This is a genomic window from Streptomyces tamarix (assembly GCF_032423885.1).
GTDB lineage: Bacteria > Actinomycetota > Actinomycetes > Streptomycetales > Streptomycetaceae > Streptomyces > Streptomyces tamarix.
On the sequence record NZ_JAWCTQ010000024.1, the window covers coordinates 1 to 57,671 of the forward strand.

The 57,671-nt window shown below is 75.9% G+C and carries 39 protein-coding genes and 1 pseudogene (1 of these 40 running past the window's edge); 12 read left to right on the plus strand and 28 right to left on the minus strand.

Going from position 1 to position 57,671, the window contains the following annotated elements:
• Positions 1-56: 56 nt before the first annotated feature.
• The 18 genes and pseudogenes from RND61_RS19245 to RND61_RS19330 form a co-directional block, all read right to left on the minus strand.
• Positions 57-1,223, minus strand: a complete 1,167-nt coding sequence (locus RND61_RS19245) for an ROK family transcriptional regulator (protein ID WP_391653745.1) — start codon at positions 1,221-1,223, stop codon at positions 57-59.
• Positions 1,224-1,483: 260 nt separating this feature from the next.
• A complete protein-coding gene (locus RND61_RS19250) occupies positions 1,484-2,866 on the minus strand; it encodes an alkaline phosphatase PhoX (protein WP_315879241.1) in 1,383 nt (460 codons plus the stop codon).
• Between the two features lie 317 nt (positions 2,867-3,183).
• Complete coding sequence (locus RND61_RS19255) at positions 3,184-4,836, minus strand: bifunctional aspartate transaminase/aspartate 4-decarboxylase (protein WP_315879242.1); 1,653 nt, start codon at positions 4,834-4,836, stop codon at positions 3,184-3,186.
• A gap of 23 nt (positions 4,837-4,859) precedes the next feature.
• Positions 4,860-5,282 (minus strand): annotated as a pseudogene (locus tag RND61_RS19260) (aspartate-alanine antiporter-like transporter); the annotation flags it as partial.
• A gap of 15 nt (positions 5,283-5,297) precedes the next feature.
• Positions 5,298-6,977, minus strand: a complete 1,680-nt coding sequence (aspT, locus tag RND61_RS19265; RefSeq protein WP_315879243.1) for an aspartate-alanine antiporter — start codon at positions 6,975-6,977, stop codon at positions 5,298-5,300.
• 616 nt (positions 6,978-7,593) lie between these two features.
• Positions 7,594-8,307, minus strand: coding sequence for a maleylpyruvate isomerase family mycothiol-dependent enzyme (locus RND61_RS19270; RefSeq protein ID WP_315879244.1), 714 nt, complete (start codon positions 8,305-8,307; stop codon positions 7,594-7,596).
• Positions 8,308-8,701: 394 nt separating this feature from the next.
• Positions 8,702-9,721 carry an ornithine carbamoyltransferase gene (gene argF / locus RND61_RS19275; RefSeq protein WP_315879245.1) on the minus strand — a complete coding sequence of 340 codons (1,020 nt, stop codon included), beginning with the start codon at positions 9,719-9,721 and terminating at the stop codon, positions 8,702-8,704.
• 238 nt (positions 9,722-9,959) lie between these two features.
• Positions 9,960-11,192: an arginine deiminase gene (locus RND61_RS19280; RefSeq protein WP_315879246.1), complete on the minus strand. Its 1,233-nt coding sequence runs from the start codon at positions 11,190-11,192 to the stop codon at positions 9,960-9,962.
• A gap of 43 nt (positions 11,193-11,235) precedes the next feature.
• Positions 11,236-14,001 (minus strand): hypothetical protein, encoded by a 2,766-nt coding sequence (locus RND61_RS19285; RefSeq protein WP_315879247.1) that lies wholly within the window; start codon positions 13,999-14,001, stop codon positions 11,236-11,238.
• Complete coding sequence (locus tag RND61_RS19290) at positions 14,001-16,100, minus strand: hypothetical protein (protein WP_315879248.1); 2,100 nt, start codon at positions 16,098-16,100, stop codon at positions 14,001-14,003. The genes RND61_RS19285 and RND61_RS19290 overlap by 1 nt, the downstream gene beginning before the upstream one ends.
• Complete coding sequence (locus tag RND61_RS19295) at positions 16,097-18,946, minus strand: hypothetical protein (protein ID WP_315879249.1); 2,850 nt, start codon at positions 18,944-18,946, stop codon at positions 16,097-16,099. Before RND61_RS19295 ends, RND61_RS19290 begins: the two co-directional genes overlap by 4 nt.
• Positions 18,943-22,476 (minus strand): tubulin-like doman-containing protein, encoded by a 3,534-nt coding sequence (locus RND61_RS19300; RefSeq protein ID WP_315879250.1) that lies wholly within the window; start codon positions 22,474-22,476, stop codon positions 18,943-18,945. Before RND61_RS19300 ends, RND61_RS19295 begins: the two co-directional genes overlap by 4 nt.
• A 45-nt stretch (positions 22,477-22,521) precedes the next feature.
• Entirely contained in the window at positions 22,522-24,942 is a 2,421-nt protein-coding gene (locus RND61_RS19305) for a vWA domain-containing protein (protein WP_315879251.1), read from the minus strand.
• A 7-nt stretch (positions 24,943-24,949) separates the two neighbouring features.
• Positions 24,950-25,444: a Pycsar system effector family protein gene (locus tag RND61_RS19310; protein WP_315879252.1), complete on the minus strand. Its 495-nt coding sequence runs from the start codon at positions 25,442-25,444 to the stop codon at positions 24,950-24,952.
• On the minus strand, positions 25,441-26,751 hold the full coding sequence (locus tag RND61_RS19315) for a hypothetical protein (protein WP_315879253.1): 1,311 nt from the start codon (positions 26,749-26,751) through the stop codon (positions 25,441-25,443). The genes RND61_RS19310 and RND61_RS19315 overlap by 4 nt, the downstream gene beginning before the upstream one ends.
• Positions 26,748-29,120, minus strand: coding sequence for an nSTAND3 domain-containing NTPase (locus RND61_RS19320; protein WP_315879254.1), 2,373 nt, complete (start codon positions 29,118-29,120; stop codon positions 26,748-26,750). Before RND61_RS19320 ends, RND61_RS19315 begins: the two co-directional genes overlap by 4 nt.
• Positions 29,117-29,932 carry a hypothetical protein gene (locus RND61_RS19325; protein ID WP_315879255.1) on the minus strand — a complete coding sequence of 272 codons (816 nt, stop codon included), beginning with the start codon at positions 29,930-29,932 and terminating at the stop codon, positions 29,117-29,119. Before RND61_RS19325 ends, RND61_RS19320 begins: the two co-directional genes overlap by 4 nt.
• An 87-nt stretch (positions 29,933-30,019) precedes the next feature.
• A complete protein-coding gene (locus RND61_RS19330) occupies positions 30,020-30,745 on the minus strand; it encodes a Crp/Fnr family transcriptional regulator (RefSeq protein WP_315879256.1) in 726 nt (241 codons plus the stop codon).
• A gap of 405 nt (positions 30,746-31,150) precedes the next feature.
• On the opposite strand from RND61_RS19330, the gene RND61_RS19335 reads away from it, so the two are divergent.
• Positions 31,151-32,641 (plus strand): 3' terminal RNA ribose 2'-O-methyltransferase Hen1, encoded by a 1,491-nt coding sequence (locus RND61_RS19335; RefSeq protein WP_315879257.1) that lies wholly within the window; start codon positions 31,151-31,153, stop codon positions 32,639-32,641.
• The gene (locus RND61_RS19340) at positions 32,638-35,199 is read left to right on the plus strand and encodes a polynucleotide kinase-phosphatase (RefSeq protein ID WP_315879258.1); all 2,562 of its coding nucleotides are present in this window, start codon (positions 32,638-32,640) and stop codon (positions 35,197-35,199) included. The genes RND61_RS19335 and RND61_RS19340 overlap by 4 nt, the downstream gene beginning before the upstream one ends.
• A gap of 97 nt (positions 35,200-35,296) precedes the next feature.
• Here RND61_RS19340 and RND61_RS19345 read toward each other — a convergent pair whose 3' ends face one another.
• From RND61_RS19345 to RND61_RS19360, 4 genes are all read right to left on the minus strand, one after another.
• The gene (locus RND61_RS19345) at positions 35,297-36,220 is read right to left on the minus strand and encodes an LLM class F420-dependent oxidoreductase (RefSeq protein ID WP_315879259.1); all 924 of its coding nucleotides are present in this window, start codon (positions 36,218-36,220) and stop codon (positions 35,297-35,299) included.
• Between the two features lie 79 nt (positions 36,221-36,299).
• Complete coding sequence (locus tag RND61_RS19350) at positions 36,300-36,890, minus strand: DUF6099 family protein (protein WP_315879260.1); 591 nt, start codon at positions 36,888-36,890, stop codon at positions 36,300-36,302.
• 125 nt (positions 36,891-37,015) lie between these two features.
• A complete protein-coding gene (locus tag RND61_RS19355; RefSeq protein WP_315879261.1) occupies positions 37,016-37,384 on the minus strand; it encodes a nucleotide pyrophosphohydrolase in 369 nt (122 codons plus the stop codon).
• 318 nt (positions 37,385-37,702) lie between these two features.
• Positions 37,703-38,101 (minus strand): cell division protein SepF, encoded by a 399-nt coding sequence (locus RND61_RS19360; protein ID WP_315879262.1) that lies wholly within the window; start codon positions 38,099-38,101, stop codon positions 37,703-37,705.
• Positions 38,102-38,393: 292 nt separating this feature from the next.
• Here RND61_RS19360 and RND61_RS19365 point away from each other — a divergent pair, with 292 nt between their 5' ends.
• Together RND61_RS19365 and RND61_RS19370 are read left to right on the plus strand one after the other, a co-directional pair.
• The gene (locus tag RND61_RS19365; RefSeq protein ID WP_315879263.1) at positions 38,394-39,800 is read left to right on the plus strand and encodes a phosphoribosyltransferase family protein; all 1,407 of its coding nucleotides are present in this window, start codon (positions 38,394-38,396) and stop codon (positions 39,798-39,800) included.
• A gap of 118 nt (positions 39,801-39,918) precedes the next feature.
• On the plus strand, positions 39,919-40,527 hold the full coding sequence (locus RND61_RS19370; protein ID WP_315879264.1) for a CBS domain-containing protein: 609 nt from the start codon (positions 39,919-39,921) through the stop codon (positions 40,525-40,527).
• 613 nt (positions 40,528-41,140) lie between these two features.
• On the opposite strand, the gene RND61_RS19375 is transcribed toward RND61_RS19370, so the two are convergent.
• The gene (locus tag RND61_RS19375) at positions 41,141-41,986 is read right to left on the minus strand and encodes a caspase family protein (RefSeq protein WP_315879265.1); all 846 of its coding nucleotides are present in this window, start codon (positions 41,984-41,986) and stop codon (positions 41,141-41,143) included.
• A 226-nt stretch (positions 41,987-42,212) separates the two neighbouring features.
• Here RND61_RS19375 and RND61_RS19380 point away from each other — a divergent pair, with 226 nt between their 5' ends.
• The 6 genes from RND61_RS19380 (at position 42,213) to RND61_RS19405 (ending at position 50,712) form a co-directional block, all read left to right on the plus strand.
• A complete protein-coding gene (locus RND61_RS19380; RefSeq protein WP_315879266.1) occupies positions 42,213-43,082 on the plus strand; it encodes a DNA/RNA non-specific endonuclease in 870 nt (289 codons plus the stop codon).
• Between the two features lie 34 nt (positions 43,083-43,116).
• A complete protein-coding gene (locus tag RND61_RS19385) occupies positions 43,117-44,109 on the plus strand; it encodes a hypothetical protein (RefSeq protein ID WP_315879267.1) in 993 nt (330 codons plus the stop codon).
• 102 nt (positions 44,110-44,211) lie between these two features.
• Positions 44,212-45,525, plus strand: coding sequence for a hypothetical protein (locus RND61_RS19390; RefSeq protein ID WP_315879268.1), 1,314 nt, complete (start codon positions 44,212-44,214; stop codon positions 45,523-45,525).
• Positions 45,503-48,466, plus strand: coding sequence for an AAA family ATPase (locus RND61_RS19395; RefSeq protein ID WP_315879269.1), 2,964 nt, complete (start codon positions 45,503-45,505; stop codon positions 48,464-48,466). Before RND61_RS19390 ends, RND61_RS19395 begins: the two co-directional genes overlap by 23 nt.
• Complete coding sequence (locus RND61_RS19400; RefSeq protein ID WP_315879270.1) at positions 48,463-49,632, plus strand: trypsin-like peptidase domain-containing protein; 1,170 nt, start codon at positions 48,463-48,465, stop codon at positions 49,630-49,632. Before RND61_RS19395 ends, RND61_RS19400 begins: the two co-directional genes overlap by 4 nt.
• A 12-nt stretch (positions 49,633-49,644) precedes the next feature.
• Entirely contained in the window at positions 49,645-50,712 is a 1,068-nt protein-coding gene (locus tag RND61_RS19405; protein WP_315879271.1) for a trypsin-like serine peptidase, read from the plus strand.
• A gap of 164 nt (positions 50,713-50,876) precedes the next feature.
• Here the strand turns inward: RND61_RS19405 and RND61_RS19410 are convergent, their stop codons facing one another.
• Positions 50,877-51,611 carry an amidohydrolase family protein gene (locus RND61_RS19410; RefSeq protein WP_315879272.1) on the minus strand — a complete coding sequence of 245 codons (735 nt, stop codon included), beginning with the start codon at positions 51,609-51,611 and terminating at the stop codon, positions 50,877-50,879.
• Positions 51,611-52,354: an amidohydrolase family protein gene (locus tag RND61_RS19415; RefSeq protein ID WP_315879273.1), complete on the minus strand. Its 744-nt coding sequence runs from the start codon at positions 52,352-52,354 to the stop codon at positions 51,611-51,613. Before RND61_RS19415 ends, RND61_RS19410 begins: the two co-directional genes overlap by 1 nt.
• 610 nt (positions 52,355-52,964) lie before the next feature.
• On the opposite strand from RND61_RS19415, the gene RND61_RS19420 reads away from it, so the two are divergent.
• Positions 52,965-53,642: a dienelactone hydrolase family protein gene (locus tag RND61_RS19420; protein ID WP_315879274.1), complete on the plus strand. Its 678-nt coding sequence runs from the start codon at positions 52,965-52,967 to the stop codon at positions 53,640-53,642.
• 53 nt (positions 53,643-53,695) lie between these two features.
• Positions 53,696-54,373 carry a phosphoribosyltransferase gene (locus tag RND61_RS19425; RefSeq protein ID WP_315879319.1) on the plus strand — a complete coding sequence of 226 codons (678 nt, stop codon included), beginning with the start codon at positions 53,696-53,698 and terminating at the stop codon, positions 54,371-54,373.
• A 126-nt stretch (positions 54,374-54,499) separates the two neighbouring features.
• Here RND61_RS19425 and argJ read toward each other — a convergent pair whose 3' ends face one another.
• From argJ to RND61_RS19440, 3 genes are all read right to left on the minus strand, one after another.
• Complete coding sequence (gene argJ / locus RND61_RS19430; protein ID WP_391653755.1) at positions 54,500-55,696, minus strand: bifunctional glutamate N-acetyltransferase/amino-acid acetyltransferase ArgJ; 1,197 nt, start codon at positions 55,694-55,696, stop codon at positions 54,500-54,502.
• Positions 55,697-55,864: 168 nt separating this feature from the next.
• Complete coding sequence (locus tag RND61_RS19435; RefSeq protein WP_315879275.1) at positions 55,865-56,950, minus strand: protein kinase family protein; 1,086 nt, start codon at positions 56,948-56,950, stop codon at positions 55,865-55,867.
• A 717-nt stretch (positions 56,951-57,667) separates the two neighbouring features.
• Positions 57,668-57,671 carry the end of a 4'-phosphopantetheinyl transferase family protein gene (locus RND61_RS19440; RefSeq protein ID WP_315879321.1) on the minus strand. 662 nt of this gene lie beyond the right edge of the window, so only the last 4 of its 666 coding nucleotides appear in the window; its start codon lies beyond the right edge, outside the window — the gene reads right to left on this strand; it ends in the stop codon at positions 57,668-57,670.

Genomic DNA, 57,671 nt, shown 5'->3' on the forward strand with positions numbered 1-57,671 from the left:
GGGGGCCCCCCGGGGGCCCCCCCCGCGGCCGACGTGCTTCTCCGGGCGCGCGGCTCTCAGGGGGCCGGGGCGAAGAGCTCGGCCTGGGCCGCGTCCCGGGCGGTGAGGACGGCGCCCCGCAGGACCGCCTGGCCGCCCAGCTCCGCCGGGCGGACCCGCGTGCGCACCGGGGACAGCGCGCCCAGACGCGCCTCGACGCGGGAGGCCAGGCGCGTACCGCCCGCGTGGCCGACCTCGCCGCCGAGGACCACGCATCCGGGGTCGAGCACGGCGGCCACGGCCGCGACCCCCACGGCCAGCCGCTCGGCGAGCGCGTCCAGGAAGGCGTCCGCGGGTCCGCCGTCGCACTCGTCCGAGGCCGCGGCGCGCACCGCCTGCTCGGCGTCGCCGTCGATGCCGTGGACCCGGGCGAGTTCGCGGATCGCGGCCGCGCCGGCGAGCGTGTGGAAGCCGGCGCCGCAGCCGGTGGCCGACGGCAGACCGCCGGTGCCGGGAACCGGCAGGAAGCCGATCTCGCCCGCGCCGCCCGACGCGCCTCGGCGCAGCGCGCCGCCCAGGACGACCGCGGCGCCCACGCCCTGTCCGAGCCACAGCAGGACGAAGTCGTCCAGGTCGCGCGCGGCGCCGAGGCGCTGCTCGGCGACGGCGGCCAGGTTCGTCTCGTTCTCCACGAGCACGGCCGCCGAAAGGCGTTCCTGGAGGGCCACGACGAGCCTGCGGTGCCAGGCGGGCAGCTTCACGGAGTCCCGCAGCTCGCCCGTGCCGGGGTCGATCAGCCCCGGCGCCCCGACGCCGACGCTGTGCAACCGGTCCACGCCGGCTCCGCGCGCCGTGCGCTCCAGCAGGGCCACGGCCTGTTCGACGGCCGGTTCGGTGCCGGTGTCGCTCCCGATGGGAAGGGCGGCCTCGGCGAGCGTGGCACCCAGCAGGTCGGCGACGACGACGGAGATGCCCTTGGTGCGCACGTCGAGGGCCGCGAGGTGAGCGCGGTCGGCGGCGATCCCGTACAGCCGCGCGTTCGGGCCGCGGCGCTGCTCGCCCGCCTCGCCGACGACGCGGACGAGACCGGACTCCTGCAGCCGCTCCACCAGGTCGGCCACGGTCGGCCGGGAGAGGCCGGTCAACGCCTTCAGCTGGCTCGCCGTGAGCGGGCCCTCACGCTGGAGCAGCCGCAGGGCGAGCCGGTCGTTGATGGCTCGTGCGGTGCTCGGGGATGCGGGCATGCCGGAATCCTTCCAGGTCTCCGCCGTGTCACTGCCGTCGCCCGGCGGAGGACCCTACCACGCGCGGTGTCCCCTCCCCGGGGGCCGGTGAACGGGCCGCGGTCCCGGCCCGCCGCCCGGAGGTCTCCGCCGTGTCCGGGGCCCGCGCGCGTCGTCGGCGGCGTCCGTGCGCGGTGCGCCCGGTCCCCCGGTCCGGGGCCGTACGCGGGCGGGGGGCGGGGCGTTGGTGGCCCTCGCCCCCGGCCCGGGCCGCGCCCCGGCTACCTGCGCCAGGGGCCGGTCACCGCGAAGGTGGTGCCCGGCTCGTAGCAGTTGACGTACAGGGTGCCGCCGTCGGGGGAGAAGGAGACGCCGGCGAACTCGCCCCACTCCGGCGCCTCGGGCGTGCCGATGTTCTGCCGCCCGCGGGCCAGCGCGTAGACCTCGCCGCGCCGGGTCACCCCGTAGACGTGCTGCGCGCCGCGGCCGTCCTCGCAGACCATGATCGAACCGCCGGGCGCGAGGCAGATGTTGTCGGGGGACTCGCCGGGCAGTCGCACGTCCGAGTCCGGGCCGAAGACGATCACCAGGGTGAGGCGGCGGGCGGCCGGGTCGTAGCGCCAGACCTGGCCGTGGTGGTCGGCGCCCGAACCCTCCCGGGTGCGGGCGTAGGAGGACACGAAGCAGACGGACCGGCCGCCCCAGTAGCAGCCCTCCAGCTTCTGGCCCCGGGTGATGCCGCGCGGGCCGTAGTCCTGCATCCGGGTCGGCGTGGCGACGGCGAGCGGATCGGGTACGTCCACCCACTCGACGCCGTCGAACGAGGCGCCGGGCTCCCGCACCGTGGACAGGTCGGGGAGGCCCGGCACGCGCATGGCCTGCAGCCGGCCGCCCGCCCGCAGCGACCCGGGGCCGCCCCTCGGCCTGGCCGGCAGGAAGCGGTAGAAGAGGCCGAACGGGGCGACGAAGGCGTCCTCGGTCTCGTAGACGACGCCGCGCACGGGGTCGACGGCGACCGCCTCGTGCTGGAAGCGGCCCATCGCGGTCAGCGGTTCGGCGCCGCTGCGCCGCGGGTTCTCCGGGTCGACCTCGAAGACGAAGCCGTGGTCCTTGGCGTAACCGGCCGTTCCCGCCTTGGACTCGTTCTCCTCGCAGGTCAGCCAGGTGCCCCACGGGGTGGGCCCGCCGGAGCAGTTGGCCGCGGTACCGGCGATCCCGACGCGCTCGGAGAGGACTTCGCCGTCCGGCCCGTCGAGGGTCAGCACGGTGCAGCCGCCCTCGGCCGCCGGGTCGTAGGTGAGTCCCTCCACCTTGGGCACGCCGTGGGAGGCGACGGTGCCGTTCTCGTGGTTGCGGGCGAGGTGGACGCGCCCGCGCCGGTCGGCCAGCGCGGCCATGCCGTCGTGGTGGGACGGGACCGGGCCCTCGCCGGAGCGCAGTGGTCGGCCCTCCCGGGAGAGCACCCGGTAGGAGAAGCCTTCCGGCAGGTCGAGCAGCCCGTCCGGGTCGGGCACCAGGGGCCCGTACCCCGCGTCGGTCGGGGGGAGCGCGGCGGCGGGCGCCGCGGCGAACAGTTCGGAGACGGCTCCGGAGAGGGCGATGCCGGCTCCGAGCGCCCCGGCACGGGTGAGTAAGTGGCGCCGTGTCGCGGGTGTTGAGGACATCGGACGACCTTCCTGCTGGCGGACAGGACATTGGTCCGCCGTGTATACCACGCCGGTTGATCACCAGGAGCCCCTCTTTCCCCGCTTCTTCCGACGGCTCCGGGGACGGCTGGTCGTGCCCGGTCACCGCGCCGATCGGGAGGCCGCGCGGTTCACCCGCCGGGGTGACCGCACACGGCCGGTGCGCGGTTCCGCGCCGCACGGGGCGAACCACGGGCACGCACCCCGGGCCGCCCCGCCGCCCGGGGCGGCCCGGGGCGGCCCTGCCGGCCGGTACCGGACCGTGCGGGGGTCGCGCGGCGCACGGCGGGAGCGGATCAGGACGTGGACGCCCGCCACTCGGCCGCGTAGTCGGCGAAGATGTCGCGCAGGTGGTGGCCGATCTTCAGGTAGTCGAGGTCGTCGAGGTTGGCGAGGGAGACGCGCACCGACCACTCGGGGCCGTCGAAGCCCCCGCCGTTGAGGAGGACGACCCCGGTCTGCCCGGCCAGCCGGAACAGCGGGTCGATCGGCTCGTAGTTCTCCCGCAGGTAGGCGGCGAACTCCTCGCCGTGGACGCGCTCGGCCTCGGCGAGGAGGTCGAGCTCGATGTAGTAGCCGGCCCGCCGGGGGTCGTCGGCGATCTTCATGTGGGCGCCTTCGAGGAGCAGGTCGAGGCGCTGGCGGACGATGGAGCGGACCTTGCGCTTGTACGCCTGCCCCTCGTCCAGCAGGCCGAAGAGGGAGAACAGCACCATCATCACCTGCTGCGGGAGCGACAGGCCCGCGGTGTGGTTGAGGGCGACCTGGCGGGAGTCGGCGACGAGCCGGTCGATGAACCCGATCTTCTCGGGTTCCAGGCTGAGGGAGCCGTACCGCTCGTTCAGGCGGTCCTTCTCGGACTGCGGGAGGGCCGCGATCATCTCGTCGACGACGTTGTCGTCGTGCAGGCCGATCACGCCGAGCCGCCAGCCCGTGGCGCCGTAGTGCTTGGAGTACGAGTACACGAGCAGCGTGTTGCGCGGCAGGTCGGCGGCGATCGAGCGGAACCCCTCGACGAAGGTGCCGTAGACGTCGTCGGTGACGACGAGCAGGTGGGGGTTCTTCGTCGCGACGATCTCCTTGAGCTGGTTCGTGACGCGTTCGCTCAGGGCCAGGGAGGGCGGGTTGGAGGGGTTGACGAGGCAGACCAGCTTGATGCTCGGGTCCTCCAGCTTGGCGACCTCCTCGGCCGGGTAGCGCCACTCCCGCACCCCGGTCCCGGCCATGCTGCTCGCGTTGACCAGGACCACGTCGAACGCGTACGCGTCGAGCCGGGGGATCTCGATGTACGGCGTGAAGACCGGGACCATCAGCGCGATCCGGTCGCCCCGCCGCAACAGCCCGTTCTGCACGAGGGAGTCGAAGACGTAGCACATCGCCGCCGTGCCGCCCTCGGTGGCGAACAGGCTCAGGCGGTTGCCCTCCGGCGGGCGCCCGGCGAACACCTCGTCCGCGAGGTAGGCGCGGACGACCTCCTCCGTGTGCGGCAGGATGCGGTCGGGGACGGGGTAGTTGTCGGCGGTGACGGAGTCCGCGAGCTCGTGGACGAAGGCGTCCTCGTCGAAGCCGAAGCGGTCCAGGGCGTAGGAGACGCACCTGTCCAGCAGGTCGATGCCGGGCAGCTCGGGGTGCTGCCGCACGAAGGCGTCGAAGCGGTCGCCCGCGCCCTTCCGCTCGGGCATGCCGCCGAGGTTGTCGGCCGTCCAGACCCTGCGCGACTCCGACAGGGCGAAGTAGCCGAGCGCGTGGAACGCCTCGCGGGGCCCGGTCGCCACCCAGTTGGGGTTGCCCCGGCCCGCGTTGAGCATCTGTACGCTCGACTTGTCCTTCTGGCCCGGTTGGTGCGCCTGGAACTCCTCGGCGATCCGGATGAAGGTGTCCTTCAGCTCGAACGGGGAGAGCCGGGCGAGCGCCCGGATCTCCTCGCGGGAGAACGTGGTCTTCGGCATGGGGGCTCCTTGCTCCTTCAGTGCTGGAGGATGACGATGACCGCGGACCGGGTCAGCGCGCCGCCGAGCAGGCCGGCGGAGAGGCCGGGGCCGTACCCGAGCATCGCGGCGAAGGCCCGGGAGACGAGCAGGCCGGTCACGCACACCACCACGGCGTTGAGGACCTGCGGCAGGCCGTCCTTCCTCAGCCCGTGGAAGAACTGCGGGCCGACCCGGTAGCCGAGGGCGAACAGGAACACGATGAAGAACAGGCTCTTGACCGTGTCGGCGATCTCCACCTCGAACCGGGCGCCGAGGAAGAGGCCCACGATCAGGCAGCCCGTCACCGAGCCGAGGGCGATCGCCCGGTAGCGCAGCCTGCCGACGAGGAAGCCGAGCGCGACGGTGAGGAAGACCAGCAGCTCGGGGTGGGGGTGGAAGACGTTGCGGCCGAGGAAGTCGATCATTCGGGGCGGCTCCTCTCAGTGGCCGAGGATGCCGACGAGGACCGGGCCGGTCAGCGGCAGGAGGAAGTTGGAGAGGGTGTAGGTGATCGTGTAGCCGAGCAGGGGCACCGTCGACCGGGCGACCTGGCTGATCGCCGTGATCGCCGGGGTCGAACACTGCTGGCCCGCGATCGCACCGATCAGCAGCGGTTTCTCGATCTTCAGGAGTTTCAGGCCGACGACCAGGGAGAGGGTCGCCGGGATCAGCACCATGGCGACGCCGGCGAACGGCAGCAACGCGCCGTACTGCTTCAGCAGCGGCCACGCCTGCGGGCCGGAGGTCAGGCCGGTGCAGGCGATGAAGACCGCCAGGCCCATGTCCTTCAGCGTCGTCGCGGCCTGGACGGGGAAGGCCCCGAAGGTCTGCTTCAGGGAGCGGAACCACCCGAAGACCAGGCCGGAGATCAGGCAACCGCCACCGGTGCCGAGGGACAGCGGCACGTCCCCGGCGCGGACGACGACCTGGCCGAGCAGCGAACCGGCGACGATGCCGAATCCGATGTAGATGAAGTCGGCGGCGTCGTTCTTGACCACCGCGCCGATCCTCTTCACCAGCCGGTCCAGGGCCGACCGGGCGCCCACCAGCGTGAGCACGTCACCGCGTTGCAGCACCGTCTCCCCCGAGGCCGGCATGTGCTGCTCGTTGCGGACGACCTCGGTGACGTAGACCCCCGAGTCGCCGAACTCCGGGTGCCGCGCGCGCACCTCGTCGATGGTCAGGCCCGCCGTGGCCTTCTCCGTGACGGCCACCTGCTTGGTGGCCAGCGGGGTCTCCAGGCCGGGGATCCCCGGCGTCTCGGGGCCGATGCGCCTGCCCGCGTCGATCACGGCGGCGCGGCGGCCGACGACGAGGACCAGGTCGGAGAGGGACAGCCGCAGGTCCGGCTCGACGGTGAGCGTCCTGCTGCCCCGTTTGACCGCCTCGACCGTGACGAGGCCGCCGTCCCGGGACCCGAGCTCGCCCACCGTCATGCCGTCGCCCGCGGTCACCAGGTAGGTGCGGCCGACCATGCCGGGCAGGCCGGGCAGCTCGTCGCTCTCCAGCGTCTCCCTGCCGCCGCGCATCCTCCGCCACAGCTCCCGGGACGCCTCCTGGAGGTCGATGCGCATCATCATCGGCATGATCTGGCTGCTGTACAGCACGATCGTGATCAGGCCGAAGAGGTAGCAGACCGTGTAGGCGGTGGCCACGTTGCCCTGGTAGTGGGCGATCTGCTCAGCCGTCGGGCCGGTGAGCTTGCCGATCGACTCGGTCGCCGTGCCGACCACCGCGGACTCGGTGGCGGCGCCGGCCAGGATGCCGGAGGCGGTGCCGACGTCCAGGTCGAACGCCTTCGCCAGCCCGTACGCGATCGAGACCACGCAGACCAGCTCGATCAGGCACAGCACGCCGAACCGCAGGCCCTTGCGGTTGAGGTTGGCGAAGAACTGCGGCCCGGCCATGTAGCCGAGGGAGAAGATGAAGACGGCGAAGAAGACCGTCTTCACGTCGTCGGCGACCTCGGCCCCCGTCCACGCGCCCAGCAGCAGCGCGACGATCAGCGTGCCGGCGATCCCTCCCAGCGCGATCGGGCCGACGCGCACCTTGCCGAGGAGGTAGCCGGCGGCCAGGCAGAGGAAGAGCGCCAGCTCGGGATGGTCCTTGATGACACCCATGGCACCTCGGAGGGGTCGGGGTACGAAGGCCGCGGCACGGCACGGCCGTGTGGTGCGGGGAGGGGGGACTCCGGTGCGCCGGGCGGTCTCCCCCGCCGGATTCCGGTGGGGCCGGCGGCGGGGCGCCCGGTGCGCTGTCCGGCGGCCGTGCCCTCACGCGCCTCCTCTCCGCCCGGTGGCGCGTGAAGCCGCGCCGCTCCGTGTGTGGTTCCGACTCTCCGGTACGGGGCCGGACGCCCACCATGTGGAGTGCGCCGGGCGGGTGAGGCGGCCCTCCCGGCACCGGCTCGCCGCGTGGGGGGCGCGGGGCGGGGGCGGGGATCGCGGGGACGGGTGCAGAGGTGCGCGGGCGCGGGGATGCGCGGGTGCGGATGCGGGGATGCGCGGGTGCGGAGGTGTGCGGGCGCGGGGCGGGTACGCGCCGGTGGTCGTCGACCTGGAAGCCGCAGCCGCGGACCGGTCGCCCCGCGCGGGTGCGGGTGCGCGGGAACGCGGGACCGCGAGACCCTGGGGACGCGGGGCCGCGCGTCAGTAGCTCCCCGACGGGAAGGAAGCCGTCCACGGGTACCCGGGGGCGCGGGATCACAGGTGCGCGGGTGCGCGGGTGCCGCCGCCGTCAGATCCAGAAGGGGGCGGCCGGCACCCCCTCGGTGCCGGAGGCCGAGAGGCCGGTGCCCGGGGAGCGGCCCGTCAGCCAGGCGAGCAGGTCGGACTGCCGGCCGGTGACCGTGGGGCCGGTGCCGGAGCCCAGGCTGTGGGCGAGGTCCGTGTCGGTGGCCTCGACGCGCAGGGCCGGGGTGTCGGGGCGGCGGCGCAGTGCCTCGACGAGGTCGTCGATGATCCAGCGCGCGGTGTCGGGCGGGATGTCGGCGAAGGAGTAGCCGGCGGCCAGGTCGGCGTGGTGGACCTCCAGTTCGCGCAGGCGCGTGGGGATCAGGGTGGCCGGTGTGCGGAGCTCACCGGTGCGCATGCGGACCTCGGCGTGCCAGGCCGCCGCCGGGAGGGACCGTACCTCCCGCTCGAAGCGGGCGGCGCTGTCGAGGACGTCGGCGACGAGTTCGTCGACCGGCCGGCCGGCTCCCGCCTCGATCTCCGCCGCCCTCGCCGCCATGCTCGCGTACTGCGGCGTCTCCACACCCGTGCGGGACCAGGTCAGCAACCGGCACAGGCTGTCGGTGGCACGTGCGACATGGGTGATGACGTGGCCGCGCGTCCACGGGGGCACCAGCGTCTCCCCGGCCACCTGCCGGTCGTTCAGGGACCTGACGGTGGCGACGAAGCGGCGGGTCGACTCGGCCACGGGGATCAGGATGTCTCGCTCTTGCACCATGCCTCCTACGGTAAATCCGTCATGCGGAATACAAAGTCCGCATCACGGTATCCCGTTCGGTTCCGGCGGTCGCCCTCCGCCCGCCCGGGCAGGGACCCCCGAAGCCGTGGCGCGGTGGCGGCCCGGCCGGACCGTACGGGGCCCGCGACCGGGACCACGGCCGTCCAGAGCGTCGAAGTGCGGGAGGCCGGACCGCCGGAGCCCGGACATCCCGACCGCCGGGGCGCGGCCGTCCAGACCACTGGGGTACGGGGGCCAGACCGTCGAGGTGCGGTCAGCACGGGCGGGCCCGAACGGCCCGGGCAGGCGCGGGCAGCGCAGTGGAGGGCGTTGAACCGGTCGCCGCTGTCGCGAACGGCCCGGGCAGGCGCGGGGAGCGCGGGCGCGCCCGGGGTCAGGGCTTCGGGAGGTCCGGACCGGCGAGGGTGGCGACCATGAGGGCCTTGATGGTGTGGAGGCGGTTCTCCGCCTCGTCGAAGACGACCGAGTGGGCCGACTCGAAGACCTCGTCGGTGACTTCCAGCTCCGTCAGGCCGTGCCGTTCGTGGATCTCGCGGCCGACCGCGGTGCCCAGGTCGTGGAAGGCGGGCAGGCAGTGCAGGAACTTCACCCCCGGGTTGCCGGTGGCGCGCAGGACGTCCATCGTCACGGCGTACGGACGGAGGGCGGCGATCCGCTCGTCCCAGACACCCTTGGGCTCGCCCATGGACACCCACACGTCGGTGGCGACGAAGTCCGCGCCCGCGACGCCCTCCGCGACGTCCTCGGTGAGCGTGACGCGGGCGCCGCTCTCCCCCGCGAGCTTGTGGGCATGGGCGACGACGTCCTCCGTCGGCCAGTACGCGCGGGGGGCGGCGACGCGGATGTCCATGCCGAGGAGGGCGCCGGTGACGAGATAGGAGTTGCCCATGTTGTAGCGGGCGTCACCGAGGTAGGCGAAGGCGACCCGGTCCAAGGGCTTGTCGGTGTGCTCGGTGACGGTGAGCACGTCGGCGAGCATCTGGGTGGGGTGCCAGTCGTCGGTGAGCCCGTTGTAGACGGGGACGCCCGCGTACCGCGCCAGTTCCTCGACGGTCTCCTGGCTGTCGCCGCGGTACTGGATGGCGTCGAACATCCGGCCCAGTACGCGCGCGGTGTCCTTCACGGACTCCTTGTGACCGATCTGCGAGCCCGACGGGTCGAGGTACGTGGTGGAGGCGCCCTGGTCGGCGGCGGCGATCTCGAAGGCGCAGCGAGTGCGGGTGGAGGTCTTCTCGAAGACCAGCGCGATGTTCCTGCCGCGCAGCGTCTGGACCTCGGCGCCGGCCTTCTTGGCCGCCTTGAGGTGGGCGGCCAGGTCGACGAGACCGCGGAATTCCTCGGCGGTGAAGTCCAGCTCCTTGAGGAAGTGGCGGCCGGTGAGGTCGGGGGCCATGGACGCTCCTGGATCTGCGGGCAGGTGTAGGACGAATGAAGATGGAAGTCTATACGATAGCTGGCATTCTTATTCAGGCGGGGTGAGGGGCCCGCCGCGGTGCGGGCGTCGCCGGCGGTACGGGGCAGCCGGACGGGGGCCGGGCGGGACACGGAGACGGGCGGGGGCCGGACGAGCGCGGGGCCGGGCGGGGCCGGGCGGGACACGGAGACGGGCGGGGTGGGCGGGGAGGAAGGGGTCAGGCGGCGTCGCGTTCGATGGGGCAGCTCATGCAGCGCGGGCCGCCGCGACCCCGGCCGAGTTCGCTGCCGGGGATCTCGATCACCTCGATGCCCTCCCGGCGCAGGTGGGTGTTGGTGGTGACGTTCCGCTCGTACGCGACGACGACGCCCGGCTCGACGGCGAGGACGTTGCAGCCGTCGTCCCACTGTTCCCGCTCCGCCGCGTGCACGTCCTGCGTGGCCGTCAGGACGCGGATCGACGGCAGGCCGATCGCTTCCGCTATGGCGCGGTGCATGTGCTCGGGCGGGTGGTCGGTGACCTTGAGGACCTGCCCGCCCTCGCCCGGCTCGATCGTGTACGAGCGGAGCATGCCGAGACCCGCGTACTTGGTGAACGTGTCGGGCGCGACCATCGTCATGACCGTGTCCAGGTGCATGAACGCCCTGCTCTTGGGCATGTCCAGCGCCACGATCGTGTGTGCCGAACCGGCGGCGAACAGCCCGCGCGCGAGCATCTCGACGGCCTGCGGGGTCGTGCGTTCGCTCATGCCGATGAGGACGGCGCCGTTGCCGAGGACCAGCACGTCGCCGCCCTCGATGGTGGACGGGTAGTCGTCCTGCCCCTCCGACCAGTGGTGGAACGGGCCCGCCTCCGGCCCCGTGAAGAGGGGGTGGTGCCGGTAGATCGCCTCGAAGTGGACCGTCTCCCGCCGCCGGGCCGGCCAGCGCATCGGGTTGATGGACACGCCGTCGTAGATCCACGTCGACGTGTCGCGGGTGAAGAGGTGGTTGGGGAGGGGCGGGAGGAGGAAGTCGTCCAGGTCCATGACGTGGAGGCGGACGGACGTCGGCTCGGCGTGCCCGGCCAGGTACTCGCGTTTCGTCATCCCGCCGACCAGTGCCTCGACGAGCTGCGGCGTCTCCATCGCGTCGAAGGCGGAGCGGAGGCGGTCGGTCGCGAGGGGGCCGTACTCCTTCTCGTCGAAGACCCGGTCGAGGACGAGCTGGCGGGCGGCGGGCAGTTCGAGGGTCTCGCGGAGGAGGTCGCCGAAGAGGTGCACTTCCACGCCGCGGTCCGCCAGGACGTCGGCGAACCCGTCGTGCTCGTGACGCGCGCGGCGCACCCACAGCACGTCGTCGAAGAGGAGGGCGTCCTTGTTGCTGGGGGTGAGGCGCTTCAGCTCCAGGTCCGGGCGGTGCAGGATGACGCGCCGCAGGCGCCCGGTCTCGGAATCGACGTGGAATCCCATTCCCCCATCCTGACCGAGCCGGACGCTCGACACACCGTCATGGTCACGCGCAGGCGCGCAGGGTCAGGGCGATGAGGGTGCCGAGGAGGGCGAGGATCACCCCGGTACCGACACCGACCACGACGAACGGTCGCCTGTCCGCGCCGTCCGGCGGGTCGGTGCCCCCGCGTGCGGCCGGCCCCGCGGTCGGCGGGCGCCGGTCCCCCGGGGGTCGCGCGTCGCCGCCGCCCCGCGAACGCCCCTCCTCCACCGGGCGGGGCGGGCGTGCGGGCGGCGGCGGGGCGGCGGGGGGTGCGACCGGCTCCGCCCGGTGCCCGCGCGGGGCCTCCCCTGCGCCGCGTCCGCCCACCACGGGCCGCCGCTCCGGTGGTTCCCCGCCGTCGGGGGGGTCGCCCTCCCCCGCGGACCGGTCGGGAGCGGCGCGTCCGGCGTCGCGCTCGCCGCCCGCCGACCCGGCACGCGCCGCCGTGCCGCCGGCGCCCCGGCGGTCGGCCCCGGCGGGACTCCCCGGGCCGCCGCCCTCCCAGGAGCGGTCGTCCCGGGGGCGGTCCCCCCAGGAGCGGTCGTCCCGGGAACGGTCCTCCCAAGAGCGGTCGTCCCGGGGGCGGTCCTCCCAAGAGCGTTCCTCCCGCGCGGGGCGGGGGGCGTCCTCGTAGGGGTACGCGTCCGGTGCACGGCCGCCGCCGTCCGCGTGTGCCGTCCGGCCGGTCTCCCCGCGCGGGCCCGCGTCCCAGGAGCGCCACCCGTCGGCCGGCCCCGTGCCGCGGTCCTGCGGGGAGCCGCCGACGGCCCCGCGCCCGGACGGGTCCGGCGCGCGTCCGGGGCCGCCGCCCGGTGGACGGCCCTCCCGGGCCCGGGTGGCCTCCCCGCGCGGGTCCGCGCCGAAGGCGTCTTCGGCGGCCCCCCGCGTCACGGGCCGGTCCGCCCCGTCCGGCCGCGGAAGCGGGGCGGCGTCCCCGCGCGGGGCGGAGCCGGGTGGACGTCCGCCGTCCACCCGCCCACCGGAACGGTCCACCGGACCCTCCCAGGAGCCCTCGGCACCGCCACGCGAAGAGGCAGCCCCCTCCCGCCCGCGGTCACCGCCCCCGGGCCGGGCAGCACCCCCACGCGCACCCGGACCCGGCGAACCACCCTCACCCACCCGCCCACCGGAACGGTCCACCGGACCCTCCCAGGAGCCCTCGGCGGTCCCACGGGGACCGTCGGCCCCCGGCCGCCTTCCCGGGCGGGCCTCCGTCGCACCGTCGTCCTCCCACCGGTCGGCCCCGGTCGCCGGCCGGTTCGCGGCCACGGCCTCGCGTCGCTCCCCGGTCGGGTCGGAGGGTCCGTCCGCCACCGGGCGGGGCAGGGGGGTGGTGGCGGCCCGCAGCAGCGCCTGCCAGGCGGGTTCCGGGAGGCCGGGGGCCGGGCCCTGGGTGATCTGCTGGACCGCCGCGCGCGCCGCGCGGTGCGGGCCCGTGCTCAGGCGCGGGAGGAGGTCCGTGACGCGGGCCGACAGGTCCGGGTCGTCCAGCAGCGGGCGCACCGCCCAGCGGTAGAGCGACGCGGCGTTCGCCGCCCGCACGTCGTCGGCCGGCCGGGCCGTGCCCGCCCGGTCCGTGACGAACAGCTCCCGGTCCAGGAGCACGGCGCACAGGGCCGCCCGCTGCTCCCGGTTCCAGGACGGCCACCGGTCGGCCGCCTCCGTCACCAGGGCCGTCAGCGTCTCGTACCCGGTGCCCGTCCGCAGGGCGCCGAGCAGTTCGTCGTCGGCGGGTCCGCGCCGGTGCGGCGAGCCGCCCAGCCACCTGCGCACCCGCGGCCGGTCCTCGGACGGCACCGGCCACTCGGGCGCCACGACCGGGACCGGCGGGCTCGGCCGGGGCCCGGCCGCCGGGGCCTTCCGTGGCGGCGGGGCGGCGGGGCGGCGCGGGGGCGGGTCCAGGGGCGGCAGGCCCGACAGCGCCGCCTCGGCGAGGGCCAGCAGCGTCGTGGGGCCGCCGCGGGTCGCCCGGTGGTGGTCCGCCGCCCGCTGGAGGGCCGCCCCCACCGCGTACTCCTCGCGCAACTGGTGGCGGACCAGCCGCTCCGCGACGGCCTCGGCGCGGTCGCCGCACCGCTCGGCGGGGTCGGTGCGCCGCCGGGCGGTGCTGCCGGACGCCTCGCCGGTCCAGCGGCTGACGAACACGAACCGCAGCCCGTCCGACTCGGCGGTGTCGTGCGTGGCGAACGTCCACCGCCGCGTGATCTGGCCGCCGAAGATGCCGTACAGCCCCCACAGCACCCGGTGCGCCGCCCCGCCGGACGGGTCGAGGAGGGTGAACCCGGCGTTCGGGTGGCGCAGGAACTCGGCGACGGCGCCGACCAGTTCGCGCCGCACCCGGGCGAGGCCGCCGGCGAGGAGCCGCTGCCCGGCGTCGGCGGCGGGCAGCAGCGCGCCCTCCGGGACCGGCGGCAGCGCGCCCCGCACCTCGGCCAGCGGCAGGTCGCCGCCCTCCCACGACCAGGGGTGCAGGCCCAGGCAGGTCGCGGGGTCGAGGACGGGGGCCGGGCCCATCAGGGCGTGGCACACGGTGCTGGCGCGACCGCCCGCGTCCCGCCACGGCGCCCGGTGCACCAGCAGGACCTGGTCGCCGCTCTCCAGGCGCAGCAGCGCGGGCGCCGTCGCCTCCCCGGTGGCCCGCAGCAGCGGCGCGGTCATCCGGAACACCGCGTCGGCCAGCTCGGGCGCGCACGACCAGGCGACCGGGCCGAACCCGGTCGTGCCCGAGAGGTTGTCGGTGTCCCAGCGGAAGACGATCTGGTCGACCAGCCTGTCGTGGGGGGACATCAGATCCCTGCCTCTCCGTGGTCCACTCCCGGCAGGAGCCCGCACATGGCGAAGATCGACAACAGGGGCGCCAGGACCCGGCGGGGCCGGACGCCGTGCGGGAAGCGGTCGTCGCGCGCCTGCCCGCCGGTCGCCGCCACGAAGTGCAGCGTGCAGCGGGCGCAGTCGTCGAACGGCCGCAGCCACGCGGGGGTCGCGTGCCGGGCGACGAACGCGTGGACGTCGCGGCTCTCGGCACGCACCTCGTCCGCCCGGTACACCGGCGGCAGGGCGCGGCCGAGCCACTGGTCGACGGCCGGTTCGACGCGGACGAGGTCGCTCTTGTTGACGGCGATCGCCGCGGGCGCGGCGATGTAGGGCCCCCAGGTGCGCGGGACGCGGTTGAGGACGGCGGTGAACGCCTCGTCGCCCAGGTCCCGCCGACGCAGCCCGTTCAGCGCCCGCACCGGGTCCAGGGAGGTCAGGCGCAGGGCCCGCAGCGGGTCGAGGACGAAGACGAACGCGTCGACGCCCGTCAGGAACCGCGCCACCTCGCCGTCCTGCGCGAGGTCCTCGCCCGCGAGGTCGAAGAAGACGACGGGCCGGGTCGGGCCGCACCCGGTGACCAGCAGCCCGTCCGCGAACCGGGCGAACGTCTGCTGCCCGGTGCGGCCCAGCTCCCTGCCCTGCAGGAGGCTCTGCACCCGCTCCCGCAGGAACGTGCGGTGCGTGTCCGGGTTCAGCGGCAGGCACTTGAGGCCGTACGGTTCGAGGCCGCCCTGCTCGACCTCGCCGAGCATCGCGGCGAGGAGGTGGGTCTTGCCGACGCCGGAGCTGCCGACGAGGGCGATGGTCAGGGGCCGCCCGTTGGTCAGGTACGGCACGGGCAGCTCGTGCAGGGTGTCCTCGTCGGCGTACGGGCACAGCTGGTACGCCGTCCTGAGCAGGTCCTCGCGGTGGGCGGGCGGCAGGTCGCCGCTCAGGTCGAGGGGGATGCGGTCGCCCTTCGGGTCGATGGTGACGAGGCGCGACTCGTCGTAGGCGACGGGCAGCAGGCAGTGCGGGCACAGCCGCTCCACCGACGTGGTGTCCGCGGCGGGCGGCGACAGCGCCACCGGGGCCGTCCCGGCCGTCACGGGCCGCCGGGCGGGGGTCCGCCTGGGCCACCAGCGCCGGGGGCCCTGCGGCTCCGGCTCCTCCGGCTCCTCCGGCGGCGGGGGCCGGTCGAGGCCCAGGTCGGCGCGTTTGCGGGCGATCTGGGCGTCGTACTCGGCGCGGCCGCGGCTCAGCGGGTCGGGGCCGCCGGCGGACAGGGCGAGCGGGTCGGGGACGTTCAGCAGCCGCATCAGCTCGGCCGGGGCGGGGCGCCCGGCGGCCAGCGGGGCGAAGGCGCCGCCCCGGTCCAGCGCGGTGAGCCCCCGGAAGCCGGCCAGGTCGGCGGGTGGGCCCGCGCCCCGGTCGGGGCGCCCGGCGACGAGGAAGTACGCGAGCTGCGCGACGGACCACAGGTCGTCGCGCGGGTCGGCGGCCCCGGTGCCCCGCCGCTGCTCGGGTGACGCCCAGGGGGCCGCGCCGAACGCCTCGCGCGGCTCCCCGGCCCGCAGGGCGGCGTACGGCTCCGCCAGCCGCACGTGCTGCCCGTCCCAGCGGACGGTGTTCGGGTCGATCGCGCGGTGCACCAGGCCGGCCGCCTCCAGCAGGCGTACGGCGAGGGTCAACTGGGCGGTGACCTGCTGCTGCTCCCCGACGCCGAGGGCGCCGCCGTACGAGGCGAGCGGCTCGCCGTCCGCGATCCGGTACAGGACGAACGGCTCGGGCGCGTCGAGGTCGTAGCCGACGACGCGGGTGAAGACCTCCCCGAACCGCTCGTGTCCGTACCGGCGTTCCAGGGCGACGGCTGCGGCGGCCTCCCGTTCGAGGGCGCCGTGCGCGTGCGGGTCGCCGGGGGCGATGCGGTACTGCAGGACGGTCCAGTCGACGCCGAGGGTGACCCTGCGGGCCAGTCGTCCGGGGCGGCCGGGCGGCTCGTGGTCGGGGCCGAAGCGGGCCGCGAAGCGCACCGGGTTGCCCTTGTGGGTGAGGAACGACAGCGCGTCGCCGGGGTGGTGGGGGTGGGTCACGACGGGTCGTCCTCCTCTTCGGGGGTCTCCTCGCGGACCGTGCGGACGGTGTCGGCGCGCAGCGGTACGAGGCCCAGCACGCCGGCGTGGCGGCCCGTGGGCGTCCACACGACGTCGTCGGCGTACTCGGCACGCACGGCGTACGGCCGGTCCTGCCAGGGCCCGCCGTCCGGTTCCGCCGCGCCGCGCCGGAACGCCTCGGGGGCGAAGCGGACCTGGTGCACGGTCAGCGGGTCGGCCGACAGCAGCCGCCGGTGCTGCGGTCCGCACAGCGGGACGGCCGGTTCGGCGTCGCCGCCGCCGGGGGCGAGGAGTTCGGTGACCCGGTCGGAGGCGACCCCGGTCATCCGGGTGGCGTCGGGGCGCCGCCCGGGGTTCGGGTCGTGCGGGGGCGGGGAGGTCGCCGCGTCGCGCAGGAGGCGGCCGTGGACCTCGTCGAGCAGGTCGCGCATGGGCCCGTCGAGTGGGGTGCGCCCGGCGCGGGCGGGGTCGCGTTCGATCCGCGCCCAGCAGGGGGCGAGGATGCGGCGGGTGCCGGAGGCGAGGTCGGCGACGAGCGTGTCGACCAGGTCCGGGCCGCCGTCGCCGCGCTCCCGCTCCAGCCACGGCGGGTCCTCGGCGGGGCCGAACGGCGACCAGTCGTCGTCGAACCCGTCGAGCGGGTCGTGCGAGGGGTCGGGGACGGCCTCGTAGGCGGGTCCGATGTGCCGCGGCGGGCCGGACCGGTCGTAGGGGCGGGCGGGGCCCGCGAAGTCGTACGGGTGGGCCGGACCGGCCGGGACGTCGTACGGGGTGTCGGGGGCGGCCGTGTCGTACGGGCCGCCGTCCGTCTCGTACGGGCCGCCGAAGCCGCCGTCCGGGTCGCCGTACTCGCCGTACCGGTCCCCGGAACCGCCGTCCCGGTCGCCGTACGGGCCCGCCGGGTCGCCGGCGTACGCGTCGGAGCCCGCGGGCGCGGGATCCGGGGGCCCGAACGGGGTTGCCGGGGCCGCGTCGTACCAGCCGTCGTCGGCGGCGCTGTCGCTCCAGGCGTCCCACGTCCATAGCTCGCCGCCGCCGTCCGCGTCGGCCGGGGGCGCCTGCCGGGGCGCGGGCTCCGGCCGGGCGCCGCGCGGGCCGGGGACGGAGGCGGCCCCATCGCCCCCGCCCCCGTACGCGTCGGCGGTCGCGGCGAGGGCGCGCAGCAGCAGGGCGGTCGCGCGGGCGCCGTCCGCGCAGTGGCGTCGCGCGTCGGCGAGCAGCCAGTCGTGCACGGCGGTCTCGGCGAGGAGCCGGTCGACGCCCGTGACGACCCGCGCGGCGTACTCGGCGTCGGTGCCGCGCCACCACGCGTCGACGGAACGCGTCCAGTCCCGCACGGCGAGGACCACGGCCCCGACGAGGGCCAGGGCCGCCGCGGCGGCCCCCGCCCAGGCGGGCAGGGCCGAGAGCGAGCCCGCCACGGCCCCTGCGGTGCCGCCGGCGAGGCCGCCGAGGAGCCGGGCGGCGATCCGGGTGGTGCCCCCGCCGTCGTACCGGCCGTCCGGGGAGCGGTTCGGCCGGTGACGCCACATCAGGGCGGCCAGCGCCGCCGCCGCGGCCCCGGTCGCGGGGCCGAGGAACCAGCCCGGCCCCGGCCACAGCCCGGCCACGAACGCCGGTACGAGCGCGAGCAGCGCCGCCGCCGCGGAGGTGCCGCCCGCCCGGAACGGCGGCGGGCCGGCGAGGTGGCGCAGGTACGCCGGGTCGCACAGCTCGTCGAGGCGGGCCAGCCGCGCCGCGCTGCCCGCCGGGGCGGAGCGGTCGGAGAGGGCGGCGAGCCGCGCGGCGGCGGACCGCAGCGGCAGGGGCTGGTCCAGCAGGTGCTCGGTGAGGTCCCGCAGGGCGGGCACGACCCGGGTGCGGGACGCGGCGGGCAGGTCGGGCAGGACGATGCCGCGCTCCAGGAGCCGGGCCCGCTGCTCCTGGGTGAGCCGCACGCCGTCCGCGTCGGTGAACGCTCCGGCCACCGTGTCCCGGTACGCCTCCAGGGCGCGGCCGAGGCCGACGAGCCGGCCGGGCAGGTCGGCGCGGCGCGCGCCGGCCCCGAACAGCCCGGCGGGGCCGCGCGCGAGCCGGTGCCCGGCGCGGGCCTCCTCCAGCGCGTCGTCGCAGGCGCGGCGGCGGGCGGCGGCGGGGCGCGAGGGCTCCAGCCACCGGTGGCCGGCGACGGCCTCGGGGAGGGAGTCGTCGAGGAGGACGGCGAGTTCGGCCGGTACGGCGTCGCCGGGTCCGCCGCCGGACGCCTCCTGCCCGGTGAGGGCGCCGAGGGCCTCCTTCCACACGCGCGTGCGGGCCTCGTCGCTCAGGTCGTGCTCCACGACGCGCACGGACGGGACGGCGACGCCGTGGACGACCCCGGCGAGGGCGTGCAGGACGGCGTCGAACACCTCCGGCTGGAGGAGGAGTTCGACGAGCGGGCGCAGGCCGTCCGGGTCGTCGGCGGTGTGCGGGTCGAGCACCCACAGGACGCCCGCGGTGGGCGGCCGCAGGGTCAGGGGGCGGCGCAGGGCGCTCCCCCCGGCCCCCGCCCCCGCCCCCGCCCGGGCAGGGGGGTCCCCCTCCTCGGGGGCGCCGACGGCGAGGCAGACGACCCGGGCGGGGCCGTACGAGTAGAGCCGCTCGTACAGGAACTGGTGGGCGACGAGCCGGGCGGCGTCGTCGACGACGAGGAACCGCCGCTCGTCGCCGCCGGGCTGCGGGGTGTCGAGCGCGGCGCGCACGGCGTCCGCGCCGGTCCCGCCGGTCGCGCCGCGCAGGTCGAGGGGGACCGCGTGGCCGGGCGGCCGGTGGGCCGGGGAGGTGCCGGGGGTCTCGCGGAGGTTCACTCGCCGTCACCGTCCAGGTCCCACGGGTACGCCGACGCGGAGCGGGGGCCGGGAGGCGGGTCCGCGGGGGCGGTGTCGGGTTCCGGGCCGGTTCCGGGCCGCGGCGCGCGGCGCGGTCCGGAGGCGGCCCCGTGACGGGGGCCCCTCCCGTGGCCGCCGTGGTCACCGTGACCGCCCTGACCGCCGTGGTCACCGTAGCCGCTCTGGCCGCCGTAGTCCCCCTGACCGCCGTGGTCTCCGTAGCCGCCCTGGCCGCCCCGATCACCGTGGCTGCCGTAGCCGCCCTGACCGCCCCGATCACCGTGACCGCCCTGGTCACCGTGGCCACCGTGGCCGCCGTGGGCGCCCTGACCGTCGTGGCCGGGTGGCGCCGGGGGTTCGGGCGCGGTGGGGGGCGGTCCTTCGTCCCGGTCGCGGCGGTACCGCTCGTGCAGGTCGCGCAGCGAGGAGCGGGTGGGGTGGCCCTGGGTCTCGAAGGCCAGGTCGAGGGCGCCGGGCAGGGTCTCGGACCAGAAGTGCCGCAGGGGCGCCAGCCACTCCTCGTCGCCCCAGCGGGCGGTGAGGGCGTCGATCCGGGCCAGCTCGCGCGGCGCGATCTCCTCGACGAGGGCCAGGAACAGCGGTGACGGCTCCACCGGCGTGGTGGTGAGGCCGGCCGGCTGCATGTCCATGAGCCGGTCGCAGAACACCCCGATGATCGATTCCTCCTCCAGGAGCGCGGTGCGTTCGTACGCCCGCAGCAGCCCCGCCCAACTGGACAGTTGACCGTCGAACGGCTCCACGCGGAGCGCCATCGTCGCGGACTCGCCGCGCTGGAGGTGGATGCGCACGAGGTCCGGCGAGGCGTCGTCGCCCTCGCAGCGGACGAGGCCGTTCCACATGGCGCACAGGATGCGGTGCAGGATGCGCTGCCGGTCCTCCTCGGTGCTGACGAGCCAGTCGTCCCGGTAGCCGAGCCGCTGCCGCCAGGCCAGGAAGTCGTCGGCGCGGCCGGCCTCCCGCGCCTCCGACCAGAGCTTGAGGAGCTCCCGGACCTCGGAGATGTCGGTGAGGCTCATCCCGCTGCGGAACAGCACGACGGTGATGGACTCGGAGTCGACGGCGTGGGGTTCGACGTCGGCGTGCGGGGGCAGGTAGAGCGCCTTCCTCAGGTAGTCGGCGGTGCGGCTGTCCCACTCGCTCTTCGGATAGGTGATGAGCACCTTGAGGGGGCCGCTGCCGTCGGGGGTGAACCCGACGGGCAGGAGCCCGGCGACCTGGGCGCGGAACTGCTCCAACCAGCGGCTGTCGACGGCGGCCTCCGCCGCCTCGTCGCCGGCCGCCGCCCGCAGGAGCAGCGCCATCGACGGCAGGAGGGGACGCTCGTTGAGCGTCTCCCCGTTCTCGCCGAAGAGCTGCTTGACGCGGCGTTCCAGGACCTGCTTGACCTCCTTGACGGCGGCGCCGTGGGAGCGGCGCACGGCCTCCAGGGCGCGCAGCCAGTCCGCGGGCTCCACGAGGGCGGCGAGGATCCCGGCGGCGTCGGTGTTCTCGTCGGGGAGGCGGAGGCTGCGGCCGAGGCGCTGGACGACGTCGTCGTAGAACACGCGGAGGCTGTTCTGCGGGGGCAGCAGGTAGGAGACGCCCTTGCGGTCGTCCCGGTAGAGCTCGCGGCGGCGGTCGGAGAACAGCTTGCCCTCGCCCTCCGCGTGCCCGCGCAGGGCCCGGACGAGTTCGTCGAGCTCCTTGACCGCGCGGTTGAGCACCGGACGCCACTGCGACTCGCTCTCCTGCCAGGCGCGGTGCCACAGGGCGTGGGCGCGCCAGCGGTACCAGTCGTCCTGTTCGGTGAGGGCCTCCCGGACGTCGGGATCGCTCCAGCGGGCCGGTACCAGGCCGGCGGCGCCGCCCTTGATCCTCGGGACCTGCGGCGCGGCCTGCTGGACGTGGGAGGGGCGGTGGGGTTCGCTGCGGCGGTTGTCGAGCATGCCGGTGAAGCCCACCTCCGCGACCCGCTCGGGGTGGCCGCGCAGCCCTTCGGCGACGGCCCTGACCCCGAAGGGCCCGTACGTGCCGAGGAGGGCGCGGACGGCGCTGCCGGGCCGGAAGTCCTCGACGAGCCGGGGCATGTCGCGGGCGAGGTCGCGTTCGAGGCGCACGAGGGCGTCCTCCATGTCGCCCCGGCGGTGGTGGAGGGCCAGCGTCACGGCGCGGCTGCCGCGGGGCGGCAGCTCGGGCTCCGGGATGTCGGGCGCCCGCCGGGTCCACAGGTCGTCGATGCGGGAGTGCTCGAACATCTCCCGGACCCGCGCGGTGCCGTCCTTGACGGGCTGCTTGGCGCGTTCCTCCATCCCCCGCACGGCCTGGGCGAGGAGGCGGGCGGCGACGATCTCGGCGAGGTCGTCGACGGGGACGGTGAGGGACGCGGCGAGCGTGGTGGACATGCCCCGGTAGCCGATGCCGGAACGGGCCGTCTTGGACCGCTCGACGGCCTTGTTGATGAAGCTCTCGGCGAACGACTGGTAGTCGTCCTGGGCGCGGCCCCCGCCGGTCTGGTCGGGCAGTTCCGTGCCGATGAGGGACATCACGAGGGCGGTGACGGAGCGGCGCAGGTCCTCGTTGCGGATGACGGCGGGCTTGCTGAACAGGAACGCGGTCTGCACGGTGGAGGCGCGCAGCCGTACGGTCGTGTCGCCGGGGTAGCGGATGCTGATCCGGGAGCGGTGGTCGACGTCCCCCACGTCGGCGTCGGCGTTGGGCATGTTCTGGTCGTCGACGAGCCGGGAGAGGTCGACGAGGGCGCGGGCGCCGTTGAGTTCGGCCTCGCGACCGCCGCCCCCCTCGGGCGGGAACGCGGACGGCATGACGACGAGCGGGTAGATCTTCACGCCGGGCACCTTGGCGTTGCGGAACTCGTGCCCGACGAGGTGGAGGAAGTCGTAGTAGATGCCGGCCCCGGTGCCGCCCGCGACGGAGAACGCGACGAAGACGTCGCAGCCGCGGATGCGACCGCCGCCGAGCCGCTGGAGATCGCCCGCGCTGGTGCCGATGGCCCCGATCGCGGCGCGCAGCGGGCGCAGGACGGGTTCGAGGCCGCTGCGGAGGGTGGCGAACAGGGCGGCGCGGCCGACGGTGGGCAGTTGCCCGGCCCCGCTGTGGAGGGGGGCGACGCGGGGCTGGCGGACGTCGGGGGGCAGCCAGTCGCGGGTCTCCTCGTGCAGGGCGACGCGGAGCATCCGGGTCACGTCGGGTGAGCTCTCGAACTCGCCGGGCAGCAGGTCGCGGACGACGCGGGAGGTGCGCGCGTAGGCGGCGGCCTCGGTGCCCTTCGCGCTGAACTGCTGCTGCCGCTGCAGTTCCCCCTCGCTGAAGTCGGCATACACGAACTGCAGGCAGTCGGGCAGTTGGTACGGGGCGCGGCGGCCGCCGTCGACGAGTCGGGTGCCGTCGGGACCGCACAGTTCGCGGCGCAGGCTCCGTTCGAGTTCGGAGCCGATCCGTCCGCCGGTGCCGCCCAGGCCGACGAAGAGCATGGGCTGGTAGATCTTCATTACGTCTCCCCTCGGGACGCGGGCGCCCCGTCGTGCGGTCCTGCGTCAGAAGTGCTCGTTCCAGGTGCCGGCGTCGGCCCTGCGGTCGTCGCGGACGCCGTCCCCGCCGTCCGGGCGCGTCCAGGCGGGTGCGTCATCGGTGCCGCCGTCGCGGCGGGCGGGTGCGGGGCGGCGCCCGAAGGGCAGCCGGTCGCGCCAGGTGCCGCCGGTCGGGGCGCCGTCGCCGGTGGGGCGGCGGGGGGCGGTGGGGGTGTCCGGGCGGGTCCCGGAGGGGCTGTGGACGGCCAGGTCGAGGCCGTCGTCGAGGCCGGTGGCGTGGCCGGGCCGTACGGGCTGCTCACGGCCGCCGTACGGGCGCAGCCGCAGTTCACCGCCGCCGGTGCGGTGCAACTGGTGGGTGCCGGCGGCGCCGGGGCGGGCGCGCTGGAGGGTGGGGGCGGCGCCGCGGGGCTGCTCGACCGTGAAGGGGAACGTGCCGTTCTGGCCCTGTCCGGCCCGTACGGTGAGCCGGTCCAGGGTGCGGCCGTCGCGGAGGAGTTCCAGTACGGTGCCGGTCAGGTCGCGCCTGCGGCGGCGGGCGGTGAACCGGACGGCGAGGAACGTCCCGAGGAGCAGCACGGCGGCGGCGCCGCCGGCGAGGAGCGGCCACCAGCGTTCCGTCCAGGTCGGCGGGGCCTCGACGCGGACGTCGAGGAACGTGCTGTCGAGGAGCCGGTCGCGGTCGGCGGTGTCGACGGCGGTGATCTGCCCGCCGATGTCGCCGAGCGGGGTGCCGGGGCCGACTTCGAGGGTGAAGGGCGTGTCGCGGCGGCTGCCCGGCGCGACGGTGACGGTGGCCGGGTCGACGCGGAGTTCGGTGCCGGCCGCCTGGTCGGCGAGGGCGAGCCGCAGGGTGTGGGGCGCGCTGTCGTTGTTGGTGACGGACAGGGTGCCGCGGACGGTGCCGCCGGGGTGGACGGTCGTCCGGTCGACGGTGAGCCCGGCCACGACGGCAGGGGTGTCCTCGCCGCGCTGGGTGTGCAGCGGGCGCAGGTCGGAGGTGACGCCGGGCGCGGCCATGCGGGTGGTGAGCCGCAGCGCCCCGGTGGCGCCCGCCGGGACGGTGACGGTGCCGGTGAACCGCACGTCGGAGGCCGTGCGGTCCGGGGCGCGGCCGTCGTCGGCGAGGGCGACGTCGACGGGCGCGAAGCCGTCCCCGGCGAGCTGGGCGGTGACCTTGATGCCGGTGAGCTGCGCGGGGTCGGTGATGACGACGCCGCGGCGGGTCTGCATGCGGACCTCGACGACGGCCTTCTCGCCGGGGCGGGGCGCCGCGGGGTCGAGGGTGACGGCGGAGCGGAGCCTGCCCTGCCAGATGGCGCGGACGGCGACCTCGCGGTCCCGGTGGCCCTCGGGGGCCTCGACGCGGGCGCGCCAGCGGCCGGGCAGCGGGTCGTTGACGCGCAGCGCCTCCACCGGGCCGTCCTGGCCGCTGAGTTCGAAGGTGGAGCCGTCGAAGCGGCCGCTCGTGGGCACCTTGCGGCCGCGCGGGTCGTAGTAGGTGACGGTGACCTTCGGGTCGTGCTTGCTGACGGTGATGGAGCCGTCGGTGGCGATCGGCGGGATGGTCACGTACAGGTCGGCGGGCGGGCGCTTGGAGTCGCCGGGGATGACGCCGGCGCAGCGGGCGGCGGCGAAGACCTCCTGGAACGCCTTGTCGATGCCGGTCGAGTCGGCGACGACCCGCATGCGGGGGGTGGCGGAGGGCAGGTCGGCGCAGCCGCCCCGGTAGCCGCCCTCGGCCATGTCGGTGAGCGTGGCCCGGTCGATGGCCCGGCCGAAGCCGAGCGGCCAGATCTGGACCTTCTCGCGGCGGGCGCGGGCCAGTTCGTCGGCGAGCCGCTTCAGGCCGTTGGCCTTCCGGCTGTCCCGGTCGGCGCCGTACTCGGGGCTGTCGTCCACGTCGAGGCGACCGTCGGTGAGGAGGAAGACGACCTTGGGGGTGGTGGGCGTGCCCTTCTCCGTGAGGCGGTCGACGGCCTGGCGGATGGCGGCCGGGAAGTCCGTGCCGGGGCCGACGCGGGCCGGGTCGCGGTGCGCCAGCCGCGGCACGCAGTCGCTGAGGCGCTGCCGTCCGGCGGAGTCGGCGACGGTGAGCGGGCACACCTCCCGTACGGGGGACTGGCCGGGCTTCTCGGAGCTGCCGAAGCCGATGACGGTGGCGCGGGAGCGTTCGGAGATCTCCCCCTGGGCGAGGAGCGCCGCGGCCTCGACCTCGCGGCCGAGGTCCTCGTCGGACAGGCTGTCGGACTGGTCGACGACGATGGCGAAGTCGACCGGGTCGGCGCCCTCGGCGGTGGCGCTCCGCAGGGCGGCGCCCACCGCGGCGGCGGGCGCCGGCGGCGGGGCGGGGGTCAGGGCCGCGAGGCCCAGGGCCAGGGTCAGGGCGGCGGCTCTCGCGGCCCGTCCGGTGCTGGTCAGTCGCATGTCTCTGTCACCACAGTTCACTCAGGAGGGCCAGCGCCGCGCCGAGGGCCAGGCAGAGGACGCCCGCGCGCAGCCAGCGGTACTTGGCGGCCAGGACCTGTCCGTGGACGCTGGCCTGGTCCAGGAGCCAGGAGGTCGTGTCGGCGCCGGCCTCGGCGAGCCGGTCGAGCAGCGCGGCGGCGGGGGCGCCGGCGGCGAGGTCGCGCAGGAGGGTGCGGTCGGCGCCGACGCGGGTGCGGGGCAGGACGACCGCGACGAGCATGAGCATCCCGGCGCCCCACAGGGTGCCGGCGAGGGCGACGAGGACGGCGGCGGCGCCGTGTGCCGCGAGCTGCCCGGGGTCGCGGGCGAAGACGACGGCGAGGAAGGCGAGCGCGCCGGACAGGAGGATCGCCGCCTTGGTGTCGGCGCGGCCTATGTCCTCGCGGACGGTGCTCAGCAGGCTCTCCGCGAGGGCGCGGACCTCGTCGGAGGGGGCCGGGGCGCCGTTCGTACCGGTCATTCGTCGTCCCAGTCGTCGAAGTCGGCGCTGGGGCGTGCGGGCGGGGCGTACGGCGGGTCGTCGGCGTACCGGTCGTCACCGTACCGCCCGTCGCCGTACCGCCCGTCGCCGTACCGGTCGTCGGCGTACCGGTCGTCGGCGCGGCGGGGGGTGTCCCGCCAGTCGGACGCGTCGGGGCCGCGGTCGCGGGGTCGTTCGCGGTCGCGTGCGCGGTCGCGTTCGCGGGCGGACTGGACACTGGTCGGTTCGTGGACGCGGTGCGGATCGCCGTCGTCCGGGCCCGCGGGGCGGCGGTCGGCGGGCTCGTCGTCCCAGGGCGGGCGGACCGGTTCGGCGGACGGGCCGCCCTCGGGGAGGGCGCGGGGGCGGGGGCGCAGGTCCAGCACGTGGTCCGCGACGCCGCCGAGGACTCCGCCGCTGCTGCTGCGCAGGTGCTCCAGGACCTGGTAGGTCATCTGGTCCAGGTCGTGGCGCTCGATGACGCCCGTGTCGATGAGCCGGTGGAGGACGGCGAGGAAGTCGGCCTTGCCCTCCCGCTCCTCGGCGAGCAGTTGCCGGCGGATCTCCCACTGCTTGTCGGGGTTGGCCGCCATGTGGTGGGCGATCTGCGCGAACTCGCCCTGCTGGAGCATGGCCTGGATCTCCCGCGCCCGCTCGGCGAGGAGCCGCCGGTCGTAGGCGTCCTTGCGCCGCTCCCGTTCGGCGACGCGCCGGTCGACGCCCATGCCGACGAGGGTGCGGTCCGCCTCGGCGAGCTGCCCCTTCACGTCGCTGTCGAGGTCGAAGAAGACGAGGACGCGGGTGCGCAGTCCGAGGTCGCGGCCGAGTTGGAGCCGCCCGGCGGCCAGTTCGTCCCGTACGGCCTCGTCGGCGCGCTGGGCCTCGGTGATCCCGAAGCGGCGGGAGACGGCGCGCAGTCCGTCGAGGAGGTCGTCGCGGAGGAGGTCCGCGACGTCCCACACCTGGCGGGTGACGACGAGGTGCGGGTCGTCGACCTCCCACTGGACGCTCGCCTTGGCGCGGAAGGACACCCCGTCGCCCGCGGCGGGCAGTTCGAGGTCGAACTCGGTGACGTTGAGGCCCAGGAGCACCTCGAAGACGGTGTAGGGGCCGCCGAAGAGGGGCGTGCCGTGGTCCTCCTTGCGGTCGGGCCACATCACGCGGTGGCCGCCGTTGCGGTAGAGGAGGACGGCGGCGAGGCGGCCGCTGGTGCGCCGGTAGGGCGGCGGGCACTCGCGCAGGAGGGGCCCGCGGGCGCGGGACCCCGTGTCGTTCCGGGGGTCGTGCGGGGTGGGCCCGGGAGTCATCGCTCCGCTCCTTCCGCCACGGCGTCCCACATGCGGCCGGCCGCGGTCTTGTCCAGGGGCTTGTCCCGGTCGCGTACGAGCCCCGTGAGCAGGCCGCGCAACCGGTCGCGGTCCCGGGGGGTGGTGGCGAGCAGCGGCAGCAGGCCGCAGACCAGCCGCAGGGTCTCGGGGTCCCGGGCGGCGCGGCGCAGCAGGGAGGCGAGGCCGTCCAGGGCGGGCTCCCCGGAGCGCGGGGTGCCCAGGGCCGCCCGGACGAGCGCGGCCAGCGACGGCGTGAGGCCGGGGCGGGTGGCGAGCAGCGCGAGCAGCAGGGGCCGGGCGCCGTACGGTTCGAGGTGCGGGACCTCGGTGAGGCCCCAGAGGTGGGTGGTGCGCATGGTGAGCGTGCCGATCGCGGTGAGCAGCACGAGGTCGGCGAGGGAGCGCCGGCCGTCGCCGAGCCAGTGGCCGAGGCGGTGGACGACGGCCTCGGGATCGGTGGAGGCGAGGAGGCGCATGACGCTGAAGGAGGCGGTGCCCAGGACGTCGGCGTCGTCGCCGCCCTCGGAGCGCACGACGGCGCCGAGCGCGTCGAGGGCGGAGCGGACGGAACCGGTGGGCAGGGCGTAGCCGTGGGCGAGGACGGCGGTGTCGACGAGCGCGGAGTCGCCGCTCCTGGCCCATTCGCGCAGGACGGCGGCGACGGCCGGCTGGACGCGCGGGTCGCGGGCGGCCTCGGCGAGGGCGGTGGCGGCGGCCATGCGGGGGACGCGGCCGTCGAGGGCGGCGAGGGGGCGGACGAGTTCGCCGAAGCCGTACACCCAGTCCCAGGAGCACAGGACGCCGGCGGCGACGGACGCGCGGACCCACACCTCGGGGCGGGGGTCGTCGCACAGGCCGCGCAGCCAGCGGGCGACGGGACCGCGGACGTTGTGGTGGCCGTTCCACACCTCGCGGAGGACGGCGGTGGCGAGGGCGTCGCCCTGGAAGCGGATGACGCGGGCGGGGACGCGGGCGGCGCCGAGGTCGAGTTCGCCGTCCTCGACGACGGAGCGGGCGACGACGGGCCGGTTGTCGGCGTGGGTGCCGAACAGGCGGCGCCCGGCGGGGTGCCCGGGGTCGAGGGTGACGGCCAGTTCCCAGGCGAGCAGCTCGGCGGCCTCGGCGGTGAGGCTGTACGCGGAGCCGTTGAAGACGGCGACGGCGACGCGGAACGCGGCGGCGTTCAGCGCGGGCAGCGCTTCGGGGAGCGTGCCGGGCCGGTCGGCGCCGGCGAACCAGGCGCGGGCCTGGGCGCGGACGAAGGCGCCGCAGTCGTCGAGGAGCTGGGTGCGGGTGAGTTCGCCCTTCTGGTGCCGGGCGAGGTGGTGGGCGAGCCGGGCGGCCTCGCGGGGGCGCAGTTCGTCGAGGCCGAGGGCCCGGGTGACGTCCTCGTGGGCGGCGAGGGCGCGGGCCTCGTCGAGGGCGCCGTCGGGTTCGCCGCGCAGCAGGGTGCGCAGGTGGCGGTGGAGGACCTCGGCGGGCGGCGGGGGCGGGCAGTACGCGCCGTACCGGCCCTGGAGGAGCCGGTCGGCGAGGTCGCCGCTCTCGACGAGGATCACGCCGTACGACCCCTTGGCGCGGAGCTGGCCGCTGAGGCGGTCGAGGTGGAGTTCGGTGAGGCGGCGGGGGCGGGGGGTGCGGTCGCCGTCGCCGGGCTCGGGGTCGGCGCCGGTGCCGTCCTCGGGCGGGAGTTCCAGGAGGTAGCCGTGGCCGGGCTGGAGGGCGTCGTCGCCGATCGTGTGGACGGCGGTGGCGGGGTCGAGGCGGGTGACGTGGTCGTCGGTGAGTTCGGAGAGGAGGGCGAGCGCGGTGGCGGTGCGACCGCTGCCGGGTTCGCCGGTGAGGACGAGCAGCCCGCAGGAGCGCAGGAGGTGCTTCATGCGCTGGTAGCCGGTGGTCTCGCAGTAGACGTCGGCGAGCCGCTCCAGGGTCTCGCCCGGCACGGCGCCCTGGACGGCGGGCGGCCCGGAGTCGACCCAGAACTGGTTGATGAAGGTGTTGTCCTCGAAGACCTGGCCGTCGCCGCGGATGTCGTAGCGGCGTTCGGCGCGGCCGTGTTCGAAGGTGGTGCGGGCGGCGTGGGCGGTACCGGCGCCGCCGGTACCGCCGGACGCGCCGAGCGGGTTGCGGCCGGCGTGGTCGAAGGGGTTGGGCGGGGGCTCGGGCGCGCGGTCGGCGTCGGCGGGGTCCCTGCCGGGCTGCTCCTTGCCGGCGCCGTCCCGGTCGCGGTGGTCCCGGTCCCGGTGGTCCCGGTCCCGGTGGTCCCGGTCGCGGTCGTGGGGCGGGTCGGCGGGTTTGGCGTCGTCGGCGTGGTGGTCGGGCTGCGGGGCGTCGTCGTGGTCGGTCATGCGTGCCCGCCTCCGTCGCGGTCCTTGCGGATGCCGGTGAAGCCGCCGTGGATGGTGTTGCGCTCGAAGACCTGGAGGTCGCCCCCGGCCCGGTAGCTGCGTGTGGGCGGGGGCGCGTCGGCGGTGCGGGGCGGTGGGCCGTCCCCCGTCGTCGGCCCACCGCCGGTCGGTGCGGCACCGGGCGCGCGGCCCGGGGTGCCGGCGGGTTCCCCGCCGGGATCGCCCGGCAGGGGCGGTGCGGACCGCCTCGGGATGTGGAACCAGGCGGTCTCGTCGGTCTCCTTGGCGCGGACGCGGGCGGGCCGGTAGTGGCCGGGCTCGACGTACCGGCCGCCCTCGGAGACGACGTTGTCGTACAGCCAGCCGGAGACGACGACGAGGAGGTCGGCGTCGTCGGCGAGGGCCATCACGTCCTTGGCGGTGGGGCTGTCGCAGAGCCGGCAGGCGAGGTCCACTGCGCGGCCGACGAGCCCCTCGCCGTCGTCGAGGACGAGGCCGGCGTTCATGCCGACGCGCAGCCGCAGCCGCGGGTCGCGGCCGGCGTTGTGCTCGCGCAGGCTCTCGTAGAGCGTGTCGACCCACCGCCCGACCATGAGCGTGGGCGGTACGTCGGGGCGCAGGGCGGCGAGGATGCCGTCGCCCCGGTCCTCCTGGTGGACGTGGCCGGGCTCGACGCCGACGGCGGCGTACGCCTCGCCGAACGCCTCGTACATGGCGGCGCGCATGCGCTTCTTCGCGTCGATGCCCAGCGTTCCGGAGGCGCAGGCGTCTCCGTAGACGACCAGCCGGTGGATGGCTCCCGCACTGCTCACTCGGACTCCCTGGATGGCGTGGTGTGCCGTGGTGCTCGTGGTGACAGGGCAAGCCTCGCCGCGTGGCGCGGCGGGCGATGTAGTCGTTTACACACCCGGCGGAGATTTCTCCGCGGGCCCCGCCGGGCGCGCCCCGCGGCCCTGGGCGAGGTGGAGGAGGGCCTCCATGTCGGTGACGACGACCTGACGCGGACCGGTCCGGACGACGTCCTGTTCGCGCAGTTGGCGCAGGGCCTTGGCGACGGCCTCGCGGGTGGCGCCGATGGCGGCGGCCAGGTCGTGCTGGGGCAGCGGGATCTCCAGGACCATGCCGTGGGGACCGGGCCGTCCGGCGCGCTCGGCGAGTTCCGCGAGCCGGGCCGCGAGGCGCTGGAGGACGGTCTCGGAGGCGAGGGAGCGGCGTTCGACGTCGGCGCTGCGCAGCCGGGTGCTGAGCTGCCGCATGATCAGTGAGGTGGCGTGCGGGCGGGCGGCGAGGAAGCGGCGGAACCGGTCGCCGGTGACGGACACGGCCCGGACCCGGCCCAGCGCGGTGACGGTGGCGCTGCGCGGGCCCTGGTCGACGGCGGCGAGGTCGCCGACGACCTCGCCCGCGCCGCGCAGGGCGAGGATGAGGCGCGCGCCGCGCTCGGTGCCCACGGAGACGACGGCCCAGCCGGAGAGCAGGGCCAGGACGTAGGCGGAGGTGTCGCGTTCCCGGATCATGACGGTGCCGGGTTCGTAGACACGGGGGACGCCTTCGGCGAGGAGGGCGCGGCGGTCCTGGGGGGAGAGGGCTTCGAGGAAGGAGCGGTCCTGGCCGAAAAGACTCATTCCGCTCCCTTCCCCCGCGCCGCGCACCCTCGAACAGACAGCCGCTCGTTCGGTTGATTCGTATGGAAGTTCGCACGTTTTCGATTCGCGCGGCACTTCAAATGACCTTGAAAACAAGGAAGTTGACGTTCCGTCACTCCTTTGGGGTGAAGAACGCTAGGGGTTCGGTTCAAACCCGTCAACCAAGGAGGAGGCGCACGGGGCGCAGCCTCACCCGGTCCACTCCCCTCATGCCACCCGAATGCGCCGTACGTCCGCTCCCTGCGCCGTCCGTGCGCCCCCACGGCGGCCGGGCCCACGGGCCCGCCCGGCGCCTCCCGGGCCCCGGCCCACCGTCCGGCCCGCCCTCCGGCCCACCGGTAAAACCCCTGGCCGGCGGCGCGGGGGCGCCCCGATACTGGCCGGGTGTTCCTGACCATCAGCACGACCGGCACCCCCGAACGCCCCGCGACCGACCTCGGCTTCCTGTTGCACAAGCACCCGGACAAGGCGCAGGCGTTCCCCACCTCCTACGGCACGGCCCACGTCTTCTACCCCGAGGCGACGGCCGAGCGCTGCACGGCCGCGCTGCTGCTGGAGGTGGATCCGGTCGCGCTGGTGCGCCGCGGCAGGGGCGACCGGGGCCGCGGCCCCGACACGGCGCTCGCCCAGTACGTCAACGACCGCCCGTACGCGGCCTCCTCGCTGCTCGCCGTCGCGCTGGGCAACGTGTTCTCCAGCGCGCTGGCCGGCCGGTGCGCCGCCCGCCCCGAGCTGGTGGCGGCCTCGCTGCCGCTGCGCGTCGAGGTGCCGGCGGTGCCCGCGAAGGGCGGCGCCGACCTGGTGCGACGGCTGTTCGAGCCGCTGGGCTGGGCGGTCACCGCCGAACCGGTGCCGCTCGACGAGCGGTTCCCCGCGTGGGGCGACTCGCGGTACGTCCGGCTCGTCCTCGACGGCGAGCAGCGCCTCGCGGACGCGCTGCGCCACCTGTACGCGCTGCTGCCGGTGCTGGACGACGCCAAGCACTACTGGGTGTCGCCCGACGAGGTCGACAAGCTGCTGCGGGTCGGCGAGGGCTGGCTGCCGGGCCACCCGGAACAGCAGCTGATCACCCAGCGCTACCTGTCGCGCCGCCGGTCCCTGACGCGGGTGGCGACGGAGCGCCTGGAGCTGGCGCGGCTGGCCGCGGCCGACGACACGGAGGCCGAGGAGCTGGACAACGCCGTCGACGAGGACACCGACACCGAGGAGCGCCCCGTGCCGCTGGCGGTGCGGCGCCGCGGGGCGATCCTGGCCGCGCTGCGCGACGCGGGCGCGAGCCGGGTCCTCGACCTGGGCTGCGGGCAGGGCCAGCTGGTCCGCGAACTGCTGGAGGACCCGCGCTTCACGGAGGTCGTCGGCGTGGACGTGTCCGTACGGGCGCTGGCCCTCGCCGCCCGCCGGCTGCGCCTGGACCGCATGGGCGAGCACCGGGCGGCGCGGGTGCGGCTGGTGCAGGGCTCCCTCGTGTACACGGACAAGCGGCTCCAGGGGTACGACGCGGCGGTGCTCAGCGAGGTCGTCGAGCACGTCGACCCGCCGCGACTGCCCGCCCTCGAGTACGCGGTGTTCGGCGCCGCCCGGCCCGGCACGGTGCTCGTGACCACGCCGAACGCCGAGTACAACGTCCGCTGGGAGTCCCTGCCCGCCGGGCACGTCCGCCACGGCGACCACCGGTTCGAGTGGACCCGCGCCGAGTTCCGCGCGTGGGCGCTCGGCGTCGCCGCGCGCCACGGGTACGCGGTGGCGTTCGCGCCCGTCGGGCCGGAGGACCCGCAGGTGGGTCCGCCCACGCAGATGGCCGTGTTCACCGCCGCCGGCACCGCACCGGCCACGAAGGGCACCGCGCCGACCACGAAGGAGGGGAAGACCGCATGACCACCACCGCCGTCACGGAGCCCGCCGCCGCGCGGACCCGCAGGCTGCCCGTCACCGACCTGTCCCTCGTGGTCCTCGTCGGCGCCACCGGCTCCGGCAAGTCGACGTTCGCCCGCAGGCACTTCAAGCCCACCGAGGTCATCTCCTCGGACTTCTGCCGCGGACTGGTCTCCGACGACGAGAACGACCAGGGCGCGAGCCGCGACGCGTTCGACGTGCTCCACTACATCGCCGGGAAGCGGCTCTCCGCCGGCCGGCTCACCGTCGTCGACGCGACGAACGTGCAGCCGGAGGCGCGCCGCCAGCTGGTGCGGCTGGCCCGCGAGCACGACGTGCTGCCCATGGCCATCGTCCTCGACGTCCCCGAGGAGGTGTGCGCGGCACGCAACGCCGCCCGCCCCGACCGGGCGGACATGCCCCGGCACGTCATCCGCCGCCACCGCGGCGAACTGCGGCGGTCCCTGCGCGGCCTGGAGCGCGAGGGCTTCCGCAAGGTGCACGTGCTGCGCGGCGTCGAGGAGATCGAGGCCGCCGAGGTCGTCCTGGAGAAGCGGTACAACGACCTGCGGCACCTGACCGGCCCGTTCGACATCGTCGGCGACGTCCACGGCTGCGCCTCCGAGCTGGAGGCCCTGCTCGCCGAACTCGGCTACGTCGACGGCCGCCACCCCGAGGGGCGCACCGCCGTGTTCGTCGGCGACCTCGTCGACCGCGGCCCGGACAGCCCCGGTGTGCTGCGCCGCGTCATGGACATGGTCGAGTCCGGCGACGCGCTGTGCGTGCCGGGCAACCACGAGAACAAGCTGGGCCGCTGGCTGGCCGGCCGCGAGGTCCGGCGCACCCACGGCCTCGCCGAGACGATCGAGCAGCTGGAGCGGGAGGACGACGCCTTCCGGGAGCGGGTGCGCGCGTTCGTCGACGGGCTCGTCAGCCACTACGTGCTCGACGGGGGGCGGCTGGTGGTGTGCCACGCCGGCCTGCCGGAGAAGTACCACGGCCGCACGTCGGGCCGGGTCCGCTCGCACGCCCTGTACGGCGACACGACCGGGGAGACCGACGAGTTCGGGCTGCCCGTGCGCTACCCGTGGGCCGAGGACTACCGGGGCCGCGCCACCGTCGTGTACGGCCACACGCCCGTGCCGGACACCTCCTGGGTCAACAACACGATCTGCCTGGACACCGGCGTCGTGTTCGGCGGGAAGCTGACCGCGCTGCGCTGGCCCGAGCGGGAGCTCGTCGACGTGCCCGCCGAGCGGGTCTGGTACGAGCCGGCCCGACCGCTCGCCGCAAGCGTCCCCGGCGGGCACGAGGGCCGGCCGCTGGACCTGGCCGACGTGCACGGCCGGCGCGTCGTGGAGACCCGGTACGCGGGCAACGTCGGCGTGCGCGAGGAGAACGCCGCGGCCGCCCTGGAGGTCATGAGCCGCTTCGCCGTCGACCCGCGCCTCGTGCCGTACCTGCCGCCGACGATGGCGCCGACCGCCACGTCGGGCCTCGACGGGTATCTGGAGCACCCGGCGGAGGCGTTCGCCGCGTACGCCGCCGACGGGGTCGCCCGTGTCGTGTGCGAGGAGAAGCACATGGGGTCGCGGGCCGTGGTCCTGGTGTGCCGAGACGCGACAGCGGCGCGCGAGCGGTTCGGCGTGGAGGGCCCCACCGGCTCCCTGTACACCCGCACCGGGCGCCCCTTCTTCCCGGACGGGGCGATGACCGAGGCCGTCCTGGAACGGGTCCGCGCCGCGGTCACGGCCGCCGGGCTGTGGGACGGGCTGGACACGGACTGGCTGCTCCTGGACGCGGAGCTGATGCCGTGGTCGCTGAAGGCCGGCGGCCTGCTGCGGTCGCAGTACGCCGCGGTGGGGGCCGCGGCCGGCGCGTCGCTGCCCGGCGCGATCGCCGCGCTGGAGTCGGCGGCCGCGCGCGGCGTGGACGTGTCCGGGCCGCTGGGGCGGCAGCGCGAACGGGCCGTCGACACGGCCGCGTTCACCGACGCCTACCGACGGTACTGCTGGCCGACGGACGGGCTGGACGGGATGCGGCTCGCGCCGTTCCAGGTCCTCGCCGCGCGCGGGCGCAGCCTGGCCGGTCTGCCGCACGACGAGCAGCTCGCCCTCGTCGACCGTCTCGTCGCGGCCGACACGACGGGCCTGCTGCGCGCCACGGACCGGCTCGTCGTCGACACCGGCGACGAGACGTCCGTGCGGGCGGGCGTCGACTGGTGGCTGGAGCTGACCGGCCGGGGCGGCGAGGGCATGGTCGTCAAGCCGCTGCGGGCCCTCGCCCGGGACGGCCGGGGCCGGCTGGTGCAGCCGGGCGTCAAGTGCCGCGGCCGCGAGTACCTGCGGATCGTCTACGGGCCCGAGTACACCCGCCCGGAGAACCTCCAGCGCCTGCGCTCCCGTTCCCTCGGCCACAAGCGCTCCCTCGCCCTGCGCGAGTACGCCCTGGGCCTGGAGGCCCTGGACCGGCTGGCCGCCGGCGAACCCCTGTGGCGCGTCCACGAGCCGGTCTTCGCCGTCCTGGCCCTGGAGTCGGAACCGGTCGACCCCCGGCTGTAGCCACCGGCCGGGGCGGGGACCCGCGGGCCCCTGCCCCGGCCGGTGGGCCGGCGGCCGGTACGGGCGGGGCGCCCCGCCCGCCGCTCCCCCGCGCCGGTCAGTCCAGCTGGGACTGGACCTGGGAGGAGATCAGCTCCAGGTGGTCCAGGTCGTGGAGGTCCAGGATCTGGAGGTACACCCGGGAACTGCCCAGGGCCGCGTACCGGCCGATCTTGTCGACGACCTCGGCGGGCGAGCCCGCCAGGCCGTTCTCCTTCAGCTCGTCCACGTCCCGGCCGATGGCCGCCGCGCGGCGGGCCACCTCCGCGTCGTCCCTGCCGACGCACGCCACCAGGGCGTTGGAGTACACCAGGTCGTCGGCGCTCCGCCCGGCCTCCTCGGCGGCCGCGCGGACCCGGCCGAACTGGCGCTCCGTGTCGGCGAGGGAGGCGAACGGGATGTTGAACTCGTCGGCGTACCGGGCCGCCAGGCGCGGCGTGCGGGTCGCGCCGAGGCCGCCGATCAGGACCGGCACCTTCGGCTGCGCCGGCTTGGGGAGCGCCGGCGAGTCGGCCAGCCGGTAGTACTTGCCCTCGTAGCTGAACGTCTTGCCCGTCTCCGTGCCCCACAGGCCGGTGACGATGTCGAGCTGCTCCTCCAGGCGGCCGAACTTCTCCTTCGGGAACGGGATCCCGTACGCCGTGTGCTCCGCCTCGTACCAGGCGGCGCCCAGGCCCAGCTCGACCCGGCCGCCCGACATCTGGTCGACCTGCGCCACCTGGATCGCGAGCACCCCGGGGAGGCGGAACGTCGCGGCCGTCATCAGCGTGCCGAGTCGGATGCGCCGGGTCTCGCGGGCCAGGCCCGCCAGCGTGATCCAGGCGTCCGTCGGGCCCGGCAGCCCGGTGACGGACCCCATGTGCAGGTAGTGGTCGGAGCGGAAGAAGGCGTCGAACCCGAGGTCCTCGGTGGCCTTGGCGACGGTGAGCAGGGTCTCGTAGTCGGCACCCTGCTGCGGTTCGGTGAAGATGCGCAGATCCATGCCCCCATCCTGCACCGGCGAGCGCCGCGGCCGGGCCCCGGCACCGCCGTCGCGCGGTCACGGCCCCGCCGCCAGGCGGTCACGGCCCCGCCGTCGAGTCCGCCGGGTCCGTCACCCGGACCCGGTCGGGTCTCTCCCCTCCCCCGCCGGCCGGGCGCGCGACCGGCACGGCGCCGAGCGCCGCACCGCCCCGGACCCACCGTCCGCCCGCCCCTTCGGGAGGCCGGTCGCGGCCGCGCGCCGCCATCCGGCGCAGCATGACGCGCACCCGGTCACCGGCCTCGTCGGCCGCGTCGATCGCCTCGATGCACTGCCAGTAGAGGCCCTCCTCGTCCGTGGAGCAGGCCACGCCGACGAGGGCCATGCCCACCTCCCCGAGCAGCGCGCCGAGCGCCCGTAACGTGCCGTGCAGGTCGAGGACTTCGGACAACTGCGACGCCGCCGCCCCCGTCCGCCGCGCCGGATGGTCCGGGCCCGCGCCCCCGCGACTGCCGGTCTCGCCGAGCCCGCGCGCCTCGCCTCTCAGCTCCTGCGGCCCGAACAACGCCAGGTGGTCCCCGATCGCCTGGGCGAGGCACTGCGCCTGCCAGACGGCCGCCATGATGTCGGGCACCGCCCGGCTCTCGGCGAGATCACTCCGGCTGATGGAGATGAGCCGTTCCGCGTCCATGCCCGCCGCCCCCGTTCATACGACTTTCCGCTCACTAACTCACTACCCAGAGTGAAGCTATCCGAGTCCAAACACCAGGGGAATTCGGAAATCTGTGGACAGGAAGCTCAGTGTGAATAAGTCGCTCACTCCGAAGAGTGACGATCTTGCCGCGCGGACCGCCCCGGAGGCCGCCCCACGGGGAAGCGCCGCTCGTTCCGGTCGATCTTCGCGGAGAGCGCCTCCAGCGGGTCGACGCCCAGCACCCCGCAGAACTGGAGGAGGTAGGCGAGCACGTCCGCGACCTCGTCGGCCACGCGGTGCGCCGTCTCCGGGTCGTCCATGACCCGGTCGGCCTCCTCCGGGGTCAGCCACTGGAAGATCTCCAGCAGTTCGGCCGCCTCGACGCTGAGCGCCGCCGCCAGGTTCTTCGGGGTGTGGTAAGGCTGCCAGGCGCGCGAAGCGGCGAACTCGGCCAGCCGGCGCTGCAGTCCCTGTACGTCCAGTTCGGTCACGGCGACAGGTCTACCACCGCCGCCGCGCACGCCGCCGCCCGCCCCGCACGCCGGGACCGGGCCACGCCGGACGAGGCCGGGCCGTCCCGGACAGGGCCGCCCCGGACAGGGCCGTGCCGCACCGTCAGGCGCCGCCGGACGCCCGCTTCCCACAGCCCGCCCGTCCTGTCGGCCCGCCAGACCGCCTACCGACCACGGCCGTCAGGCACGCGTCAGGCCACCAGGGCCGTCAGGCCGCCAGAGCCGCCAGAGCTGCCAGAGCTGTCAGGGCCGTCAGGGCCGTCAGGGCCGTCAGGGCCGTCAGGGCCGTCAGGGCCGTCAGGCGTGCGGTACGGCCGCGGTGGCCGTGCCCTCGACCTCCGTACCGGCGGGGGTGAGGAGGAACACGTTCCGGTCGACCCGGTGCATGGAGCTGCCCAGGCCGAAGACGACCCCGCTGCTGAAGTCCAGGACGCGCTTGGCGACTTCGGTCTCGGCGCTGGTCAGGTCCAGCAGCACGGGAACCTGGGCGACGAGGTACTCGGCGACCTCCCGCGCGTCCGCGAAGACCTGGACCCTCAGTACCACCATGCGGCGCTGTGCCCCGGCCTCGGAGTCCTGGGGGATCGTCCGGTGATCGGCCCTGGACGGCCACTCGTCGCGCCCCCGCAGCGGGACGACCTGCGCCAGTCCCTCCCACTGCTCGTCGGTGACGTCGTACCTCTCGTGCCTACTCATGCTCCCATCCTGGCGCCCCTCACCCGTTCGGCCCAACTCCGACACGGGTCGTGTCGCACCGGTCCGCGCCGCCCGCGACCCCGCCGGCACCTCGGCCGGTGCCGAACAGCGGCCCCGCGACGGCTGATCCGGAGCAGCGGGCCGCGGGGCGGGGTGGCGGGGGCGGGGACGTTCTCGTGCGTCCACCGCTCCGTCCCGGCGGCCCTCGGAACGGTTGAAGGGGGGAACACCCCGTGGCAGGGCGCCTTGGGACGGGCAGGCGGCTTCCGGTGGGCGCTCCTACGATGGAGGCATGCGGTTCACGGATCGTGCGACCGCCGGACGGCAGCTGGCCGAGGTCGTGGAGAGGCTGCGCCCGGACCGCCCCGTCGTGCTCGGGCTGCCGCGCGGCGGGGTTCCCGTGGCCCATGAGGTGGCCACGGCGCTGGGAGCGCCCCTGGACGTGCTGGTCGTCCGCAAGCTGGGGGTGCCGTCCCGGCCCGAGCTGGGCTTCGGTGCGATCGGCGAGGACGGCGTACGGATCGTGAACGACGTGGTCGTCCGTGCCGCCGGGGTCGGCGAGCAGGACCGGGCGCGGGTGGAGCGGGCCGAGCGGGCCGTACTGGACGAGCGGTTGCGGCGGTACCGGCGCGACCGGGCCGGGGTGCCGCTGCGGGGGCGGACGGCGGTGCTGGTCGACGACGGGATCGCGACGGGATCGACGGCCCTTGCGGGCTGCCGGGTCGCGCGGGCGCACGGCGCGGCGCGGGTGGTGGTGGCCGTCCCGGTGGCCCCGCCGGAGGCGCTGGCGCTGCTGCGGCGGGAGGCGGACGACGTCGTGTGCCTGTCGTCGCCGGAGTGGTTCGGGTCCGTGGGGCAGTGGTACGACGACTTCACGCAGACCGGGGACGGCGAGGTCGCGGAGCTGCTCGCCCGGCACGCCCCGCCCGCCCGTGAATCCGAAGGCCCGGGCGGAGGCACGGCCGGAGACCCGGGCGGCGCACCGGCCGGCACCCCGCTCGACGCCCCCACAGACGCCCCCGCCGGCGGCCTCGGCGGTGCCGGGCGGCCCGTCGCCGTCACCGTCGAGGCCGACGGCGTCCGGCTCCCCGGCACCCTGGTGCTGCCCCGCGGGGCGCGCGGCGTCGTGGTGTTCGCGCACGGCAGCGGAAGCTCCCGGCACAGCCCCCGCAACCGGGCCGTGGCGCACGAGCTGAACCGGCACGGCCTGGGCACCCTGCTGTTCGACCTCCTCACCGAGTCCGAGTCCCGGGACCGCGAACGGGTCTTCGACGTCCCGCTGCTGGCGCGGCGCCTCACGGGCGCCACGGCCTGGCTGCGCCGCGCCCCCGCCCCCGCCCCGCCGGTCTGCTACTTCGGCGCCAGTACGGGCGCCGCTGCCGCCCTGACCGCCGCGGCGGAGCCGGACGCGGACATCGCGGCGGTCGTCGGCCGCGGCGGCCGGCCGGACCTCGCGGATGACCGGCTCGGGGACGTCCGGGCACCGACGCTCCTCGTCGTCGGGGGCGCCGACGCGCCGGTGCTGCCGCTCAACCGCGGGGCGGCGGAGCGGCTGCGCTGCGAGCACGCCGTCGAGGTGGTGCCGGGAGCCACCCACCTGTTCGAGGAGCCCGGCGCGATGGAGCAGGTCGAGGAGCTGGCCGCGGCCTGGTTCCTGCGGCACCTGCCGCCGCCCTCCCCCGCCACCGGCACGGCCTGACCGCCGGGCCCCGCGAAGAGGGGGTCGGCCCCCCCTTGCGCGGGCCGCCGCAGGGCCCACAGTGGAAGGAGAGGGTTGCGGAACCGCCGTTTCCGGCGCCGACCTCCGGGAGGCCGTCATGAGGCAGCACGTGCTGGTGCAGGGCGCCCCGCAGGCCCCTGCCCGCGAGGAGGCCCACGAAGGGGTACGGACTCCGGAGGGCGCCCCCGTCCCCGTCCCGCGCGGCGTACCGGTGCTGGAGCGGGCCGTCCGGGACGTGATGCGGACGTCGCTGGTGACGGTCGCGGCGGGCGAGACGGTGCTCGCCGCGTGGGAACTGCTGGAGCGGTCGGGCGCGCGCCACCTTCCGGTGGTCCTGCCGGACGGACGCTGCGCCGGTCTGCTGGACCGGGCCGAGGTCGCGGTCGTCTGCGCGGCACCCGCCGTGTCGCTGTCCCGGCGCTACGCGCGCGACCTGGTGCGCTGCCGCAGGTGCGCGGTGGTGCACCACGGGGACGCGGTGGGCCGGGCGGTGGCCGTGATGGACGCGAACGGCTGCGACGCGCTGCCGGTCGTCGGGGACGACGGGACGCTGACCGGGCTGCTCACCGCCGCCGACGTGGTGACGGCGCTGGCCGGCCGCGGGCCCGGGGTCCTGCCCGGCGCGGGCGCGCAGCCGCCGTACCCGTACCCGGTGGTGCCCGGCCTCCCGCCCCGGCGGGACGACCGGGTGCCGCCGGTGCCGTGACGCGGGCGCCGCGGCGTGACGCGGCGCGTGGAGGAGGTGGCGTGGTGACGGACAGGACCAAGCAGGGCCGCGACCGGCGCCAAGAGCGCGGTGGACCCGCCGGTGCCCCCGGGTCGGCCGCCCGCGGCCGTGACGGCGGTGGGCGTGACGACGGTGGCCGTGACGGCGGCAAGCGGAGCACTCCCGGGGCGCGGCTCCCGGCGTACGGGCCCGCACGGCCCGGCCGGGGAGCGGCGTGGCGGGACCGGCCCGTACGGACGATCCGGGTGCCCGGCCTGTTCGGCTGAGCCCGGCGGGTCCGGCAGCCCGGCGGAGCCGGCAGGACCAGCAGTCCTGCGGGAACGGCAGGACCAGCAGTTCTGCGGGAACAGCAGACCTACGGGACCGGCAGACGTACGGGACCGGCAAACCGGCGGGAACGACAGACCGGCGAATCCGGTAGGACCGGCAGTCCCGCGGGACCAGCGGGACCCGCAGGTCCGGTGGGACCGACGAGACCGGCAGTCCTGCGGATCCGGGGCAGGACCGGTGGGACCGGCAGATCCGCGGATCCGGCAGCCCGGGCGGGGCCGACAGACCAGCGGATCCGCGGGTCCGGCGGGGTCCGCGTGGGTCAGATCGTGAACGGGCGCTGCGCGAGGAACGACTCGGCCGGCCGCCCGGACACGTACAGGTTGGGGCTCTGGCTGGCGGGCATGCGGCGGGTGATCGCGCGGTGGAAGGCCCGGTGGCCGCCGCGGAAGGCACCCCTGTCCCAGACCTCCAGCAGCGTCCCGGTGAACCTGCCGTTCACCCGCCCGTCCGCGGCGAGCTGGTTGTCCTGACAGGCGGAGACGAGCAGGGCGTCGGCGGGACGCCCGTCCGCTCGCAGCTCCCGCTGGAGCTCGCCGAAGAACTCCCTGTCGCGCTGGTACAGGGCGCCCTGCCGGGCGACGGGCATGAGGCGGGACACCGTCTCGATCTCGTCCGGGTCCGCCGTGCCGAACTGCTCGCGCAGCGCCTCCGGGGTGAGCAGGTCGCGGACCTCGATGCCGCTGCCGCTGTGGCAGCAGTCGAGCAGGACCAGGATGCGCACGCCCTCGGCGAAGCGGGCGAGTTCGCGGTTCAACTCGTCGTCGAGGTACTGCCGGTCGTACAGCACGAGGGTCTCGTCGAGGGCGTCCGGCTCGTCCTCGCCGGCGGTCTCGTCCGGGACCTGGCCGCCGTGGCCGGAGTACGTGAGGAGGAAGGCGTCCCCCTCGCGGAGGCGGGCCGCCGCGGCGCGCAGGGCGGCGGTGACGCCGTCGACGGTGGCCTCGCCGGTGAACAGGACGGTGTCGGCGTAACCGGCGTCGCGGGCGAGGGCGGCCATGTCGCGGGCGTCGTTCTCGCAGGCGAGGAGGTGGCCGTTCCAGCCGTCGTAGCGGTCGGGGTCGACCGTGTTGAGTCCGATGTGCAGGGAAAGGCCGGTGGCACCCATGGAGGTCTCCTAGCGCGGGCGGCTGCGGGGTCGGTCACATCCCTTCCGTGCCCGGCTCCCGGGCGAACCGCAGGGGGGCGACCGGGCGGGGAAATCCGCCTGAACGGGTCCGTCCGCCCGGCCCGCGCGCCGCCGGGCCCGTGCCCCGGCGCCCTCCCTGCGCTGATGGGGTGGCGTGGCCCGCCGCGCCGTTGGGGGGCCGCCCCCGCGCGGTACCAGTCAGATCATGATCTCTTCCGACGGTTCGGAAGGCCCGGGCGGCTCCCTGGCCGGCCGCGACGGCTACGACGAGGGCTTCCTCGGCCCCGCCGTACCGCTGCCGCGCCCCACCGCGCCCCGCGTCGAGACGGTCGTCCTGCCGTACACGCACTTCAGCGTGGTGCTGCGCCCCGACCGGCGCCTCGCGGCAGCCACCGCCGTGTGCGTCGACGGCGAGCACCTGGTCGAGGACGTGCCGCGCACCGACGCCTGGCGGTACGACCCGCGGGTGGCACAGGACTGGCAGGCCGGGCCCGAGGTGTACCGGGACAACTCCCTGGACCGGGGCCACCTGGTGCGCCGCCTCGACCCGGTGTGGGGGACGGCGGCGGTGGCGGCGCGCGCGGACGGCGACACGTTCCACTACACGAACGCCGCCCCGCAGGCCGACGTGTTCAACCAGGGCAAGCAGGTCTGGCAGGGCCTGGAGAACTACCTGCTGGACCACGCCGCCCGCTACGACCGCCGGCTGACCGTTCTCACCGGTCCCGTCCTGCACGACGCCGACCCGCCGTACCGGGGTGTGCAGGTGCCGCTGCGGTTCTGGAAGGTCGCCGCGTTCCTCCACGACGGGGCGCTCGCGGCGACGGCGTACGTCCTCGACCAGAGCCCCGACCTGACGCGCGACGCCGACCGGGCGCTCGCCGGGGCCGTGCCGGGCGCGCCGCCGCCGCTGGGCGCGTTCCGCACGTACCAGGTGCCGGTGGCGGACGTGGTGCTGCTGACCGGCCTGGACCTGGGGCCGCTGCCGGCCGCCGACCTGATGCCCCCGGCGCGCGCTCCGGAGGCCCGGTGGCGGCGTCTGGAGGCGCCCGACGAGACCGCCTTGGACATCTGACGGGGCTGGGACATCCGACAGGGAGGGAGGCCCGATGCGGCCCCGGATCGTGTACGTCCACGGCAGCGGCCCCAAGCCGCGCGCCGGACTGCTCAGGGCGCAGTGGGACCGGGCGCTGTTCGGGCACGAGGCGGAGGGCACGTCGTACCTGGCGTACTGGGCGCCGCTGCTCCACCCTGAGCCGCTGCCCGACCGCGTGCCGGACCCGCTGGAGGGGCGACCGGGGGCGGTCGCGGAAGCGGAGACCGAGGGGGCCGAGGAGCCCGTGGGGCCCCGGGAAGGGGCGGAGGAGGCCGTGGGGCCGCTGCCGGAGGACCCGGCCCGGTTCGTGGCGCGGACGGCGGCCGGGGCCGCGCGGGTCCGCTCCGGCGCGGAGGGCGGGGGCGGCGGGGACGGGCCGCTCGACGGGTGGCTGCGCGACATGGCGTACTTCGCCGAGGCGCTCGCCCTGGCCGAGGAGCCCCGCCCGGGTCCGGGCGAGGAGCCGCTGCCGAAGGCGCTGCCGCTCCCCCGGCCCGCCCGTACGGCGCTGTTCCGGCTGCTGGTGAAGCACGTCTTCGAGGACGTCCACGCCTACTTCCTCACCGGTGCCGGGCCGGCGGTGCGGCAGGTCGTGTCGGACACGCTGGACGCCGCCGAGGAGGCCCGGGAGGCGGACGGCGGCGGCCCCCTCGTCGTGGTCGGGCACGGCCTGGGCGGCGTCGTCGCGTACGAGGTGCTGGCCTCCCGGGGCCGGGCGGTCGACCTGTTCGTGACGCTCGGCTCGCCGCTCGGGGTCGCCGAGGTGCAGGGCCGCCTCGCCGCACCGCCCGTGGTGCCGTCCGGTACGGCGCTGTGGCTGAACGCCTCCGACGCGCGCGACGTCGTGGCGCTCGACCACACGCTGCGCCCCGACTACGCCCCGCCGGGCCGCGTCACGGACCTGCTGGTCACCAACGCGAGCGCCGACCACCACGGGGTCGGCGAGTACCTGTCGAACCCGCTGGTGCGGGAGCCGGTGCGCCGGGTGTTCAGCCGGATTGCATGACCCCGTACCGGGTGTGACGATGACGGGAGAGGGCCGAAGGGGGGCTCGGGCGGACCGGGAGGGCGACCGGTACGACGGCGACGACCGGGCAGGTGCTCAACCATGCCGTTGGAGACCCCCGAGTGGGACAAGGTCACCGAGTGGGTGCGGGAGTACCTGCTGGACTCCACCGACCCGTACGTCCAACTGCGGCACGCCGGATTCGCCCCCGAGTTCATCGGCGGCCTCCCGCTGACCGCCGTCAGCTCCCACAACGCGCGCGCCCTCGTCCAGGCGTCGCGCAGGACCATCGACGGACAGGTGCGGCTCCTGCGGGCGCTGGTCCTCAACGACCGGCTGCGGGTCCTGCCGTACGTCAGGGACGCCGAGGAGTACCTGGCGCGGCTGGAGCGGGACGCCGAGGCGCACACCTCGCAGGACGTGTTCCGCACGCAGGTGCTGCGCGGCGGCGCGGAGGTGTTCCTCGACCGGGAGGACCTGCGCGAGACGCTGCGCGCGTTCGTGGCTGACGGCCACAAGTCGGTGCTGCTGGTCGACGGCGAACCGCACAGCGGCCGCTCGTACACGTACGCGTTCATCCGGCACGTCGCCCAGCACCAGGGGTTCCGCCCGGCGCGGGTGCTGCTGGACCCGACCACGACGGCCACCAAGGTCGTGCGGCGTCTCGCCGCGTTCGTCTCGGACCCGCGCGCGGGGGTGGTGCCGCCCGTCGCGACGGACCTCGACGACCCGCTTCCGGCGCTCGAGGAGGCGGTGCACTGGGTGGTCGTCCAGGCGACCGGCGCCGAGGACCTGTTCTGGTTCGTGCTGGACGACTGCGACCGGCTCGACCCGGGCTCCGACGTGTGGGACCTGATCAGCCGGCTCGCCCTCGCCATCTACGAGCACCAGCCCGTACGCGGTGCCCAGGCGCCGCGCCTGGTGCTCCTCGGCTACGGGGAGGCGATGCGGCAGTTGCCGTACGAGCTGCGGCACAGCCTGTGCCGGGACCGGGCGCGGAGTGCCGGGCCGGACGACGTGCGGGCCTTCTTCGAGCGGTACGTCCGCGAACAACCGCCCCCGTCGCTGGCCGCGCTGGCGGCGGAGGAGCGGGAGGCGGCGCTCGCCGGGCTGGTCGACGTGGCCGTGGAGGAGGTCCTCGCGGCGGCCGGTGACGCGGACGGCGACGCGCCGGGCGGCCCGGGCGCGGGCGGTCCCGGTGGTCGCGGTGGCCCTGCCGGACCCGGTAGCCCCGACGGCCCCCACGGTCCCTACGGCCCTGCTGGTCCTGGCAGCTCTGGCAGTCCCTACGGCCCTGCTGACCCCAACAGTCCCTACGGTCCCTGTAGCCCCTACGGCCCCGGCGGGGAGTGTTACATGCGGCGGCTGGGCACCGCGGTGGAGGGAGCGGTCCGTGTCTACCGTGCCCTCCGCTGAGGCCCCCGGCGCCGCCGCGCTGTGCGAACTGTTCCGGACCCGGCTGCGGCAGGAACTGCGGCAGGAGCTGCGGCACGCCGGCGCCGGGCCGCCCGGCGCCGTGCCGGACGCGAGGTGCGGCTACCGCCGGGCGGCCTGCCTGCTCACCTCGTTCGACCCGCGGGAGCTGCGGCTGCCCGGGGAGTCCGCGCCGACGGGACGGGCGGTGATGGAGCTGGCCGCGGACTGCGCGGCGACCGGCGCGGCCGACCGCACGGAGTGGACGCTGAAGCCCGAGGTGCGGGAGGAGACGCTGCGCGCCCTGCCCGGCCCCGGGGAGGCGCTGCGCGCCCTGGAGGCCAACCTCGGCGCGGTGCCCGGGGGGCCGGGGCCCGAGCGGGTGTGCCTCGCGGTGCTGCGCGGGCAGGCGCCCGGGACGGCGGGCGCGGGGCCGGACGAGCTGTCCGACGTGCTCCAGGCCGTGCTGTGGCTGTCGCTGGTGCCGGGGGTGACGGGGCTGCCGGACGCCCGCGCCGTCCGGGGCGAGCTGGAACTGGCCCGGCTGCTCCAGCCGTTGGAGCGCCTGGTGCGGGTGCCGTTCGTGGGCCGGGAGGCGGAGCTGGCGGAGCTGCGCGACTACGTCCACGCGCCGGGGCCCCCGCCCGGCGCGGGCCCGACCGTACCGGCGCCGCTGGTGGTGCACGGGCCGGGCGGCATGGGCAAGAGCACGCTCCTCGCCACCTTCCTGCTGGACAGCCTGCGCAGGGGGGCGGGGACCGGGGGCGGGGGCGACGGCGGGGGGAGGTTCCCGTTCCCCTTCGTGTACGTCGACTTCGAGCGGGCCACCCTGTCGGTGCACGAGCCGGTGACGCTGGTCGCGGAGATGGCCCGGCAACTGGGCGTCCAGTACCCGGCGTTCCGCGCCGAGCTGGACGCGCTGGCCGCCGGGTGCCAGGAGGAGGCGAGCGCGCAGCGGGCGGAGGAGGAGCGGGTCGTCGAGCTCAACCGGCTGGCGACCACGCGGGCGGGGGTCGGCCGGAGGACGTCGCAGCAGTTCCTGGCGGGGGCGAGCGAGCGGGAGAGCGCGCTGTCCCGGCAGGTCGGCGAGGTGCTGCGGCGGGCGGCGGGGGGCGCGCCGTTCGTCATGGTCGTCGACTCGTTCGAGGAGGCCCAGTACCGGGGCTCGCCGGCGCTGGGCCGGATGTGGGCGGTGTTCCTGGCGCTGACGGAGGCGTACCCGCGGGTGCGGGCCGTCGTGTCGGGTAGGTCGCCGGTCGGGCACCCGGCGGTCGGCGTGCGGTCGGTGGAGATCGAGCTGCGCGACCTGGGTCCGGAGGCGTCCGTGGCGCTGCTCGGGGCGTGCGGGGTGCGGGACCCGGAGCTGGCGCGGGTGCTGGCCGAACGGGTCGGCGGGCATCCGCTCAGCCTGCGGCTGGCGGCGCGGGCGGCGGCGCTGGCCGGGTCGGGCACGGCGGGCGTGCGGGAGCTGATCGGCAGTCTGCCGGCGCGGCGCCGGGACTTCTTCCGCCGCGTCGACCAACTGCTCGTCCAGGGCACCCTGTACGAGCGGATCCTCCAGCACATCCCCGACCCGGACGTGCGGCGCCTGGCCCACGCCGGGCTGGTACTGCGGCTGATCACGCCGGACGTCGTCCGGGAGGTGCTGGCCGAGCCGTGCGGGGTGGCCGTGGCGGGGGCGGAGGAGGCGCGGCGGCTGTTCGGCGCGCTGTCCCGGCTGGACCTGGTCGAACCGTGGGGGCCGCAGGCGGTGCGGGTGCGGGCGGACGTACGGGCGATCATGCTGCGGCTGGTCGCGGGCGACCCGGCGTCGCCGGCGCGGGAGGTGGAGCGGCGGGCCGTGGCGTACTACGCGGCGCGGGAGGGCCCGGAGGCGCGCGCCGAGGAGATCTACCACCGGCTGCGGCTCAACGAGGACCCGCGCACCGTGGAGGAGCGGTGGCTGCCCGGGGTGGAGCGGCTGCTGGAGGGGGCGCAGGAGGAGATGAGCCCCCGGGCGGCGGCGCTGCTCAGCGCGCACCGGCGGCGCGGTGGGGCGTCGGACCTGGTGATGGCGGAGGCCGACCAGGAGGACTGGGAGCGGATCGTCGGCCACGAGGTGGAGGACCTGCTGGCGCAGGGGTTCACCGAGGAGGCGCTGGCCCGGCTGGCCGAGCGGCGCCCGTGGACGCCGTGCAGCGCCCTGCACCCGCTGCTGGTGGAGGCCCTGGACCGGTCGGGGCGAAGGGCGGAGGCGCGGCGGGCGGCGTCCGACGCGGTCGACGCCGCGCGGGAGGCGGGGTGCGGGGAGCGGCAGTTGGAGCTGCTGCTGCTGTCGGCGCGGCTCGCGGAGGAGGACGGCGACCCGGACAGCGCCGACCGGGAGCTGCGGCTCGCGGAGGACGTGGCGATCGGCCTGGGCCAGGACCTGGAGGCGATGGGCACGCTGCTGGCCAGGGCGCGGCTCGCGGCGGGGGCGCACGTGCCCGACCGGGACGTGGACACGCGGCTCGCGCGGCGGCTGCGGCAGGTCCCGGACGAGGTGCTGGCCGGCCAGCCGTCGCTGGTACGGGCCGCGGCCTCCCAGGTGTACACGCTGGACGCGCGGGCGCTGGACCACGCGCTGGAGCTGGTGGGGCTGCCGGAGGGCGACGAGGTGCTGGAGGTGCTGGGCACGGGGCTGCGGCGGGCGGTGCGGGCGGACCCGCTGCTGCTGCGGCCGCTGATGGACATCCTGTGCTCGGCGGCCGGCGCGCGGGACGCCCCCGCCCGGCCCGCTGCCGCCGGAGCCCCGCCGTCGCCGCCGCCGTCGGACGTCACGGACATCCTGCGGCTCGTACGGGACCGGGGCACGCTCGACGAGCTGGTGCGGCGGCTGCTGGTGCTGCGGGACGGGAGCGGGCAGATCGCGGCGAGCGTGGCCGCCGCCCTGCGCGGCGGCGGGGAAGGCGGTGGTCCGCCGTGACCGGCGGGCCGGGCGCGGCGGGCGTGACGGGCTACCTGCCGCAGGAGGAGATCCTCGCCGTGCGGGACGCGGCCCTGGACGCGGGCCTCGCCGATCCGGCGGTGCGGCCGCTGCTGTTCGACGGAATCATGCCCCGGTACCGGGCGACGCTGCCGCTGCTGGCGGCGCCGGGACTGCAGGTGCAGTCGGACCTGGTGGAGATGAACCGCGTCGAACGGCTCGTCGACGGGTCGGTGCCCCTGGAGACGTGGCTGCGCAACGCGGTCGCGCAGACCGCGGCGGCGGCGCCGGCCGCCGTGTTCCAGCGGGCCCTGGACGACGTGGCGCGGAACGCGGGCGGGGAGCCGGACGTCCTCGCGGGCCGGCCGGTGCCGGAGCTCAAGGAGGAGATCGTCCACCGGGACGACACGGTGCCGTTCGAGTTCCTGCGCGGCGGCGACGAGGCGGGCGCGGCGGTCGCGCGGATCAAGGTGCCGCCGTACGAGGGCGGGCAGCCCCTCCGGCCGAACGGCTTCCCCCACTCGGGCACCGCCTGGCTGGTCACCCCGGAGCTGGTCGTCACCAACCACCACGTCGTCAACGCGCGCACCGGGGTGGGCGGCAGGCGCGCCCTGGCCGGCCCGGAGGACCTGCTGCTCCAGGCGCGCGGGGCACGGGCCCGGTTCGACTACGAGAGCGACGACACCGAGACGGAGGAGGCCGCCGTACGGGAGCTGGCCGCCGCCGACGCGGAGCTGGACTACGCGGTGCTGCGGCTGGCGGCGCCGTCCGCGCGGCCGGTGCTGCGCCTGGCCGGGCGGACGCTGCGGGTCGCACCGGGCGACGTGGTGGCCGTCAACATCATCCAGCACCCGGGCGGCGCCCCGAAGCGGGTCGCGCTCCGCAACAACCTGGTGTTCGAGGCGGACGACCGCGACCTGCGCTACTTCACGGACACGCGCGGCGGCTCGTCGGGAGCGCCGGTCCTGACGGACGACTGGCGCGTCGTGGCGCTGCACCGGGGCGCGCGGCGCGTCGAGAACGTGTCGTTCCAGGGCCGCAGGACGGCGTTCGTGAACGTCGGTACGCAGTTCACCGCCGTCATGGCCCACCTCGCGGCCCGCGCCCCGCAGGTGCACGCCGAGATCGAGGCGGCTCAGTCCGGCGCGGCCGGACCGCCCGTCTGAGAGGAGGAACACATGGTCAGCCGGAGCAGGTCGCCGGTCGCGGCCGGCCCCCAGGAGATCTTCACCGATCTGCGGGCCGTCGCCGACCGGGTACGGGAAGGGCTGACGCGGGAGGTCCCCGAGTCGGCGTACGAACCGCCCGCCGATCAGGCCCCGGGCGAGGAGATCGCCCGGTTCGCCGAACAGGAGCGGGCCCGGGTGCTGGAGGCGGGGGCGCGCGGGCTGGAGAAGCTGGCGGCGGGCCGCGACGACGAGGTCGGCGACGACGAGTCGTTCGGGATGGAGGCGATCGTCCTGTTGGAGGGCCGGCCCGCGATCCTCGTGCAGGACGCGGACTTCCCGCCGCAGGAGGGCGACTGGGCGGTGCTGAACGCCCAGCGGGCCGCGATCCGGGAGACCCTGTCCCGGGTGGGCCGGGTCGACGTGTCCGGGCACGTCAGCCTCGACTGGGTGGGCACGGCGTTCCTGGTCGGCGCGGACGTGGTGATGACCAACCGCCACGTCGCGCTGGAGTTCGCGCGGGACGACGGCGCGGCGGAGTGGACGTTCCAGCCGGGGCTCGACGCGGTGCTGGACCCGACCCGCGAGTACGGCGCGCTGCCGGGCGCGGGCGGGCTGACGTACGCGGTGACGGAGGTCGTCGGCGTCCACCGGGACGTCGACATGGCGCTGCTGCGGATCGCCCCCGCGCCGGGCGGGCAGCCGCTGCCGACGCCGCTGGCCGTGGCGGCGGACGCCCCCGCCGACCTGCCGGGCCACCCGGTGTACGTGGTGGGGCACCCGGCGTGGGACGGGCGGCGCAACGAGCCCGAGGCGATGCGCCGGATCTTCATGGACGTCTACAACGTGAAGCGGCTCCAGCCGGGCGCGGCCAACCGGCTGCTGCCGGAGCGGAACGTGCTGACGCACGACTGCTCGACGCTGGGCGGCAACAGCGGCTCCCCCGTCCTCGACCTGGCCGACCACCGCGTCCTGGGCCTCCACTTCGGCGGTCGGTACGGCTTCGGCAACTACGCGGTGCCCCTGTGGTCGATGCTGGACGACCCGCTGGTGCGGCGGGCGGAGCTGAACTTCGTCTGAGCTCCGCCCGGACGGGAGCGGACGGGGGCGCGCCCCGGGGCACGGCGGCTCCGGGGCGCGGGGGCGTGTGCGCCCGGTGGGACGAGGGACTCCGGTGGGGCGAGGGGCCCCGGTGGAAGGGGGAGTTCGGTGGCGCGAGGGGGTTCGGCAGGCGCGGGCGGGGGTCAGAGGCTCAGGCCGAAGAGGCGGGCGGCGTTGCGCCACAGCACCCGCTCCAACTCGTCCTCGGTGAAGTGCGCGTCACGGATCACGCCGAGCGAGACGCACGGGTCGACGAGGGTGGCGTCCGTCCCGAACAGGATGCGCTCCACCGGCACCCCGGCCTCGCGGGCGTACGCGACGCGGCCCGCGTCGGTGGCGGTGCGGCAGTGCTCCAGGTACAGCCGGTCGCAGGCGGCCGCGGCGTGCGCCGCCTCGCGCCAGGCGTCGCCGCCCGCGTGCCCCAGGATGACGCGCAGGCCGGGGCGGGCCTCGACCAGCTCCGGCAGGAGGGTGACCTCGGTGCCCCAGGTGTGCAGGAGGAGCGGTACGCCCGCCTCGGCGACCACGTCGAAGGCGGCGGCCATCTCGGGCGAGCCGGGCAGTCGACCCGGGTAGTGGGTGTGGATCTTCGCGCCGACGAACCGTCCGGTGTCGAGGCAGCGCCGCAGGTCGGCGGCGCTCTCCTCGATGCGGTTCGGGTTGACGACGGCGTAGCCGAGGAGGCGGGGCCGGGTCGCGAGGGCCTTGTACAGGGCGGCGTTGCCGGCGACCGCGTCGTACACGACGGCCTCGGACGCGGAGACGAGCTGCAGGTCGATGCCGTACCGGTCCATCTGGCGGAGGTTGGTGTCGGCGTCGCCGGAGGTCAGGTGGAACGGCCAGTGGCCCACGTGGGCGTGCACATCGATGATCGGCATCAGACGAGCAGCTCCTCGACGTTCTTCGTGGCGATCGCGGCGCGGTCGTCGGCGGAGATGTCGGCGTACCGCAGCTTCAGCGTCTGGGGCGAGATGTCCATGAAGGGCGTGCGCGAGCCGAAGACGAGGTGGCGGGCGCCCACGGACTCGACGACCCGCTCGATGGAGTCGGGTCCGGAGAGCATCCGGGTGGTGGCCCGGAAGCCGGGTTCGTCCCGGGCGAGGAGGAGGAAGTCGGCGAGGAGGTACGCGTGGAGGTCGAGGAACACGACGTCGGCGCCCCGGCCGGTGAGCGGCGGGCCGAAGCGGCGCGGGTCGCCGTCGTGGAGGAGGACCAGGCCGCGTTCGACGGCCAGCCGGACGACCCTGCGGTAACCGGGGAAGTCGGGTTCGGCGCCCTGGTCGACGGTGAACAGGCGCAGGAACCGGACGCCGGCGGCGGCCAGTTCGTCCAGGCGGGCCTCGGCGGTGAGGGCGTCGCGCACGTCGACCGTGCCGACGGGGCGGAGTTCGGGGCAGCCGGCGAGGTCGCGGAGCGTCTCGGCGTTGCCGCCCGCGTCGTCGAAGAGGGGGCCGCGCGTGGACAGCGCCAGCGCCCCGGCGACGGGTGACGCGGCGAGCCGGGCCCGCACCTCGGCCAGGGTCGTGTCGCGGTGGTGCCGGGGCCAGGGTCCGTACAGCACGTCGACGTCCCACCCGACGTGCTCCTCGGCCGTGGGCCGCAGCCACGCGTACCCGCTCACGCCTTCCCCCTCCCGTCGACTTGTGGACAGGGCCGAAACTAGAACGCGGAGGCGGCACCGTCAACGAGGCGTGGCCGCGCCCCGGCCGCCGCGCGCCCGGCACCGCCCCCGGCGCGGGAGCCACGCGCCCACCGGGGCCACGCCCTTCGGAGGTCACGCGCCCACCGGGGGCCGCGCCCGCCGGGGGGCCGTGGCACGGGAGGCGGACCGGTGCCGGCCGGGGCCGCCCGCGTGGGTGCGCCGGCCGCCGGCGAAGAGCGAGCCGCCCCAGGGCGCGGGCCCGGGGGCTCGCGGACCCTGCGCGTGGGGCCGCCCGGTACGACGACGGCCCGACCCGGTGATCAGGGCCCGCGGACCCTGCGCACGGGACCGTCCGCGGGGTCCCCGCCCCTCCCGGCCCCGCGGGCGGGCCCGGTGCCGGACCCGTCCGGTGAACGGGTCGCGGTCCGTGGCGCCTCCTGCCCCGTGCCGCTGCCGCGTGCCATGCCGCCGGTGCCCGTTCCGGCCTCCCCTTCGGGACGGGACCCCACGTTTGGCCCGGCGGGGCGGGAGCACCCGTCCCGGGTGACCCGAGGGTCCCGGGTGTCCCGGCCGGAGGAGGGAGGCCGTCGTGATCCTGGAAGAGGTCGTCCTGCCCGCGACGGACGGTTCCGCGCTCCGCGGCGACCTGGCGCTGCCCGCCTCGGTGCCGCTGATGGTGGTGTTCGCGCACGGCAGCGGGAGCTCCCGGCACAGCCCGCGCAACCAGGCCGTGGCCGGGGCGCTGCGGAAGGCGGGCATGGGCACGTTGCTGATGGACCTGCTCACGGAGCGGGAGGAGCGGCACGACCTGCTGACCGCCGAGTACCGGTTCGACGTCGACCTGCTGGCGTCGCGGGTCGTGTCCGCGGTCGACTGGCTCGCCGACGAGCCGGTGACGCGGTCGCTGGGGGTGGGGCTGTTCGGGGCGAGTACGGGAGCGGCGGCGGCGCTGCGGGGGGCGGCGGAACGCCCCGCGCGGGTGCGGTCGGTGGTGTCGCGCGGCGGGCGCCCGGACCTGGTGGGGGGCGCGCTGGCGCGGGTGGCGGCACCGGTCCTGCTGATCGTCGGCGGGGAGGACCCCGAGGTGCTGCGGCTGAACCGCGAGGCGGCCGGGCGGCTGGAGGCGCCGCACCGGGTGGAGGTCGTGCCCGGGGCCGGCCACCTCTTCGAGGAGCCGGGCGCGCTGGAGCACGTGGTCCGCGCCGCGCGGGAGTGGTTCCTGCGGCCGGGTGGCGAGGGGTTCGACGCGGGCGACGGGCAGCCGTGAGGCCGGGTGGCGGCCGGCCGGACGGCCGCCGCGGCGAGGAGGTCGTGATGGAGCTGCGGTTCGAGGACCGGCGGGACGCGGGGCGCCGGCTCGGTGAGCGGGTACGGGCGCGGGCGGCCGAGCAGCAGTGGCCCGACCCGGTCGTACTGGCCCTGCCGCGGGGCGGTGTCCCGGTCGGCGCGGAGGTGGCGCGGGCGCTCGGGGCGCCGCTGGACGTGCTGGTCGTGCGGAAGATCGGGCTGCCCGGCCGGTCGGAGGTCGGGATCGGGGCGATCGCCGGGGAGGCGCCGCCCCTCTTCGACGAGCGGGCGCTGGCGATGCTCGGCATCACCCCGGACGAGTTGGGCGCCGACGTGGCCCGGGAACGCGCCGAGCTGCACCGGCGGGAGGCCCTGTACCGGCGCGGCGCCCCGGGACCGGACCTGCGGGGCCGGACGGCCGTCCTGGTCGACGACGGCCTGGCGACGGGCGTCACGGCCCGCGCGGCGGCGCGGCTGCTGCGGGGCGAGGAGCCCGCGCGGCTGGTGCTGGCCGTCCCCGTGGGCGACCGTCGGGCCGCGGCGGGGCTGCGTCCGGAGGTGGACGACCTGGTCTGCCTCTCCGAACCGGCGGACTTCCGCGCGGTGGGCCTCTGGTACGGGGACTTCGACCAGGTGCCGGACGACGAGGTGCTCCGGGTGCTGGCCGCCCTGTCCGCCCCGGACCGCCTCCGCCCCACCCGCCACCGCTGAACCCGGCCCGGGGCGTCGGCCGGTCCCGGGACCACCGGAGCGGACTTCACCGCCCGCGGGAACCGGGCGCTTCCTCCGCGGTGGGGGCCGAAGCGGCGGGGTGGCCGTCGCCGCGGCCGGGTCCGGTCACGTCGTGTAGTCCGCGTTGACGCGGACGTAGCCGGCGGACAGGTCGCAGCCGTAGACCGTGGCTTCGGCGTCTCCCAGGCCCAGTGTGACGACGATGTCGACCTCGTCCCGGCGCATGAGGTCGACGAGCCGGTCGAGGGTGTCGGCCTCGGGCTCCTCGGGGTACACCTCGATGTCGCCGAACCGCACGGTGACGCGGTCCGGCGCGATGTCCGTGTCGTCGGTGTTCTTGCCGAGGGCCATCAGCACCCGGCCCCAGTTGGGGTCGGCGCCGTGGACGGCGGTCTTGACTAGGGGGGAGTTCACCACGCTCTTGGCGATGCGTTTCGCCTGTCCGTGGTCGCCGGCCTGGCCGACGGTGACGCGCAGGAGCTTGGTGGCGCCTTCGCCGTCACCGGCCATCTGCTGGGTGAGGTCCAGACACAGGTCGGTGAGGACCTCGGAGAACCGCGCCGGATCGACCGGTCCCGCGGCACCGTTGGCGATGACCGCCACGGTGTCGGAGGTCGAGGTGTCCGTGTCGACGCTCAGGCAGTTGAACGTGCGGTCCACCGCTGCGCGCAACGCCCCGTCCAGGTCGGCCGGGGACAGCTCCGCGTCGGTGAACACGTAGGCCAGCATCGTGGCCATATCGGGTTCCAGCATGCCGACCCCCTTGGCGACGCCGACGACGCGGGCCTGCCCGACGGTCCGCACGGCGGTCTTCGGGCGGGTGTCGGTGGTCATCATCGCGCGGGCCACGTCCAGCGGTCCTGCCGTGAACGCGGCGAGGCCGCGCCGGGCCGTCCCGTCGAAGTGCGCACGGATGGTTCCCATCGGCAGGGGGCGTCCGATGACGCCGGTGGAGCCGATGAGCACCTCGCCCTCCGGGATGTCCAGGATCCCGGCGACGCGGCGGACGACTTCGGCGGCGTTCTCCTCGCCCTGGCGCCCGGTGGCGACGTTCGCGTTCTGCGCCAGCGTCGTCACCGCACGCAGGTTCCGCCCCGCGGCATGCGCGCGGCTGAGGAGTACGGCCGGGCCCGCGAAGAGGCTCCGGGTGAACATCGCGGCGCTGGTGGCCGGGCGTTCCGATGCGACGATCGAGATGTCGTCGCCGTGTTCGCGCAGTCCGCCGTGTCCCGTGTAGGCGCGGAAGCCCATGGGCCACGCCACGGGGTCGGAATCCCGAGTCAATGCATGATCATGCGTCATACGGCATATATTTGCAGTCTGGTGAGAGGCTGTCCATCCGTTTTCGAGCGCCGCCCCGGCCCCGTCCCGCCCCGCCGCACGGCCCGGGTCGACCGGTTCACCACCCGCTTGCGATCGGTTGTCGCCGTTCACGGGGTCGCCCCCCGCGAGCTCCGGCCCGTCGGTGCGTCAGGCAGCGGACGGGCCGTCCTGCTGCTCCCTCCGTCGGATCGCCGCCAGCGGAGGGAGGACCGCCCGGCTCTCCCGCTGGAACGCGCGGGAGAAGTCGCCCATCATCGCGGCGACCGGCGCGTGTCGGACGAGGAGCGCCGCGACCGACGCCGGAACCCCCTCGGGGAAGACCCCTCGGGCGCAGGCGCGCACGAACGCTTCGCGCTCCTCCGGTTCGTGTCCGTACAGGGCAAAGACGAGCCAGTTCACCAGGTGCGTGGTCGTGTGGTGCCGGTCGTAGGCACGGTGCCGGTCGAAGAAGTCGGCCTCGTCCCGGGCGAGCTCGAAGCGGGAGGAGAGCGCGAGGCCGTAGTCGGTGAAGAAGATCTGCCGGCCGTTGGTCAGGATGTTCTCGAAGTGGGCGTCGAAGTGCAGCAGTCCGCGGGCGTTCATGAACGAGACGCCCGCTTCCAGCTCGCTGTCCACCATGGCGCAGGCCCGCTCGGCCGCCTCGCCACCGGCCCCGATCTCGGCGCGCAACCAGTCGTGCAGGTTCTGCGGGACGTACTCCAGGAACAGTACGAGGCTCGCCGTGGACCGTTGGAGGGCCTCGATCCGGCGGCGCACCCCTGAACCGCCTCCCCAGTGGGCGACGGCCCGGTCCACATCGGCCAGTTCCTCGGGAAGCGGCCGGCCGGAGTCCGGCATCACCCGCCAGTGGTGCATCAGGGGGAAGCCCCCGTAGTCCCCCGCGACCACCCAGTTCGTCGTCATGGTGTGCGCGGCCAGCTCCCGCCAGGCCCCGAACCCCGGGCTGCCGACGGTGCCGATGCCGTAGTGGCAGAAGGCCGGGAGGTCGAAGAGGTTCGCGGTGGAGCGAACGTGCTCCGGCCGTCGCTCCAGATCGGTCAGCCGCACCTGTTTGACGAAGACCGGGGTTCCCTCGACCTCCAGCAGGACCGTCTCCCCTCCGATGCCCGACCCGAGCCGTGTGCCGGCGTCCACCAACTCGCGCAGTCCGCGGTCGCTGCACAGCGCCAGCGACGTGGAAACGGCGCCGTGGGCGGCCAGACGGGCACCGCGGGACGTGTCGGGGATCTCCATCTGTGCCTCCAGCCGCGCCCCGCCCCTTGTGCCGCGGCGTCAGCGGACACCGGGACGGGGACCCGAACCACCCTCCCACGCCGAAGCCGGCGCCGGAGCCGGTGCGGTGCGGCGCAACCCGACTGCCTCCGGCGGCTGTTGCAGCAGGGGGACGGTGGCCGGAGGGTACGCCGAGGCTCCCGCTCGCCTGGTCACCCGTGCCGTCCGCCGTGGGCCACGAGCGCCACCGGCCGCCCCGCCGGTCCGCTGCGACGCCACCTGACGGCGATACGGCCCGGGTCGCGGATCCCGCCGTCCGGAGGATCGCAGTGATCGCCCCGGCCGTGCCGCGCCACGCCCGGCGCCCGGCCGACGCGGTCGGCGGCGACGACGTGTCCGCATCCGCCGTCTGCCGTCTGCCGTCCGCCGCCGGCGCGACGAGCCGCTCGTCCCGCTCGCCGCGCGGACGACGACGTACGCGGCCCTGTCGTCGTCACCGGTTCCGCAGCCGGCCGTCCACAGCCGGCGCGAGCGCTCCGAGAACCAGGCGCCCCGGCCCTTTGGCCTGCGGTTCCACGGTGGCGCGGGCGCACGGCCCCTGCCGGGCTCCCGAGTCGGCCCGTGGTCCCCGCGCGGCCTTCGCGGGTCCGCGCGGCCCCGGTGCCCACGCGGTGGCCGCACCCGCTCCCGGCCGGGTCCGTGACGGGGCCGCGGACCCGACCTCACGGGTCAATACACCTAG

Bases quoted from the DNA above. Each gene is read 5' to 3' on its own strand.
- RND61_RS19245 (WP_391653745.1), bottom strand. From the start codon at position 1,223: ATGCCCGCATCCCCGAGCACCGCACGAGCCATCAACGACCGGCTCGCC.
- RND61_RS19250 (WP_315879241.1), bottom strand. From the start codon at position 2,866: ATGTCCTCAACACCCGCGACACGGCGCCACTTACTCACCCGTGCCGGG.
- RND61_RS19255 (WP_315879242.1), bottom strand. From the start codon at position 4,836: ATGCCGAAGACCACGTTCTCCCGCGAGGAGATCCGGGCGCTCGCCCGG.
- aspT (WP_315879243.1), bottom strand. From the start codon at position 6,977: ATGGGTGTCATCAAGGACCATCCCGAGCTGGCGCTCTTCCTCTGCCTG.
- RND61_RS19270 (WP_315879244.1), bottom strand. From the start codon at position 8,307: ATGGTGCAAGAGCGAGACATCCTGATCCCCGTGGCCGAGTCGACCCGC.
- argF (WP_315879245.1), bottom strand. From the start codon at position 9,721: ATGGCCCCCGACCTCACCGGCCGCCACTTCCTCAAGGAGCTGGACTTC.
- RND61_RS19280 (WP_315879246.1), bottom strand. From the start codon at position 11,192: ATGGGATTCCACGTCGATTCCGAGACCGGGCGCCTGCGGCGCGTCATC.
- RND61_RS19285 (WP_315879247.1), bottom strand. From the start codon at position 14,001: ATGTCCCCCCACGACAGGCTGGTCGACCAGATCGTCTTCCGCTGGGAC.
- RND61_RS19300 (WP_315879250.1), bottom strand. From the start codon at position 22,476: ATGAAGATCTACCAGCCCATGCTCTTCGTCGGCCTGGGCGGCACCGGC.
- RND61_RS19305 (WP_315879251.1), bottom strand. From the start codon at position 24,942: ATGCGACTGACCAGCACCGGACGGGCCGCGAGAGCCGCCGCCCTGACC.
- RND61_RS19310 (WP_315879252.1), bottom strand. From the start codon at position 25,444: ATGACCGGTACGAACGGCGCCCCGGCCCCCTCCGACGAGGTCCGCGCC.
- RND61_RS19315 (WP_315879253.1), bottom strand. From the start codon at position 26,751: ATGACTCCCGGGCCCACCCCGCACGACCCCCGGAACGACACGGGGTCC.
- RND61_RS19320 (WP_315879254.1), bottom strand. From the start codon at position 29,120: ATGACCGACCACGACGACGCCCCGCAGCCCGACCACCACGCCGACGAC.
- RND61_RS19330 (WP_315879256.1), bottom strand. From the start codon at position 30,745: ATGAGTCTTTTCGGCCAGGACCGCTCCTTCCTCGAAGCCCTCTCCCCC.
- RND61_RS19340 (WP_315879258.1), top strand. From the start codon at position 32,638: ATGACCACCACCGCCGTCACGGAGCCCGCCGCCGCGCGGACCCGCAGG.
- RND61_RS19345 (WP_315879259.1), bottom strand. From the start codon at position 36,220: ATGGATCTGCGCATCTTCACCGAACCGCAGCAGGGTGCCGACTACGAG.
- RND61_RS19350 (WP_315879260.1), bottom strand. From the start codon at position 36,890: ATGGACGCGGAACGGCTCATCTCCATCAGCCGGAGTGATCTCGCCGAG.
- RND61_RS19360 (WP_315879262.1), bottom strand. From the start codon at position 38,101: ATGAGTAGGCACGAGAGGTACGACGTCACCGACGAGCAGTGGGAGGGA.
- RND61_RS19365 (WP_315879263.1), top strand. From the start codon at position 38,394: ATGCGGTTCACGGATCGTGCGACCGCCGGACGGCAGCTGGCCGAGGTC.
- RND61_RS19370 (WP_315879264.1), top strand. From the start codon at position 39,919: ATGAGGCAGCACGTGCTGGTGCAGGGCGCCCCGCAGGCCCCTGCCCGC.
- RND61_RS19375 (WP_315879265.1), bottom strand. From the start codon at position 41,986: ATGGGTGCCACCGGCCTTTCCCTGCACATCGGACTCAACACGGTCGAC.
- RND61_RS19380 (WP_315879266.1), top strand. From the start codon at position 42,213: ATGATCTCTTCCGACGGTTCGGAAGGCCCGGGCGGCTCCCTGGCCGGC.
- RND61_RS19385 (WP_315879267.1), top strand. From the start codon at position 43,117: ATGCGGCCCCGGATCGTGTACGTCCACGGCAGCGGCCCCAAGCCGCGC.
- RND61_RS19390 (WP_315879268.1), top strand. From the start codon at position 44,212: ATGCCGTTGGAGACCCCCGAGTGGGACAAGGTCACCGAGTGGGTGCGG.
- RND61_RS19405 (WP_315879271.1), top strand. From the start codon at position 49,645: ATGGTCAGCCGGAGCAGGTCGCCGGTCGCGGCCGGCCCCCAGGAGATC.
- RND61_RS19410 (WP_315879272.1), bottom strand. From the start codon at position 51,611: ATGCCGATCATCGATGTGCACGCCCACGTGGGCCACTGGCCGTTCCAC.
- argJ (WP_391653755.1), bottom strand. From the start codon at position 55,696: ATGACGCATGATCATGCATTGACTCGGGATTCCGACCCCGTGGCGTGG.
- RND61_RS19435 (WP_315879275.1), bottom strand. From the start codon at position 56,950: ATGGAGATCCCCGACACGTCCCGCGGTGCCCGTCTGGCCGCCCACGGC.